This window comes from Arthrobacter sp. AOP36-C1-22, assembly GCF_052377515.1.
Lineage (GTDB): Bacteria > Actinomycetota > Actinomycetes > Actinomycetales > Micrococcaceae > Arthrobacter_H.
Genome location: NZ_JBQSWW010000012.1, coordinates 1 through 56,162 on the forward strand (window position 1 = coordinate 1; position 56,162 = coordinate 56,162).

Here is a 56,162-nt window from a genome sequence, read left to right on the forward strand (position 1 = left end):
CGCTAACGATTCCGAGCAAATTACGAAGTAAAGAATTCGTATTCTTTTTGCTTTTCTCTCGCTGCTACATATCTAATTTATTAGTCCGTTTGATCGTTGTCAAATCGACTTTATCGCTTTGATTTCGACCATTTGGCCTCCCCCCGCTTCCATTTCCATGTTTCAGGGCGTGCAAATGACGTCCGGAATACCTGGATATTTGAAAGGGGTTTGGTCGCTTTCCCTGGAAACTTTCGCTTCCTTTGTCCGCTGCAGGAGCGGCGGCGACAAGAGAAAACATTACACGTGCTGACCGGTGGCTGCAAATCGGCAGGTCCCTGCACACCTTCCGCCCTCGATCACCCCCGGTTCCCCGGAATTCCGGGCTTCCTTGCTGGCCGGCCCGGCAGCCGGCCCCTCTCCGGACGCGAAAAAGGCCGGTCGGCCCCGACGTGATTCACGTCTCGGGGCCGACCGGCCTCTGGTCCTTCTGGAATGGCGGCGCGTCCAGGACGCGCCGCTGCCCTGGTCTCTAGGAGCCGACTTCGACCATTGCCAGGTTCTTCTTGCCACGGCGCACCAGGACATAGCGGCCATGCAACAGGGTCGATGGGTCGATGACCGCGTCGACATCTGAGAACTTGACGTTGTTGACGTAGGCACCGCCCTCGCCCACGGTCCGACGAGCGGCCGACTTGGATTCGGAGAGTCCGGTCGCCACCAGCAGCTCGACGATTCCCAAGGAATCCGGTGCCACCTTCGCACTGGGCAGTTCCGCAGTGGCTGCCACCAGGAGCTCCTCGTCCAACTCGGCGAGCGCCCCTTGGCCGAACATTGCCGCCGAGGCTGCGATGACCTTTTCGGTGGCGTCCACCCCGTGGACCAACGACGTGACGTCGTAGGCCAACTGGCGTTGCCCCGCCCGGGCGAAGGGACGGTCCGCCACCTCTTGTCCGATGGCTTCGATTTCTTCGCGCGTGCGGAAGGTGAAGATCTTGAAGCGATCAACCACATCGACGTCCGCGGTGTTGAGCCAAAACTGGTAAAAGGCATATGGGCTGCACATCTCGGCATCGAGCCAGATGGCGTTGCCTTCACTTTTGCCGAACTTGCTTCCGTCGGAGTTGGTGATCAGCGGGGTTCCGAAGGCATGGACCGTGGTGCCTTCGACCTTGCGGATCAGTTCCGTGCCGCTGGTCAGGTTGCCCCACTGGTCGGAACCGCCGGTCTGCAGACGGCAGCCGTAGTCGCGGTAGAGCTCCAGGTAGTCCATGCCCTGCAGGATCTGGTAGCTGAATTCCGTGTAGCTGATTCCCTCGTCACTGTTCAGGCGTGACGCAACGGTGTCCTTCTTGACCATCGTCCCCACCCGGAAGTGTTTACCCACCTCACGCAGGAAGTCGATGGCGCTGAGGGGGCCCGTCCAGTCCAGGTTGTTCACGATCTGCATCGCGTTCGTTCCCTCGGTGGACAGGAACCAGCTGACCTGGCGTTGCAGACGGCCAACCCATTCGTTGACGGTCTCCTTGGTGTTCAGAACCCGTTCGGCGCTCTGCCGGGGATCACCGATCAGGCCGGTGGAACCGCCCACCAGGCCCAGCGGGTGGTGACCCGCCAGCTGGAGACGGCGCATGTTCAACAGCTGGACCAGGTTCCCCAGGTGCAATGAGGGCGCCGTGGGATCGAATCCGCAGTAATACGTGATCGGCTCCCCCGCGAGCATTTGCTCCAGACCGGATTCCTCCGTGGAAACGTGGACCAGGCCACGCCACTTCAGCTCCTGCCAGATGTTGGGGAAGGACGGATCATTCTGCTGTCCCGCAATGGCGGGATTCAATTCACTTACTGACACGAGGTCAAATCTAGCAGCTACACCGCGGGGATCAGGCGTCCGGCTCCATTCCCGCCGGAATGTTGCCACTGGCGATGACCAGCAGACGTTGGGTGGCCCGGGTCATCGCGACATACAAGTCACCGACGGTTCCTTCGGCCTCCTCGACGATTTCCTGCGGCTCCAGCACCACCACGACGTCGAATTCCAGGCCCTTGGCCAGCTTGGCCGTGGTCACCACGATGTCCTGGTCCAGGGCGCCCGACCCGCCCCCGACGCGACGCCCGTATTCGCCTGCGACCGCGGTGCGTACCTGATCGAGTCGTTGTGCGGGGGCAATGACTGCAACCAGTCCCCCGTCGGCGATCCCGATCTCCCGCGGCAAAGCCCTCAGCGTCGCTCCCAGGACCTCCCCGGGCTCGACCCGGTTGATCACCGGGGGCCAGTCCCCTTCGCGCACCGCCTTGGGCGTCGAGACCTGCAGGCCCGCTTCCTGGGCCATCCGGGCGGCAGCTTCGGCGATCTGGACCGGCGTGCGGTAGTTCACCGTCAGCTCCTCCAACTCGAAACGACGACCGACGAATGGTTTCATGGCCGCGGCCCAGCTGCCCACGCTCGCGGCCGAACTGGCCTGGGCGATATCGCCGACGACGGTGAAGGACTTCAAGGGGCAACGACGCACCAGCAAGCGCCACTGCATGGGAGAGAGCTCCTGGGCCTCGTCGATCACGACATGTCCGTAGGCCCAGTTGCGGTCGGTGGCCGCGCGTTCGGCAGCCGTCAGCCGGGGTCCGGTCTCCTCGTTCAGGTCGGCCAGCTGTTCGGCGCTGACGGACCCGTCGATGCCGATCTCCTCCAGTGAGGCGCTGACGTTCTTCAACGCCTGTTCGGCATTGGCCAGATCGCGTTTGCGGTTGGCTTCCGCCAGGGCTTGTTCACGCCCGACCGTCGCGTCGAAGGCACCGAGGAGTTCGGCGGCCTCGTCGAGCAGGGGGACATCCGCCTCGGTCCATGGCTCGTCCCGGCCACGTTGCAGGGTACGGCGTTCGGCGTAGCTCAGCTCGGGAGCCACCGCTTCGAGGACCTCTGGCTTGGCATACAGATCCGAGATCAACTGTTCGGGACCCATCGGCAGCCAGCACAGGTTCAAGGTGATGCGCACATCCCGGGAGGCCCGGACGTCTTCGATCAGATAGGAACGGTCGGCCGCATTGCCCGCACCGGAGGATTCCTCGAGCTTCTCCTTCAACTGGTCGGCCAGCTCGCGCAGCATGACCTTCACGAAGGTCGCGCGGGCCTCGTTATACGGTTTGCCCGTCGCCCGTGCCTTGTCGCCGGCCCGTTTGACCTGTCGTGGGGTGACCGTCAACGGGGTGCCTTCCACCATGACCCTGCGTGGCCCCGCGGGAACCCTCTGGCGATGCTCCACGGCCCGGGCCACCACCTCGGCCATTCCCAGCCCACCCTTGATCCGGGCGGCTTCGCGTCCGGGCTCGGGAATGGCATTGATCCCCGGCAGGAGCTGGCCCACGGAGGACGTCACGACTCCGGTCTCGCCCAGGGAGGGCAGGACGCGTTCGATATAGCGCATGAAGGCCGTGGAGGGGCCGACCAGCAGGACGCCGGCGGTCTTCAGTCGTTCCCGGTGTTCATAGAGCAGATAGGCCGCCCGGTGGAGCGCCACCGCGGTCTTTCCGGTCCCGGGACCGCCCTGGACGACCAGTACGCCGGCCAGCGGGGCACGGATGATCCGGTCCTGCTCCGCCTGGATGGTGCTGACGATATCCGTCATGTGTCCGGTGCGTCGGCTGGTCAGGGCAGCAAGCAGCGCCCCCTCCCCCTGGTGCGAGACCCCTTCGTTGAGGAGTTCCGGATCCAGCACGTCGTCTTCGAGGGCGACCACGTTGCGGCCCTTCAGGATCAGATGGCGCCGGCGGCGGACCCCCTGGCGTTCGAAGGCGGTGGCCTGGTAGAAGGCCCCGGCCTCCGGGGCACGCCAATCAACCATCAACCGGGTCTGGTCCTCATCGGTCATGCCGATGCGCCCGATGTAGTGGCTGGTGGCTTCTCCATCGTCCCCGGCGGTTTCGAGGTCCAGTCGACCGAAGACCAACCGGTCCTCCACGGCATTCAGCTGGGCCAGCCGGTCCTCGTAGAGGTTCGCGAAGGAGTCGCGTTCGGAGATGTTCTGCAGGGAACCGACCGCTCCATCGCGGCGGACCCGGGCCAGTTGCGCGGTCTTCTCCTCACGCAGGGCATCGAGGCGACGGTACAGGCGCTCGACATATGCCCGCTCGCGCTCCAGTTCAGGTGCGGGCGAGGGTGACTGCGGCATGTACTTTCCTCCTGGTGCGAAATGGCGGACGGATCAGTCTACCGGTTTGGTGCCCGGCGGGCTCACAACCTCCGTCACACCAGTTGCAGGGCCTTCACCGGGTAATCCTGCAGTCGTTCCCGGCCACGGAGCTCCGCGAGCTCGAGGACGACCCCGATGCCGACGATCTCCGCCTGGGCCCGGCTCAACAGGGCGGCGGCGGAGGTGATGGTCCCTCCGGTGGCCAGGACATCATCCAACAGCAGGACCCGGGTTCCGGGCTTGATGTCGTCACGGTGCAACTCGAGCGTGGCCGTGCCGTATTCAAGGGTGTACTGCTCCGCGTGGACCGGCCGGGGCAGCTTGCCCTTCTTGCGGATGGTCACCATCCCGGTGCCGCTGGCGTAGGCCGCAGCCGCGGCCAGGACGAAGCCCCGTGCCTCGACTCCGGCGACGACGTCGAACGTCCCGGCGAAGGGGGCGATGATCTCATCGATCATCCGGCGCAATCCGTCGGCGTCGGCGAATGCGGGGGTCAGGTCCTTGAAGGAGACCCCCGGTTGCGGATAGTCGGGAACGATCGCACAGAGGCGATCCAGGAGCTCGGGCATGGTTTCGGTCATGGATTGCACGCATCCACTCTAGTCCCCATGTCCCGGGGTTCCTGCCGGTTTCCTCCCGTGACGGGGCTTGGCGGCACGATAGGCCGAGACGGTCGGCTCCTCCTCGAGCCAGAACCGCCAGGGGTAGGCATTGCTGCCCCCGGGTCCTGCCACCCCGACCCGGGGGCCGGAGCGCACCCCCGGGGGTGCGGTGGCGGGGAGCCGGGACAGGGTCGCGGCCAGCGCGGTCTCCTTCGCCGCCCGCTGCGGAGCGTCCGTCACGTCCACCCCGGTGATCAGTTCCAGTCCGTTGCAGCTCAGGTCCAGGCCCACGGCCTGGGCGAGTTTGGCGGGCCCGTTGGCCAGATCCCGTTCACGCCGTGGATTGCGTCGTCGCGCCCTGGCCGTGTCGGCACCCCCGATGATCTCCCCTCCCCGCAGCAGGACCGCTGAGGCCCTTCCTTCGGTTCCGCACACGACGTTCGCGCAATGGTGCATCCCATAGGTGAAGTAGCAGTACAGGGTTCCGGGGGGCCCGAAGAGCGAGTCGTTGCGTGCCGTGCGTCCCCGGTAGGCGTGGGACCCGGGGTCCTCCGCACCCTCGTAGGCTTCGACCTCGGTGATCCGCACCCCCACCTGATGGCCCTCGCGTTCGACCGTCAGGACGCATCCCAGCAGCAACGGCGCGACCTCGATCGCCGTCCGGGTGAGTTGGGGATCCGTCCCGCTCATTGCGCGACGGCCGGTCCCGAGGGCCAGGGCAGCAGCTCGGGCAGGTCCGCGCCGTCGGCCGCGGCGGTCGCCCTGACGGGGCCGGAGGGGTCGCGTCCGGCAAGCCAGCCGGCCAGATCGAATTCCATGCCGGTGACCACGTACCCGGTGGGGCCCGCGCCGAGGGTCACCGGCTGGCCCCCGGTGGGTTGCAGGACCAGCCGGTAGTCGGAGGGGACCCGCGGGGCCAGGAAGTCGAAGAGGTGGGCCGAGAATTCCGCGGGCCAGTCGGCCAGCGAAACGGTGGTGCCCAGGTCGGTGGCGTGGATGAGCACTTCCCGCCAGGCGGCCTCCACGCAATCGCCCACGGTTCCTTCACCCCGGAAGCTCGTGGTCCTGCCCCAGCCGTCGGCCGGGATGTCCGTGATCGATTCGTCCAGCAGGTCCAGTCCCTGCAGTGTGCGGGCAACCAGGGCGGATGGCTGTTGCAGGGCCCCGAGTTCGATCCGTTCGTTGCGGCCTTCCTGGCCGCCGTCGTAGAACTCGATGCGTTCACCCCGGGCGGCATGGGCCAGCTGCCGCGCCAGGGCGCGGGCGACCCCGTCGAGGTGGGCCAGCACATGGGCTTTGCTCCACCCTGGCAGGCTCGATGGTGCGGCGAATTCCCCGGGTGGTAGCGCCTCGATCGCGGCCCGGGCGCGGGCGGTGGCATCCTGGACGGCATCGGCCAGTGACGCGGTGGAAAGCTGTGTCATGGCAGCAGCCTACCGCCGTCGTCCGCGCTGGACGACGGCGGTGGGCCCTGCCGGTGCTGCGCTTCAGGCCGCGAAGTCGCGCAGGTCCCCCAGCTGCTCCTTCAGTGCGGCCAGCTGGGCGGCGACGGCGGCGGGGGCCGTGCCTCCCTGCGAGGAACGTGAGGCCAGCGACCCGGCGGTGCTGAGGACCTCTCGGACCGCGGGGGTCAGTTCCGGTGAGATCGCGGCGAATTCCTCGTCGGTCAGATCCCACAGTTCCACCCCCCGTGCTTCCGCCACCCGGACGGCCGAGCCGGAGAGCTCGTGGGCATCCCGGAAGGGAACCCCCTGGCGGACCAGCCATTCGGCGATATCGGTGGCCAGCGCGAAGCCCTGGGGGGCCAGGTCGGCCATCCGTTCGGTGTTGAAATCGAGCGTGGCGATCATTCCCGATACCGCGGGAAGCAGCAGTTCCAGGGTGTCGGTGGCATCGAACACCGGTTCCTTGTCCTCCTGGAGATCCCGGTTGTAGGCCAGCGGAAGCCCCTTGAGCGTGGCCAGCAACCCGGTCAGGTCGCCGATGAGTCGTCCCGCTTTGCCGCGGGCCAGTTCGGCGACGTCGGGGTTCTTCTTCTGCGGCATGATCGAGGAGCCCGTGGAGTAGGAATCATGCAAGGTGACGAAGGAGAATTCCTTGGTCGCCCAGAGGATGACCTCCTCGGAGATCCGGGACAGGTCCACCCCGATCATCGCGGCGACCCACGAATACTCGGCGAAGACATCCCGGCCTGCCGTTCCGTCGATGGAGTTCCAGCTGGCCGAATCGAAGCCCAGTTCCGCGGCGACGGCGTTCGGATCCAGTCCCAGTGATGAGCCGGCCAGTGCCCCGGAACCGTACGGGGACACCGCGGCCCGGCGGTCCCAGTCGGCCAGACGCTGGAGATCACGTAGCAGTGCCCAGGCGTGGGCCAGCAGGTGGTGGCCCAGCAGCACGGGTTGGGCGTGCTGCAGATGGGTGCGCCCGGGCATCGCGGCCCCGGGGTGGGCCTCGGCCTGCTCGATCAGCGCCTCGATGGTCGCCAGCACGCCCCGGGCGATGACCCGGGCATGGTCGCGCAGGAACATCCGCCCCAGCGTGGCGATCTGGTCGTTGCGTGAGCGTCCGGCGCGCAGCTTGCCGCCCAGCGTCGGTCCGGCCCGTTCGATCAGCCCGCGTTCGAGCGAACCATGGACGTCCTCATCCGATTCCGCGGCGACGTAGCTGCCGTCGGTGACATCTGATTCCAGCTGGTCCAGGGCCTCGATCATGCCCTGCAGTTCGTTCTCGTCCAGCAGCCCCGCGGTGTGCAGGACCCGGGCATGGGCCCGGGATCCGGCGATGTCGTAGCGGGCCAGCCGCCAGTCGAAATCCGTGGATTTGCTCAGTGCGGCCAGGGCGTCCGCGGGGCCGCCGGAGAACCGGCCGCCCCACAGGGCTCCTTCGTTGGTGCCATGTGCCTGGGTCATGCCTACTTGCCCTCGGCCACGCGCTCGTCGCGCTCCGTGGCAACCTTGGCCGAGAGTCCGAAGATGTCGATGAAGCCGCGGGCGCTGGACTGGTCGAAGGTGTCCCCGGTGTCGTAGGTGGCCAGATCGAAGCGGTACAGCCCGGTCTCCGAGCGGCGTCCCTCCACGACGGCACGGCCACCATGCATGACCATGCGGATGTCTCCGTTGACGTGGCGCTGGGTGTCGGCCACGAAGGTGTCCAGCGAACGCTTCAGCGGGGAGAACCACTGGCCGTCGTAGACCAATTCGCTCCAGCGTTGGGAGACCGTCGCCTTGAAGCGTGCCTGCTCGCGTTCGAGCGTGATGTTCTCCAGGTGCTTATGAGCTTCCATCAGCGCCATCGGGCCCGGGGCCTCGTAGATCTCTCGGGATTTGATGCCCACCAGGCGGTCCTCGACGATGTCGATGCGGCCGATCCCCTGGGCGCCGGCGCGGCGGTTCATCTGCTCGATGGCCTCCAGCGGGGTCACGGCCACCCCGTCGATGGCCACCGGGATGCCCTGGCGGAAGGAGATGGTCACCTCGTCGGGTGCCGGGGGGAACTCGGGGGAATCGGTGTAGCTGTACACGTCCTTGGTCGGGGCGTTCCAGATGTCCTCGAGGAAGCCGGTTTCTACCGCGCGGCCCCAGACGTTCTGGTCGATCGAGAACGGGTTGTTCTTGGTCGTTTCGATGGGCAGGTCGTTCTTCTCCGCGTATTCGATCGCCTTGTCGCGGGTCAGCGCCAGGTCACGGACCGGGGCGATGCACTTCAGTTCGGGGCCGATGGTCTGGATGCCGACCTCGAAGCGGACCTGGTCGTTGCCCTTGCCGGTGCAGCCATGGGCCACGGTGGTGGCCCCGAACTGCTTGGCGGCGGTGACCAGGTGCTTGACGATCACCGGGCGGGAGATCGCGGAAATCAGCGGGTAGTGGTCCTGGTAGAGGGCCCCGGTCTGCAGCGTGGGCATGCAGTATTCGTTGGCGAACTCGTCGCGGGCGTCGGCCACGTAGGCCTCGACCGCGCCGCAGCCCAGGGCGCGTTCACGCACCGTTTCCAGGGATTCGCCGCCTTGGCCCACGTCGACCGCGACGGCGATGACCTCGGCACCGGTGGCTTCAGCGATCCAACCGATGGCCACGGACGTATCCAGGCCGCCGGAGTAGGCCAGGACAATGCGTTCCTTCACGGGGTTTCTCCTCTGGGAATGGGGTTCGACACGTGGTCCGCGCCGATCAAGATCTGTTCTTATTCACAAGTCTACATAATTATGCACGCGATGCAATGCAGCCCCCACCGGCTGGCGGTAGGCTGGTGGGCATGACAGAGCCCGCCAACCAGCCAGTGCCAGAACTCAGCGACGAAGAACTTGCCTTCCTTCATTCCACCTTCGACCTTGCCCGTCAAGGGGAAGCGGCGAAGCTGTTGGCCCTCATCGGGGAGGGCCTGCCCGTTGACTTGACGAACCCCAAGGGCGACACCCTGCTGATCCTTGCCGCCTACAACGGGCATAACGACCTGGTGCGCGGCCTGGTCGAACTCGGCGCCACCGTGGACCGGCTCAACGACAAGGGCCAATCGGCGTTGACCTGCGCGGTGTTCCGACAGAATGCCGACCTCACCCGCTTCCTGCTGGAGTCCGGCGCTGACCCGAAACTGGGCCCCCAGAACGCCTGGGCCGTGACCGAGATGTTCGAACTGCCCGCCATGCGCGAAGTGCTCGAGAAGCATTCGCCCTCGGGCGGGTCAGACCAGCGCTGAGGCAGCACTTCTCCTACGATGGATGACGGCGCGGCGAACCGCGCCTACCCGCATCCATTCGCACCGGAGGAAATACCTGTTGTTGAAATCCCGTAGGAACCCTGCCCTCATCGTCCCTGCCGCAGCCATCCTGCTGCTGGGGCTGTCCAGTTGCGGGAGTTCGGTCCCCGACGCGTCGGAGATCTTCCCGAAGACCACCGAGGCCGTGAAGAACGCCGAGAGCGTCGCCATCAACGGTGACGTCGTCCAGGACGGCAAGGACCTGTCCATCGACATCTCCGGCACCCGTGACGGATCCAACTCCTTGGCCAAGGCCACCCAGGACCAGGGCAAAGTGACCATCCTGACCGTCGACGAGACCGCCTACCTCAAGGCCAATAAGGACTTCTGGAACGAGAACGCCGGCGAGGGTGCCGGAGAAATGCTCTCCAGCCTGGCCGGGGACAAGTGGATTTCCGTCGCCGACCCCGAGGAGTTCAATGAGTTCTCGGTCGGGTCCATGCTCGATTCACTGCTCGAGGAAGGCCCGGAGGACAGCGACCTGGAGGAGTACACGGATAAGTCTGTCGAGGAAGTCGACGGCCAGGAGGCGTATAAGTACGCCAACGGGGACAAGGCCTTCTGGGTTGCCTCGGAAGGGGAGCCCTACCTGCTGAAGGTCGAGGGCTTCTCGGATGAGAAGGATTCCGACGACGGCGGAGCCGTGACGTTCAGCGATTGGAACGACGTCGACGAGCATGAGGCCCCGTCCAAGGACGAGACCATGAGCATCCCGGGGCTCTAGGACGTCGGAGCCTCCCCGCCCACCCCGGGCCGGTCAGCACATGACCGGCCCGGGGTGGGCGTTACTGCGTGTTGGCCAGCTCCAGGAAACGGGCGGCGATCTCCTCGCCGCCCTGGGGGTCGCGCGTTATCAACATGACGGTGTCGTCCCCCGCGATCGTGCCCAGCACATCGGGCATGATCGAATGGTCGATCGACAAGGCCAGGAAGTTCGCCGCCCCCGGAGGGGTGCGCAGGATGACGATGTTCGCCGAGGCCTCGGCGGTGACGATCAACTCGGCGGAGAGCTTCGCCAGCCGCGCATCGAGGACTTCCTGGGTGACACCGGTCTGCGGCGACCGGTCCCCTCCTTCGGAGCGCAAGGCGTAGACGAGCCCGCCTTCCACCCCGCGGACCCTGATCGCCCCCAGTTCCACCAGGTCACGGGACAAGGTGGCCTGGGTGACCTGGACGCCGTCGGCCGCCAGCAGCGCCGCCAGTTCGGCCTGGGACCTGACCGACCCCGCCCCGAGGATGGCCTTGATCCGCGCTTGACGGGCAATTTTCGTGGTGGGCTGGACCCCCGGCTGCAGGCTCATCGTCGCGCCCCCTCCTCGAGGCTCGGGGCTGCTGCCAGCCCCGAGGAGGCCATCAGCCAGGCCATCAGGGCCTTCTGCGCATGCAACCGGTTTTCCGCCTCGTCCCACACCACCGATTGGTCGCCGTCGATGACCTCGGCCGCGATCTCGTATTCGCGGTAGGCCGGCAGGCAGTGCAGCACGATCGCCTCGGGTGCCGCCAACGCCATCGCGGCCTCGTCGACCCGGTAGCGGCCGAAGAGCTTCACGCGTTCGGCCTTCTCGTCTTCCTGCCCCATGGAGACCCAGGTGTCGGTGGCCACGACGTCGACACCGGAGAGCGCCTCGGACGGGTCGCTGGTGATCGTCACCGTCCCCCCGGTTTCGGCTCCACGGTCCCGGGCCGCGGCGACCACCGCCTCGTCGGGCAGATGGCCTGCGGGCCCGGCGATGCGTACGTGCATCCCCGCGGTCACCCCGGCCAGCAGATAGGAGTTGGCCATGTTGTTCGCCGCATCACCGAGGTAGGCCATGGAGAGTCCCGCTAGCTTTCCCTTATGCTCGCGGACGGTCAGCAGATCGGCCAGCAGCTGGCAGGGGTGGTATTCGTCGGAGAGCGAGTTGATCACCGGCACCCGGCTATGGGTTGCCATCTCCTCCAGCCCCGCTTGGGCGTAGGTGCGCCAGACGATCGTGGAGACCATGCGCCCGAGCACCCGCGCCGAGTCGGCGATCGATTCCTTATGGCCCAATTGGGATTCACCGGGGTTGATGATCAGCGGCTGGCCACCGAGTTCGGCAACCCCTGCGGCAAAGGAGACCCTGGTCCGGGTGGAGGTCTTGTCGAAGAAGACGGCAACGGTTTGCGGTCCGGCATAGGGGTGGTATCCGTACCGGTCGGCCTTCATGGCCGCGGCCAGGTCCAGGACCTCGGTCTGTTCGGCCTGGGTGAGGTCGGTATCGACCAGGAAATGACGAATGGTTGCGGTGCTCACTTAGTTCTCCTGTGCGATGGCGGTGGCGTAGAGCCCGGGCAGGGCGTCGACGAAGCCCCTGAGCTGTTCCATGGTGATGATCAACGGCGGGGCCAGCCGCAGCGTGGCCGGGCCGGTGGAGTTGATGATGAACCCCGCCTCGAGTCCTGCCCGCACGACGGCGGGAGCCACCTCGGTGGCCAGATCGAAGCCCACCAGCAGACCGTGGGCTCGCACCGCGGTGACGCAGTCCAGCTCCTGCAGGGCCTCGGCTAGGGCGGCCGAGGTGTCGCGGACGTGGGCCAGCACGTCCTGGCCTTCCAGGACGTGCAAGGTCGCCAGCGCGGACGCCGTGGCTGCGGGGTTCCCGCCGAAGGTGGTGCCGTGTTGGCCCGGACCCAACAAGGAGGAAACGGGCTCGCCGAAGGTGATCAGCGCCCCGATCGGGAATCCGCCGCCCAGCCCCTTGGCCAGGGTGATCGCGTCGGGGATGATCTCCTCCGAGGCGAACCAGACCCCGGTCCGCCCGATGCCGGTCTGGACCTCGTCGATGATGAGCAGGGCCCCGGCCTCCTCGGTGATCCTCCTGGCCGCCTGCAGGTAGCCCTCGGGGTATCCGCGGACTCCGGCCTCGCCCTGGACGGGTTCGATGAAGACCGCGGCCACGGTCTCATCCACGGCGGCCCGCAGTGCCGCCGCGTCTCCGGCCGGCACCCATTCCACCCCGCCGGGCAACGGTTCGAAGGGCTCGCGGTAAGCCTGCTTCCAGGTCAGTGCCAGCGCGCCCATGGAGCGGCCGTGGAAGGCGTTCTCCAGGGCGATGATCCGCGTCCTGGCGGTTCCGCTGCCCGCCCCGTCGTTACGCCGGGCCAGTTTGAAGGCCGCCTCGTTGGCCTCGGTCCCCGAGTTGGCGAAGAAGACCTTCGACCCGTGGGGGGCCCGGGCGAGGGAGAGTAGTTTTTCCGCCAGGGCGATCTGGGTGGGACTGGTGAAGAAGTTCGACACGTGTCCCAGGGTGGCCAGCTGGCTGGAGACCACCGAGGTGAGGAACGGGTGGGCATGGCCCAGGGCGTTGACGGCGATGCCCCCGAGCAGATCGAGGTATTCACGCCCGTCGGCATCCCAGACCACGCAACCGGATCCGCGCACCAGGACCCGCTGGGGTGTCCCGAACACCCCCATCAGCGAGGCGTTGTAGCGGTCGGTCAGTTCGGTGGAGGCCAGCCCCTGCAGGGCCTCCAGTTCACCGGTCTGCCCCAGCGGGGAGGCCGTGTGGCGCCCGGAGGTCCGCTTCGGGCTGGATTTCTGGGGGTTCTGGCTCACGGTTCCTCCTCGGGAACGACCTGGGTGCCGACGCCTGCCGAGGTGAAGACCTCCAACAGCATCGAATGGGGTTGGCGTCCATCAACGATATGGGCGCGTTCGACGCCGTCATCGACCGCCTTCAGGCAGGCCTCCATCTTGGGGATCATGCCCGATTCCAGACGCGGCATCATCCGGCGCAATTCCGCGACGGTCAGCGAGGAGACCAATGAGGACCGGTCGGGCCAGTCCGAGTAGAGTCCCTCCACGTCGGTGAGGATGACCAGCTTGGAGGCTCCCAGGGCCGAGGCCACTGCGGCGGCGGCGGTATCGGCGTTGACGTTGAGGACCTGCCCGGTGGGTTCGCCGTCGTCGTCGACCTCGGGGGCGATGGTGGAGATCACCGGGATGCGGCCGGCGCCGAGCAGGTCGACCAGGGCGCGCGGTTCGACCCCGGTCACCTCCCCGACCAGCCCCAGGTCCACCGATTCCCCGTCGATGACGGTCCCGGTCCGGACGGCCTGCAGCAGGCCGCCGTCCTCCCCGGAGAGTCCGACGGCGTAGGGGCCGTGGGAGTTGACCAGCCCGACCAGTTCGCGGCCGACCTGCCCGGTCAGCACCATGCGCACCACGTCCATGGCCTCGGGGGTGGTCACCCGCAGTCCGCCGCGGAATTCGGAGTCGATGCCCAGTCGTTCGAGCATCGAGCTGATCTGCGGCCCGCCCCCGTGGACGACGACGGGGTGGATGCCGGCATGGTGCAGGAAGACGATGTCTTCGGCGAAGGCCCGGCGCAGCTCGTCGTTGACCATGGCGTTCCCGCCGTATTTGATGACCATCGTGCTGCCGGCGAAGTGCTGGATCCAGGGCAGTGCCTCGATCAACGCCTCGGCCTTGCGGTGGGCTGTGTCCCAGGCGTCGCCGGTCAGTGTGCCCTCGGGGCCGTTCGGGGTGTCGGTGTTCATGCGCGGCGGTCCTAGCTGGAGTAGGCGGAGTTCTCGTGGACGTAGTCGTGGGTGAGGTCGTTGGTCCAGATCGTCGCCTCGGCCTCGCCGGCATGCAGATCGATCTCCACCAGCACCTTCCGGCCGGCCAGGTCCACGAGCGAGCGGTCTTCGCCGATGCCTCCGGCGCGGCAGACCTGGACGCCGTTGATGGCGACGTCGAGCTCGTCGGGGTCGAAGGCCGCGGCGGTGGTCCCCACGGCGGAGAGCACCCGACCCCAGTTGGGGTCCTGGCCGAATATCGCGGTCTTGAACAGGTTGGAGCGCGCCACGGAACGGGAGACCTCTTCGGCGTCGTCCTCGCTGGCGGCGTTGAAGGACCGGATGCTGATTTCGTGGGCGGCGCCCTCGGCGTCGGCGATGAGCTGATGGGCCAGGTCGGTGCACACCCCGGTGAGCCCGTCGGTGAATTCGGCGAGATCGGGCCGGATTCCCGAGGCCCCGGAGGCCAGCAGCAGGACCGTGTCGTTGGTGGACATGCAGCCATCGGAATCCGCCCGGTCGAAACTGACCCGGGTGGCGGCGCGCAGGGCGGCATCGAGTTCGGGGGCCTCGAGTGCGGCATCGGTGGTGATGACCACCAGCATCGTGGCCAGCCCCGGGGCCAGCATGCCGGCCCCCTTGGCCATGCCGCCGATGGCGTATCCGGCGCAGGAGAAACCCGCCTGTTTGGGGACCGAGTCGGTGGTCATGATCGCGGTGGCGGCATCGGCCCCGCCGTCGGGCCCGGATCCTGCCTCCAGGGCCGCGCAGGCGGTGCCGATGCCTGCGGTGATCTTGTCCATCGGTAGTTGTTCGCCGATCAGCCCCGTGGAGCAGACCAGCAGGTCCCCGGCGTCGACCCCGAGCGCGTCGGCGGTGGCCTCAGCGGTGGCCCGGGTGTTGGCGTGGCCTTCGGCGCCGGTGCAGGCATTGGCTCCCCCGGAGTTCAGGATCACCGCCTCGGCCCGGCCGTCGGCGATCACCTTCCGGGACCAGTGGATGGGGGCCGCCGCCACCCGGTTGGTGGTGAAGACCGCTGCGGCGTTCTTGGCCGGCCCGTCATTGACCACCAGGGCCAGGTCGGGGGTGCCCGAGGCCTTCAGGCCGGCGGTGATGCCGACGGCACGGAATCCCGCGGCGGCGGTGACCCCCTGCGGGGTGTGGTGCTCAGGGGCGTGGTTCACGGGGCTATCCCTTCCATTTCGAGTCCCCGGGTTTCGGGCAGACCCAGGGAGAGGTTCATCGATTGCACGGCCCCACCGGCGGTCCCCTTGGTGAGGTTGTCGATGGCGCAGACCACGATGACGCGGCCCGCATGGTCGTCGAAGGCCAGCTGCAGCTGGGCGTGGTTGGAGGCCTGCACGGCCTTGGTCGTGGGCCACTGGCCTTCGGGCAGCAGGTGCACGAAGGGTTCATCCGCGTAGGCGGTGGCCCAGGCGGCCCGCAGGGCGGCGGCTTCGACGCCGGGTTTGACCCGTGCGGTGGCCGTGGCCAGGATGCCGCGGGCCATCGGAGCCAGGGTCGGGGTGAAGGAGACGGTGACCGGTTCGCCGGCCGCGGCGCTGAACCCCTGTTCCATTTCCGGGGTGTGCCGGTGCATCCCGCCCACCCCGTAGGGGCTCATGCCGCCGATGACCTCGGAGCCCAGCAGGTGGGGCTTCATCGATTTGCCGGCCCCCGAGGTGCCCGAGGCCGAGACGATGACGACGTCGTCCGTCTCCAGCAGACCCGCGGTGAAACCGGGGACCAGGGCCAGTTGGGCCGAGGTCGGGTAGCACCCGGGGACGGCGATGCGGGTGGCCCCGCGCAGCTTCTCGCGGTGCCCGGGCATTTCGGGCAATCCGTAGGGCCAGTGTCCTGCGTGCTCCCCGCCGTAGTACTTCTCCCAGGCCTGGGGCGAGGAGAGCCGGTGGTCCGCCCCGGCGTCGATGACCACGGTGTCTTCGGGCAGCTCGGCGGCCAGGGCGGCGCTGGCCCCGTGCGGCAGGGCCAGGAAGACGACGTCGTGCCCGGCGAGGTTCTCCGCGGTCGTGTCCACCAGAATGCGGTCGGCGAGCGCATGCAGGTGCGGTTGCAAGCTGCCCAGTCGCTGCCCGGCATTGCTATGGGCGGTGATGGCCCCGATCGTGACGTCGGGGTGCTGCGCCAGCAGGCGCAGGACCTCTCCGCCGGCATATCCACTGGCCCCGGAAACGGCTACCGAAATACTCATGGCCCCAGCCTACAACGCTCTTATGCACCATGGCTAATAATTATTCATACATCGGGGTCATCTTCGCCCTCCGCCAAGCACCCGGCGCCCGGACCACCTAGGCTGGGCAGACCATCACGAACGAAGGAGTCTTCCCATGCCCCACGCACTACGGATCCCCCAGGCAGGCGGCCCCGAGGTCTTCGAACTGGTGGACGTCGAACGCCCCGCCCCCGGACCCGGCCAGCTGTTGGTCCGTCTGGCCGCCGTGGGAGTGAACTTCATTGAAACCTACCAGCGTTCGGGGGTCTACCCGGTCCAGTACCCGTTCGTCCCCGGCACCGAGGGCTCCGGCACCGTGGAGGCCGTCGGCGAGGGGGTCACCGACCATGCCGTCGGGGACCGGGTCGCCACCTCCGAGGGGACCGGAAGCTACGCCGAGTACATGCTGGTGGACGCCGAGAAGGCCTTCCCGGTCCCCGAGGGGGTCTCCGACGAGGTGGCCGGGGCACTCCCGCTGCAGGGCTTCACCGCCCACTACCTGATCAACAACAGCTTCAAGGTCGGCCCCGGGGACACCGTGCTGACCTATGCCGGCGCCGGCGGGGTCGGCCAACTGCTGATCCAGCTGCTCAAGCTGCGCGGAGCCACGGTCATCACCACCACGTCGACGGAGGAAAAGGCCGAATTGGCCCGGGCCGCCGGAGCCGACCACGTGCTCTCCTACGCCGAGGTCCCCGACCGCGTGCGGGAGCTCACCGACGGCCGCGGCGTCGACGTGGTCTACGACGGCATCGGCAAGGACACCTTCGAGGGTTCGCTGGCCTCCCTGCGCATCCGCGGCACCCTGGTGCTCTTCGGCGGCGCCTCCGGACAGGTCCCTCCCTTTGACCTGCAGCGGCTGAACTCCCACGGTTCGTTGACCGTCACCCGGCCCAAGCTCTCCGATTTCCTCCTGGACGGCCCCGAGCGCCGGTGGCGGGCCCAGGAGATGTTCTCCCTGGTGGCCGAGGGGACGCTGAAGGTGGCCATCGGCGCCCGGTTCCCGCTGGAGCAGGCCGGGCAGGCCCATACGGCCTTGGCCTCACGGGCCACGACCGGCAAGGTGATCCTGCTGCCGGATTCCAGCAACGCCAACGCCTGATCCACATACGCAGGAGGAACATGACACGGCACGACGACGAGGCACCGGGCCCCCAGCGGTGGCGCCCGGTGGTGGCGGCCCTGGCCAATGCCGAGCAGCGCCTGCTGCTGGCCGAGGTCATCATCGCCGAGGCCGCCCGGGAGGGAACCGTGGTTTCGGATGCCCGGCGGAGCAAGGGCCTGGACCGGCTGGCCGGCTCCGGGGTGCTGGCCGGAACGGACGGCGACTGGAGGGTCGACGCCGCCGGACTGCGCAGCCTGCTCTCGACGCCGACGCCGACGCGTTCCGGGGCCACCGGGGACGAGGTCCTGGACCGTTTCGTGGACGACGGGCGCATCCACACCTATCCGGCCAAACCCGGACCACGCCGCCGGCTGCTGGGCTGGGCCGCACTCCGGGCACTGGCCCCCGAGGAGGTCCTCACCGAGGGTGAGCTGAACCGCCGGTTGGAGGCGTTGACCTCCGATGTGGTCACGCTGCGCCGCTACCTGGTGGACGCGGGTCTGCTCACCCGTTCCCTCGATGGATCGGCCTACCGGCGGGCCGCCGGGGAGCAGACCGGGCAGGAGCCGTCCGGGCAGGATTCTCTCAGCAGGGGCTGACACCCCCGGAGGCCGTCCCCCCGGACGACGGCGGGCCGGAACCCCTGCTGGGAGGTTCCGGCCCCGTCGTCATGCTGCGGGCTGGTTCAGCGCTGGACGGCACCGAACTTCTCGGCGGCCGCGGCCACGGCCGCCGCCCTCGAGGCCGAGGCCTCGTCGGCGGTCAACGTCCGGTCCTCGGCGCGGAAGCGCAAACCGAAGGCCAACGATTTCTTGCCTTCCTCGATCCCCGGGCCCTGGTATGCGTCGAACAGGGCGACGTCCTCCAGGAGTTCCCCCGCTCCCAGGCGCAGGGTTTCCAACACGTCCCCGGCGACCACGTCGCGATCCACGACCAGGGCCACGTCCTGCGTGGACAAGGGGTAGGTCGAGATGGCCCGGGCGACGACCAGGTCCGCGGCCGCCGCGAACAGCGTGTCGGCATCGAGTTCCATCGCCACCGTGCGGGCCGGTAGACCGGAGGAGGCGAGCAACCGGGGATGCAGTTCCCCGGCGATGCCGACGTATTCGCCGGTGCGCAACGACAGCCGGGCCGTACGCCCCGGGTGGAACGCCTGATGCGTCCCCTGGGACACCACCAGTTCGACCCCCAGGATGTCTGCCACCAGTCGGGCCACATCCAGGGCCGAGGCCCAGTCGTGGGCCCGTGGCTCCACCCCGACGCCGGGGGCCGCATCGTTGCCGAACAACACGGCGCCGATATGCTGCGGCTGTTCGGGCAGACCGTCATCCAGTGCGTCCAGGACGTCGTCGGCGGGGCGTTCACCCAGCGGCGGGATCGTCGCGGTGCCCAGCGTTTCACCGGGCAGGTAGACCAACCCGGCCTCGTAGAGGGCCAGATCGCGGAAGCCCCTGGAGTGGTTCCGACGCGCGGTCTCCAGCAGTCCGGGCAGGATGCTGGTGCGCAGGAACCCGAACTCGGTGGAGATCGGGTTGGCCAGCTTCACCGCCGCGACCTCGGTGCCGGCCGTTGCCGCGCCGAAGGTCTGGTTCTGCGCCAGGGACACGAACGGATAGCTCAGCACCTCGGTCAGTCCGGCGTCGGCGAGGCCCTGGAGCACCCGGCGGCGTTGCTGCTGGGTCCGGGTCAGGCCGCGCCCGGGGGGAGCCACCGGAAGGGTCGAGGGGATCTCCTCGTAGCCGACCAGCCGGGCGATCTCCTCCACGAGGTCCTCGCGGATGCGCAGATCGGGCCGCCAGGACGGTGCGGTGACCCGCAGCCCCGCGGTGGTCTGCTCCACGGTTGCACCCAGATCCCTCAGCGTTCCGGTGACCTGTTCGGGGGTGTAGTCGACGCCGATCAGCTTCGAGGCGAAGTCCTCGGGCAGATCGATGATGCGTGGTTCGGGCCGGGCGCCCTCGTCGGTCGCGGTGTCCTCGGCGGTTCCGCCGGCCAGTTCAACCAGGAGTTCGACGGCGCGTTGGGCGGCTTCGTCGGCCACTTCCCAGTCGACTCCGCGCTCGAAGCGTTTGGAGGCCTCGGAGGGTAGCCTGTGCCGGCGACGGGATCTGGCCACGGCCACCGGGCTGAAGTGGGCGGCTTCGATGAGCACGTTGGCCGTGGACGTCGAGACCTCGGTCTCGGTGCCTCCCATGACCCCGGCGATGCCGATGGCTCCCCGGTCGTCGGCGATCACCACGTCCTGGGGGTCCAGCTCCCGCTGCTTGTCGTCGAGCGTCCTCAGGCGCTCCCCCGCCGTGGCACGACGCACCACGATGTCCCCGCGCAGGACGTCGGCATCATAGAAGTGCAGCGGCTGGCCCAGTTCGAGCATCACGTAGTTGGAGATGTCCACGATCAGTGAAATCGTCCGCATTCCGGCCAGGGTCAGCCGCGAGGCCATCCAGGGAGGGGTCGGCCTCGAGGCGTCCACCCCGGTGACGGTCCGGGCCACGAACCGGTCGCAGCCGGGGGCCGCGTAGGCTCCTGCATCGTCGGCGATCCGTACCGGGTATCCGGGTCCGGTCGCGGCGGGGACGGTGACCCCCGCCGCCGGGTCGGTGAAGGTGGTGTGCGTGGCGTGGGCGTATTCGCGGGCGACGCCGCGGATCGAGAAGCAGTAGCTGCGGTCCGGGGTGACGTTGATTTCCGCCGCCTGGTCGTACAGGCCCAACAGCTCCATGGCATCGGAGCCGATCTCGGGGTCCAGCCCCAGGCGCGAGAGCACGATGATCCCGTCGTGGTCATCACCGATGCCCAGTTCGCGGGAGGAGGCGATCATCCCTGCCGAGACATGACCGTAGGTCTTGCGGGCACTGATGGCGAAGTCGCCGGGCAGCACGGCCCCGGGAAGGGTGACCACGACCTTGTCGCCTTCGACGAAGTTGTGCGCACCGCAGACGATGCCCTGCACGCCCGAGGGGTCGATCCCGTCGTGGGTGAGGTCCTGGGTGGCCCCTTCGGGCACCACGCGGACCTGGCACCAGTTGATGGTCTTGCCGTTCGTCTGGGGTTCCTTGACCAACGATTCGACCCGGCCCACGACGATGGGACCCGAGATGGAGTCGGTGGGACGGTGGACGTCCTCCTCCTCCAAGCCGACCCGCACGAGGTCGGCCATGACGTCTTCGGCCGTGGCGTCGGCCGGTACCTGCGCGTATTCGCGCAACCAGGAAAGGGGTATGCGCATGATTAGATCTCCATCCCGAAGTGTTCGCTGAAGCGGATGTCGCCCTCGATCATGTCGCGCATGTCCGGGACGTCGTTACGGAACATGAGCGTGCGTTCGATGCCCATGCCGAAGGCGAAGCCCGAGTATTCCTCGGGGTCGATGCCGGCGGCGCGCAACACATTGGGGTGCACCATCCCGCAGCCACCCCATTCGATCCAGGCCGGCCCTCCCTTGGCCCCGGGGTGGAAGATGTCCAGCTCGGCGGAGGGCTCGGTGAAGGGGAAGAAGTTCGGGCGCAGCCGGATCGCGGCATCGGGGCCGAACATCTGCCGGGCGAAGTGTTCCAAGGTGCCGCGCAGATCGGCCATGGTCAGGCCCTTGTCCACGGCCAGGCCCTCGAACTGGTGGAAGACCGGGGTATGGGTGGCGTCGAGCTCGTCGGTGCGGAACGTCTTGCCCGGGCACAGCACATAGACGGGCAGATCGCGCTCGAGCATCGAGCGGATCTGCACCGGCGAGGTGTGGGTACGCATCACCAGGTGGGACTCGGCGGGTTCGATGAAGAAGGTGTCCTGCATGTCGCGGGCCGGATGGTCCGGGGCAAAGTTCAGGGCGTCGAAGTTGAACCATTCCGATTCGACCTCGGGGCCCTCGGCGATCTCCCAGCCCATGCCCACGAAGATATCGCCGACCCGTTCCTGCAGGGTGGACAGCGGGTGCCGGGCCCCGGCACGACGGCGGTGCGCCGCCGCGGTGACGTCCACGGCCTCCTCGATGAGGATCCGTGCGGCGTCCTCCTCCTCCAGGACCGTGGTGCGTGCGGCCAGGGCCTTGTTGACGCGGCCACGGGCCCCGCCCATCAGCTTGCCGGCTGTCGCCTTCTCGGTCTTGTCCAGCCGGCCGATTTCGCGGTTGGCCAGGGCCAGCGGGGACTTCTCTCCGCTATGGGCCAGCCGGGCCTGCTTGAGCATTTCGAGATCGGTGGCCGCCTCGATGGCCGACAGGGCGGCGTCGACGGCAGCCTGGACTGCCGCCTCGTCGGTGGGATGCGGAACCGACGGTGCGGTTCCTCCGGGTCCACCGTTCGGTGGCGTGGCTTCAGACATGGCAGATGTACGGCCCTTTTCACGGTTGGGGTGGTCCTGTTTCCGGATCCCAGTCTAGTAGTTCGCCCCCGGGCTCCCGAACCCGCGCGCGGACATTGCGCCCGCCGCGGCGTCGTTCCATATGTCCCGCCTTGTGATCGCGTCCACTCCCCGGCCATAATGACCACCATGCATGTAGCCCGGCGCTTGACGCTGACGACCGTCCTGTCCACGCTCGCCCTGGGAAGCCTCTCCGCATGCTCATCCCCGGTGCCCGATCCCGATCCGGTCGCCCAATCCGTGGCCCAGGCCCTGGAGACCTTCGATTTCTCTTCCGTGCCGCTGAAGAATGCCGACCCTGCCACGGTTTCCGAGGACCTGGCCACCGCCTTCGACTCCATGAAGGACCTGAAGCACCGCACCACGGTGGACTCGGTCGAGCGGCCCGAGGACGAGGACGAGGACTCCCCCACGGCGACCGCCACCTTCACGACGGTCTGGGACGTGGATGACACCAAGACCGACTGGGAATACTCCACCAGCGCACAACTGGCCTACGACCAGGAGGCGGAGGCCTGGCAGGTCGACTACGACCAGGAGGAACTCACGGGGCTGGAACCGGGCCACCATGTGGCGTTGCGGACCAAGGCCTCCGAACGCGGGCAGATCCGCAGCACCGATAAGCAGGCACTGGTCAAGGACCGCCCGGTGGTCCACCTGGGCCTCGACAAGACGCGGCTGGAGGACGGCGAGGCAGGGGGCGCGGCAAAGAAGCTCGCGAAGCTCGCCGACGTGGACGTGTCCGACTACGTCGCCCGGGTCAAGGCCGCCGGGGACCAGGCGTTCGTCGAAGCCATCACGCTGCGCGACAACTCCAAGCGCGAGGTCACCGACGCCCAGGTCGAAGCCATCCCCGGCGGCCGGGCCATCACCGGCAGCGAGCCGTTGGCCCTGACCCGGACCTTCGCCCGACCGATCCTGGGCACCGTCGGGCAGGCCACCGCCGAAATCATCAAGGAATCCGAGGGCAAGACCAAGGCCGGGGACGTCGTGGGGCTCTCGGGGCTTCAAGCCCAATACGACGATCGGCTCTCCGGCACGGCGGGCCTGACCATCGCCAGTTACGATCCCTCCGGCCAACAGGTGGAAGAGCTCTTCGAGCGCGACCCGAAGAACGGCAAGGACCTGACCGTGACGCTGGACTCGGCCCAGCAGAAGCTGGCCGAGAAGCTACTCAAACAGGTCGACCCCACCTCGGCCCTGGTCGCCATCCGCCCCTCCGACGGCTCCGTTCTGGCCGCCGCCTCCGGCCCGGCGGAGCAGGGGATGAACACGGCGATGCTCGGCAAATATGCCCCCGGGTCCACCTTCAAGGTGGTCACCGCCCTGGCCATGCTCCGCGATGGGAAGACCCCGTCCAGCAAGGTCAAATGCCCGAAGACCACCACCATCAAGGGCAAGGAGTTCAAGAACTTCGACGCCTACCCCGCCGGCAAGCTCGGGACCATCCCGCTGTCGGAGGCCATCGCCCAGTCCTGCAACACCGTCTTCATCAACGGGGCTGCGGGCCTGAAGGCCAAGGACCTGACCACTGCCGGGGCCTCCCTGGGGCTCAACCCCTCCCCGTCGACCGGCGTCTCCTCGTTCCTGGGCTCCATCCCGGATGATTCGACGGGGACGACCCTGGCGGCCAATGGCATCGGCCAGGGTGTCGTGGAGACCTCCCCGTTGGGCATGGCCACCGTCGCCGCTTCCGTGGCCGCCGGCCAGACGGTCTCCCCGCATCTGGTGGAGTCCCCGAGCCCGGATGCCGCCAAGGATCCGGCGAAGAAACTGGAGTCGAAGGAGGCCGACGAGCTGCAGAAGATGATGGCCGGAACCGTCACCCATGGCACCCTGGTGGGCCTGCAGAAGGTCCCCGGGCCGAAGGTCTACGGCAAATCCGGCACGGCCGAGTACGACGCCGACGAGAATGCCCATGCCTGGGTCATCGCCGTCCAGGGTGATCTGGCCGTGGCGGCATTCGTCTCCGAAGGCATCGGTGGGGCCCAGACCGCTGGACCCCTCGTCGCTGATTTCCTCACCGGGGTGCAGAAGTCCGGTGGCGGCAACTGACCGGGCGCGTTGGCGCAGCGCGGCGAACTGGCTGAACCTGGCTACTCCGTGCGGGCTGCTGCTGGCCCGTGCCACGGGGTGCCGGGTGCGTTCGGGGCCTCGTGGCCTCTACCTCGCCCTCGGGTATCGGCTGGACCTGCCCGACGCCGCGGCCTTCACCGTGGGCAACGTCGTCCTCTGGCGGGAGGGCCTCGACGAGCCGGAGCGTTGTCCCGGACTCATCGTCCACGAGGAACGCCACGCCAGCCAATATGCCTGGTGCCTGGGACTGCCGTTCCTACCGCTCTACGCGGTGGCCGCCGGATATTCCTGGCTCCGCACCGGCGACCCCGCCTCCCGCAATGTCTTCGAACGGCAGGCCGGGCTGGCGGCTGGCGGCTACACGCAGCGCAGGAGCCGGCCGATCGGCGCCCTCCTGCCGCCGCTCAGGCGATGGTCCCGGCCCCGAGGCTGATATCCGCCGAGCCCTCCAGCGCCTCACGCACCACCAGGACCAGCGCCGTGGCCAGGGACTCGGGATCCACCCGGGCCACCGCCGGGAAGGGGACATGGACGAAGCCGCCACGGCGGGCCTGTCCCGAGGCCGCCAGCTCATGCATCAGCGTGTAGAAGATCTGGTTGCAGACGAAGGTGCCGGCACTCTGGGACACCTGGGCGGGGATCCCCTCCCGCTGCAACGCGGCCAGGGCCCGCTTGAGGGGCAGGGTCGTGAAATAGGCCGCAGGGGCCCCGGGAACGACGGGCACATCCACGGGTTGTTCCCCCGCGTTGTCGGGGATGCGGGCGTCGATCACGTTCAGGGCGACCCGTTCGAGCATGACGGCCCCGGCAGCGGCATTGAGCCCGGTGCAGACCACCAGTTCCGGACGGTGGTCCTGCAGGGCCCTGCGCAGGACTCCCGCGGCTTCGGAAAAGACACACGGAAGTTCGACGGCGGTGGCGGGGTGGCCGGATTCGGAGAGCAGTTCCGCGGCACGGCGTGAGGCGTCCCCCGACGGGTTCAGCGGATCCCCGCCAAAAGGTTCGAAACCGGTCAGCAGGATCATGGGCGCACGATGCCCTGACCGGATACCGTCCCGGGTAGGGCACCGTGTCGGGCCACGATCGCCTCGACGATCGGCAGATCCGCGGGAATCCACGGAACAACGTCCTTAAGGTCCCCATCGAGTTCCAGCCACCGCAGTTCGTCGTGGTCTTCCAGCGGTTCGGGGGTCCCGTCGGTGACGCAGGCGAGCCAGACGCGCATGGCCGCAGGTCCCGAGAGTTTCCAGCCCTGGTCGATCGGTCCCTCGATTTCGGCTCCGAGTTCCGCCTCGATGCCCAGTTCCTCGGCCAGTTCACGAAGCAGACCGGCCTGGCAGCCCTCCCCGGCTTCGACCTTGCCCCCGGGAAATTCCCAGAGCCCGGCCAAGGCGGGCGGACTGGTCCGGCGGGCCGCCAACAGCCGGGTCGGGGCCTGGAGCGAATCAACCAGTGCCGCGCCGACGATTTGTTTCAACGCATTCATTCAGCGACTCCTTCGTTGGTCCCGGGACCCCCGATGTCCTCGGTCGTCCGTTCGATGTCAGGTTCGAGGTAGATCAGTGTTGCGGCCGGCACCGAGGCGCGGATCCGCGCCTCGGTCGCATCGATGGCCCTGGCGATGTCTTCACCGGAACTGCCCTTGCGGATGCCGAACTTGGCGGCAACGAGGATCTCCTCAGGGCCCAGGTGCAGGGTCTTCAGGTGGATGATGTCGGTGCCGTCGGCGCGGATGGCCGCTTCGATCCCGGCGATGTCTTCACCGGTCGCCGACTCCCCCAGCAGCAGGGATTTGGTTTCCACGGCCAGGATGACCGCGATGCAGACCAGCAGCACCCCGATCATCGCGGTCCCGGCGGCGTCGAAGAGCCCATTGCCCGTCAGCAGGGTCAACCCCACCCCCAGCAGGGCGAAGAACAGGCCCACCAGTGCCCCCAGGTCCTCCAACAGGATCACCGGTAGTTCGGGGGCCTTGGCCCGGCGAACGAACTTCACCCACCCAGTGGTCCCGCGGACCTGGTTGGATTCGCGGATGGCCGTCCTGAAGGAGAGTCCTTCGGCGATGATCGCCCCGACGAGCACGGCGACCGGGACCCACCACCAGGGTCCTTCGATGCCATGGGGATCCTTGAACTTCTGGAAGGCCTCATAGAGGGCGAACAGCCCGCCGACGCTGAACAGGATGATGGAGACGATGAAGGCGTAGATATACCGCTCACGTCCGAACCCGAAGGGGTGTGCGGGGTTGGCTTCACGGGTGGACCTCTTCCCGCCAATCAGCAGCAGGACCTGGTTGCCCGAGTCCGCGACCGAGTGGATCGCCTCGGCCAGCATCGATGAGGACTGGGTGAGCAGCCAGGCGACGAACTTGAAGACGGCAATCGCCAGATTGGCTGCCAGCGCCGCGACGACGGCCTTGTTCCCACCGGATGCTGCCATGGTTACCGCCTCTGTCGGGGCGCGATGCGCGCCATTGGATATCCTTGCGTCACGGTACTACGTCGAGGGGCTCCTCCCGCCACGCCCGGACCGTGCCCTCAGGCGGATGGACCGGATCTCCGGTGCGCCCGCGCCGAGGCGTAGAGGCAGACGGTGGCCGCCGTGCCCACGTTCAATGATTCCGCGACCCCGTAGAGCGGTACCGCAACCCGGTGGCCCGCGGTCGTCAGTTCCTCCTCGTCCAGTCCCTGGGCTTCGTTGCCGAAGAGCCACGCGGTGGGTGCCTCCAGCTGAGGTCCCGCAACACTCCCGCTGCTGCCAGGTCCACCCAGGCGGCGCATCGTGCTCTGGTCCTGCAGCACGTCGAGGTCGGTATCCCCGTACCCGTCGGCGGCCAGAAGCTGCACCTGCGCCTCCTGCGCCGCAGCGGCCAGGGACGTGAACGACACCCCGGAGACGATCGGCACCTGGAAGATGGATCCGACGGTGGAGCGCACGGCCTTGGGGTTGTAGATGTCGACGCTTCCCCCGGTGAGCACGACTGCATCGGCCCCCGCTGCCACGGCGGCGCGGAGGATGGTGCCGGCGTTGCCGGGGTCCTGGACCCGGCACAATACGGCGACAAGCCGCGTCCCGGCGTCGAACACCTCATCGAGGCTGGTCTCGGCGATGCGGCAGACGGCCATGATCCCTTGCGGGGACACGGTGTCGGCCATGGCGGCCAGCACCTCGGGGCTCGCGGTGCGCAGCCTGACCCTGGTCCGCGGCCGCGCCAGATCCGGGTGTCGCTGGAGGGCTTCAGCGGTGGCGAAGACCTCCTGGACGATCCCGCGTTCGCCCCCGGCCACCATGGTGTCGTGGCGTTGCAGTGCCTCACGGACCGCTTGGGGTCCCTCGGCCAGGAAAGCAGCCTTCTTGGCACGGCCGGGCCGGGTGGCCAACCGGGCCACGTCGCGGACGCGTTCGGCCCGTGGGTTGGTCATTTCGATCTCAGCGTGGTGTTCGGCGCTCATGGGAAGAACCTTATCGGTGTCGGGCGCCGCAGCGCACAGGTGGTCCGGCCACCACTAGTGGTTAACGGCCGAGGGGACGGAATCCGCTTGGAATTCCGTCCCCTCGCACCATGCGGGCCGTGGCCCGCGGCGCAGTGTCCTACTTGGAGAACTGCTGGCGGGACTCGCCACCTGCCGGCTCGAAACCGGCGGCCTTGGCGGCCTCGACGGAGTTGAACCAGAACTCCGGCTGCGTCTGGTCGTACCAGGTCGAATCCGGCACGTGGTACTTCATCGACTGGTTGCCCTTGATGACGTAGCCCGCGGGGGCTTCCTCGCCTTCAACGGCCTTGACCATGCCTTCACCCTCGGTGGCCTTGGCGGCCTTCGGGGCGGCGGCCTTGGGGGCGGCAGCCTTCTTGGCGGCCGGAGCAGCCGGTGCCTTCGTGGCGGGCTTCTCGGCGGCCGGGGCGTTGACGTCGGCCGGGAGGGCCTCCTTGGCGACCTTGACCAGTGCGCCGAACGCGTTGGCGTCGGACACGGCGAGATCGGCGAGCATCCGGCGATCAACCTCGACCTCAGCGGCCTTCAAGCCCTGGATCAGACGGTTGTAGGTCAGGCCGTTCGCGCGGGAAGCAGCGTTGATGCGCTGGATCCAGAGGCGACGGAAGTCACCCTTGCGCTTGCGGCGGTGGCCGTAGCTGTAGACGAACGAGTGGAGCAGCTGCTCCTTGGCCTTGCGGTACAGGCGCGAACGCTGACCGCGGTAGCCCTTGGCCCGTTCGAGAACGACCCGACGCTTCTTGTGGGCGTTGACTGCCCGCTTCACACGTGCCACGTGTGTACTCCTTAATATCTTGTCCTCGGGATGCCTGCCTATCGGCGACCTGTCCGGGGGAACTCCATGGATGGATGGGAACTCGTGGTTCCCGGTGCGTGTGCTTAGAGGCCCAGCATCCGCTTGATGGTCTTGGTGTCCGCCTTGGCAACGATCCGTTCGCCCTTGAGCTGGCGCTTCAGGCTGGAAGGCTTGTGCTCCAGGTAGTGACGACGATTGGCCTGCTGGCGCATGATCTTGCCGCTACCGGTGAGCTTGAAGCGCTTCTTGGCGCCACTGTGGGTCTTGAACTTCGGCATATCCGCCGTTCTCCTTACGTGCTCCCGTTGCCCTATCGGACCGGGGATCTTTGAGGCTTCCTGTATGGGAAACCGTGGGTCAAGTGCTGCCCCCGACAGGGGCTGGCCACACCGGGCTATTTACCCGGACGAGGTTTCGGAGCCGCGGTGGGCTTCGGGGCCGGCTTCGGAGCCGCGCTGGGCTTCGGTGCCGGTTTCGGCGCAGGCTTCGGGGCCGGCTTGGCGGCCGGCTTCGGAGCTGCTGCGGGCTTCGCTGCAGCGGCCGGCTTGGCTGCCGCTGCCGGCTTCGCCGCGGTCGACGGCTTGCTGGCCGCCGCTGGCTTGGTCGCTTCCGCAGGCTTGGCGGCTTCCGCAGGCTTGGTGGCCGGTTCGGCCTCGGGGGTCTGCGGGGCTGCGGCTGCCTTGGCTTCTGCTTCCTTGGCTGCTGCGGCGTCGACCTTGGCCTTTTCGGCGTTATCCGCCTCGACCTGGGCCAGACGCGCCTGGAACTCGTCCGGAAGGTTGTCACCCAAGGACTGGGTCATGGCCGGCTGCTCGTCCGAGGTATCGACGCGGTCTTCCTTGGTCGCCTTGGACTTGGCCTTGTCGTTTTCACGCTGTGCCTGACGGCGGGCTTCGGCCTTGGCCTCTGCCTTGTTCTTCAGCGGTCCGACGACCATGACCATGTTGCGGCCGTCCTGACGCGGGCTCGACTCGACGACGCCGACTTCGGCCACGTCTTCGGCGAACTTGTTCAGCAGGCGGATGCCCAGTTCGGGACGCTGCTGCTCACGACCACGGAACTGGATCATGGCCTTGACCTTGTCGCCAGCGCCGAGGAAGCGCAGGGCATGCCCGGTCTTCGTCTCGTAATCGTGCTTGTCGATCTTGAGGCGGAAGCGGACTTCCTTGAGGACCGTGTTGGTCTGGTTCTTGCGTGCCTCGCGTGCCTTCACCGCGGCTTCGTACTTGAATTTGCCGAAGTCCATCAGTTTGCACACGGGCGGCTTGGCCGTCGGCGCCACCTCGACCAGATCAAGGTCGGACTCCGCGGCCAGACGCAACGCGTCCTCGATGCGGACAATGCCCACCTGTTCGCCGTTGGGTCCAACCAGCCGCACCTCTGGGACGCGGATTCGATCGTTAATGCGTGGATCGCTGATGTGTCGCTCCTGCTTTTCGTAGTTCGAAGCCGCCAGCAACAAGAGAAGGCCTCCAGCTGCTGGGCAGATGGAGGCCTGGAAAATCGGTTCGGCTGCTCGCGCATGCCACGGAACCCGTGGTTCCGTCCCGAAGTGACCCGGCAACCTGAAGCGGTTACTGCGGGTGGGAGTAGGCCTCCACTTGCATACTCGTTTCGTTGTTCCCGACGGATCCTTCGCCCGGTGGGGCGGAATCCGCTGAGTCAGCAAAACCAGTCGGTCTGTGAAAAGCTTAGCAGCATGAGTACCCCTGAAACCAATCCGGACGCCACCTTCGGCGAGACCAACGAGGTTCGCGACATCGCTGAAGTAGCGGCCGTGGAAGTCATTACCACCGCAGCCGTGCACCTGATGAGCGCGGCAGCCGTGAAGTGCGGACTCGCCGAAGGCGAAGACGCGGAAGACCTGCAGGACCTGGATGAAGCCCGCAAGCTCATCACCGCACTGGCGGGTCTGATCACGGCAGCAGCACCCGAAGTCGGCTCCCAGCATGCCGGCCCGCTACGCGACGGCCTGCGCTCCTTGCAGCTGGCCTTCCGTGAGGCCTCCAACTACCCGGATGCCCCGGGACAGGGTCCCGGCGAGAAACTCACCGGGCCCGTGAACTAGGGCTTCGACCACCATTCCCCGGGAGGTCGCCACCCCGGTGGCGGCCTCCTTTTCGCTGCCCGGCCCGGGGGTCCCTGCCGCCGGGTGGCGTAGCCGTTCACGCGCGGGCCGGTGGTCCCTGGAGTCCGAGTTCCAACGAATCGACCCGGGCACCGAATTCCGGGTCGGCTCCCAGCGTGCGTTGCAGTCGCTCGACGGTGTCGGTGACGTCATCACGGGCCATCCCGGAACGCAGGGAGACCTCCACGCGCAGCTCCGGGCCCGGGCCTCCCCCGGCCATGACCGTCCCATCGGCGGTGCGCGAAGCAACGCCCCGGCCCGGGGCCGCGGTGATCCCGAGGATGGCGGGATCGGCGTCGGCCGCGGCCTGCAGCAGCGGCAGCAGGGTCTCGTCGGCGTAGCTGGGGGTCCACACCTGCTGTTGGGCCAGCGCCCACATCGCGGGCCGTCGCAGGACGAAGGTGGCCTCTGCCGCGGGGTCGATCACGAGGAGCTGGGCCTTTTCGGCCACGGCGGACAAGGCGGCCCGCGGAGCGTAGACGGCCACGGGGCGTGCTTGCCCGTGCCAGGCCTGCAACCGGTCGACACTGCTGAACACCGGCAGGGCGGGGCGGCCGTCAGGGGCGGTGATGGTCACCAGCGCCATATCGGCTTCCTTGTCTTCGGTGAATCCGTGGTCCCCGAGGCCCCCTTCGGCCAGGGTCGCGACCACGGGCACGAACACCCTGGCGTGGGCCAACGCCTCGTGGACCATTTGTTCGGTACCGGAGCCGGCCTTCAGCGCGGTGATGGCTTCGAGGTAGCCGGGGTCGGCCGTGCCGTCGTCATCATCGAAGTGGTGCAGCGGGTTTCCCCCGCCCGACAGATCCCGTCCGGCCCAGGATTGGCCGGCGGAGTCGGTGGCTTCTCCGGCGCGGAGCAGGGCGGCCTCGATATGTCCTGGCAGGTGGCGGCCGATCGGCTGGTCCGTGGGAGCTTTCCCGCGGGGTGTTCCGGCGGCCGCGTTGGATGCGCCGTCGGTCATCGCTACCGCCGGCCGGCGACGTCGAGGGCCTGGGGCAGGGTGAACTGCCCGGAATACAGGGCCTTGCCCACGATTGCGCCCTCGACCCCGTCGGGCACCAAGGCACGTAGTTCGCGCAGGTCATCGAGGCTGGAGATCCCGCCGGAGGCGATCACGGGTCGACTGGTTCGGGTGCACATTTCACGCAGCAGGTCCACGTTCGGACCGCGCAGTGTTCCGTCCTTGGTCACATCGGTCACGACGTAGCGGGCGCATCCGGCGTCTTCGAGCCGGGCCAGCACGTCCCAGAGGTCTCCCCCTTCGCTGGTCCACCCGCGGCCGGCCAACGTGGTTCCCCGCACATCGAGTCCGACGGCGATCTTGTCTCCGTGCCGGGCGATGGCGCGGGCCGTCCAGTCGGGGGCTTCCAGGGCAGCGGTACCCAGGTTGACCCGGGCGGCGCCGAATTCCAGCGCCCGTTCCAAGGATTCGTCGTCCCGGATTCCGCCGGAGAGTTCGATCTTGATTCCCAGTTCACGGGAAATCCGGGCGACGGCCTGGGTGTTGTTCCCCCTCCCGAATGCGGCGTCCAGGTCCACCAGGTGCACCCACTCGGCGCCGTCTTGTTGCCAGGCCAGGGCCGCTTCAAGCGGGTCACCGTACCCGGTCTCGCTGCCGGCTTCGCCCTGGACGAGGCGGACGGCTTGCCCGTCGGCGATGTCCACCGCGGGCAGGAGTTCGAGGATGCTGTTGCTGGTCACGGGGATCTTCTCCGGTCTTCGTCGAATAGGTCGTGGGGGGTGGTACGCGGCGTCTTGCCGGGAGGGGAAGACTACTTCAGGGTCATGATGTAGGCGGAAAGCAGGGCCATCGCCGCCAGGACCCAGGTCGCGATGATCCAGGAGATATGGGCCTTTTGCTGACGCAGCGACAACGCACCACCGGCGAGGATGCCGCCGACCGCCATGAGGATGAGACTCCACATCAGGACAGGGTTCCCAACCAGTTGGATAGCAGTTTCGCCCCTGCTTCGCCTGACTTCTCCGGGTGGAACTGCACGGCCGACAACGGCCCGTTCTCCACGGCGGCGATGAAGGGGCCCCCGTGATCGGACCAGGTCACTGCCGGGGGGCTCATACGCGGTTGGGCCACCGGGAAATCCCAATGCTGGACCGCATAGGAGTGTACGAAGTAGAACCGCTCGTCCTCGAGACCGGCAAAGAGCCTGGACCCTTCGGCCGCCGTGACGGTGTTCCAGCCCATATGCGGGACCACCGGCGCCTTGAGCCGCTCGACGGTTCCGGGCCATTCCCCGAAACCGGCGGTCCGGATACCGTGTTCGACCCCCTCATCGAAGAAGACCTGGTGGCCGACGCAGATCCCCAGGACCGGACGGCCCCCGGCGATCCGGCGCCCGATCAACGGTCCTGCCCCGACCTCGCCGAGGGCCTTCATCACGCTGGCGAAGGCGCCGACTCCTGGAACGACGAGACCATCGGCCCCACGAATGTCATCCGGTTTGTTGCTCAGGGTGACTTCGGCTCCGACGTGTTCGAGCGCGCGGACCGCGGAACGGATGTTGCCCGATCCGTAATCCAGCACGGTGATCCGGGGCCCGGCCATCTACAGGGCACCCTTCGTGGAGGGGATCATCCCGGCGTTGCGGGGGTCTGGTTCCACGGCCTGGCGCAAGGCGCGGGCGAAGGCCTTGAACTGCGCTTCGACGATGTGGTGCGGGTCCCTGCCGCACACCAGTCGCATGTGCAGGCAGATCTGTGCGTGCAGCGTGATCGATTCGAAGACGTGGCGGGTGAGCGAGCCGGTGAAGTGCCCGCCGATCAAGTGGTATTCCTGACCTGCCGGCTCACCCCCGTGGACCAGATAGGGCCGTCCCGAGATGTCGACGACCGCGTGGGCCAGGGCCTCATCGAGCGGGACCGAAGCTTCGCCGAAGCGGCGGATCCCCGCCTTGTCGCCCAGGGCGGTGCGCAGGACCTCGCCGATGGTGATGGCCACGTCCTCCACCGTGTGGTGGGCGTCGATGTGGGTGTCGCCGGTCGCCTGGACCGTCAGGTCGATCAGCGAGTGCTTTGCCAGCGCCGTGAGCATGTGGTCGTAGAACGGGACGCTGGTGCTGATGTTCGCGACACCCGTGCCGTCCAGGTCGAGTTCGACGGTGACGGTGGACTCGCTGGTGGCACGCTCCATGCGGGCTCGGCGACCGCCGAGCAATTCTGCAGACATGGGTATTCCTTCGGTGTGGGTGGGGCGGGCGGCGACGGTGGCGGCCCGCAGGTTAAGTCTAGCTGTCGTGCCCGGAGCCGGTATCCGCGGCGGGGCTCAGGAGGCCCTCCAAGGCCTGGAGGAATGCGGTCGTCTCGGTCTCGGTTCCAGCGGTGACCCGCAGATGACCGGCGATGCCCACATCTCGGATGAGTACCCCGGCCTCGAGCAGACCCTGCCAGATGGCACGGGAATGCTCGAGCCCGCCGAAAAAGACGAAATTGGAGTCACTGACTGCCGGTTCCAACCCCAACCGGGTGAGTTCGCGGACGATCCTGTCGCGTTGGCCCTTGATGTCCTCGACCGTGGCCAGCAGCGCATCGACCTGTTTCAAGGCGGCATTGGCGGTGGCTTGGGTGACGGCCGAGAGGTGGTAAGGCAGACGGACCAGGCGCAGCGCATCGGCGATTTCCGGGGCCGCCGCGAGATAGCCCAGCCGGGCCCCGGCCAGCGCGAAGGCCTTGCTCATGGTCCGGGTGACGATCAGTCGTTCGCGGCCGGGCAGCAGTGTCAGCGCGGATCCGGTCCCGCTGAGTGCGAATTCGGCGTAGGCCTCATCGACGATGACGATCGCCTGGCTGGCACGCCCTGCCTCGTATACCGCTTCCACGACGTCCAGTCCCAGGGCGGTACCCGTCGGGTTGTTCGGCGAACAGAGGATCACGATATCCGGCGCCGCCTCCGTGACCTGGTCCGCTGCGGATCGCGCGCTGAGTCCGAAGTCACCGCTCCGCTCTCCGGCGAGGTAGGTGGTGTCGGTCCCGCTGGCCAGCAACGGGTACATCGAATACGTGGGCGGGAAGCTCATCACGGTGCGTCCCGGCCCTCCGAAGGCCTGGAGGATCTGCTGCAGGACCTCGTTGGATCCGTTGGCGGCCCACATGTTCGCCGCATCCAGCCCGTGTCCCAAATAGTCGGCGAGGCGTTCGCGGAGTTCGGTGAATTCACGATCCGGGTAACGGTTCAGGGACGCAGCGGCGGCACTGACCTCTTCGGAGATGGCCCGGCTTACTGCCTCGGGCAACGGATGGGTGTTCTCGTTGACGTTCAACAGGATGGGCACGTCCAGTTGCGGTGCGCCGTAGGGTTCGATGCCACGCAGGTTTTCACGCAGGGGCAATTTGGCCAGTCGTTCCAGCTGATCACTCACGACCCCATTCTATTGCCCGTGCCCCGCAGTCGGGAATCGGACCGGGTGACAGGGTCATAAAGCGGGCCTAATCACCCGTGGGGACGAAGATCTCCTGGCCCGGGACGAGGACCGATCCGTTCAGGTCGTTCATTTCCGTGATTTCCGCCATGACGTCACGGCGGTCGCGCTGCGGGGCGAACTCCTCGGCCAGCGCCCAGACCGTGTCGCCCTCCATGACGGAGACGGTCGTGGCTTCCACCGCGGTCGTATCCGATGCGTCCGAGGCCATGACCGGGGCGGTGAAGATGCCAGCGAGGACGAGCAGGGCGGTGGCTGCCAGCATGACCGGCAGGCCAATGAGGATGAAGCGCCCCCGGCGCGTCAGCTCCAGCCGGCCCCGAGGGGTGGAGGCACGGGTCGGGGCGGTGGTCGGAACGGAGTCCGCCTTGAGGGACACCGGGGCTGCGAGTGCGATCTGCGCCATGGTCTGACCTTCCTGTTGTCCGCCGAAGCGGGTTCTCGTTGCGGGTGTCGAACCCGATCTTCGAACTCATATTCGAACTTCTATCTCATTTTTAGCATCTATGTACGAAGATTGTCGAGACACGTTCGAATAAATCTTTGAATGAAGTCCGTGACTGCCCTAGAGTGGAAGCCATCGGCTGGATGGATGAGAGTCCACCAGTTGCATCCGACACATTGCGCACAGCCCCGGTACGCCGGCGATTAACCAGGACGGGATGGATCATGAGCTCAGCGGAGAATCCGGCGCCGAAGAAGGCACCGAAGGGGTTGACTGTCCGGCAGAGGCGGATCCTGGAAACCATCCAGGAGGCCGTGACCGCCAAGGGGTATCCGCCGTCCATGCGCGAAATCGGCGATACGGTCGGGCTGGCGAGCTTGTCCAGCGTCACCCACCAGCTCGCCCAGCTGGAGAAGCTCGGCTACATCCGGAGGGATCCACGCCGCCCCCGGGCCATGGAGATCCTGCGCCCGCTGGCCCCCGAGGTCACCGGGACCCCGGAGGCCTCGCAGCCGGCTCCCGCCCCGCGGGAACCGGAGCAGCTTCGGCCCCGGCTGACCGTGGTGGACTCGGATGATTCCGACGAGGTGGCCCGGGTTCCGCTGGTGGGCCGCATCGCCGCCGGTGGACCAATCCTGGCGGACCAGGCGGTCGAGGATGTCATGTCATTGCCACGCCAACTCGTCGGGCACGGTGAACTGTTCATGCTCAAGGTCAGCGGGGATTCGATGGTCGAGGCAGCCATCTGTGACGGGGACTGGGTCGTCGTCCGCCGTCAGCAACATGCGGAGAACGGCGATGTCGTCGCGGCGCTGCTCGATGACGAGGCCACGGTGAAGACCTTCAGGCAGCGCGACGGCCACACGTGGCTGCTGCCACAGAACCGCCAGTACGAGCCGATCCTGGGCGATCATGCCACCGTCATGGGCAAGGTCGTTTCGGTGATGCGTTCGATCTAGGCCGCGGTGTACTTCCAGGAGGGCCCGTCCGCGGACGGGCCCTCCTTTCATGTCTAGTCCTCGCTCGCCGCCAGACGCCTCAGCGACCCCAGCACGACGTCCTTGTCCGTGGTCGACCACATCGGGGGCAGCGACGCACGCAGGTAGTTTCCATAGCGTTCGGTGGCCAGCCGTGAATCCAAGACGGCCACCACGCCACGGTCCCCCGTGGAACGGATCAACCGGCCTGCCCCCTGGGCCAGACGGACTGCTGCATGGGAGGCGGAGACGGCCATGAAACCGTTGCCCCCATGTCGGGCAACGTCGCGGCTGCGTGCCGTGGACAGCGGGTCGTCGGGGCGTGGGAAAGGGATCCTGTCGATGACCACCACCCGGCATGACTGACCCGGCACGTCGACTCCCTGCCAGAGGGTCATGGTCCCGAACAGGCAGGTATCGCGTTCATCGGCGAACTGCCGGACCAACGTGGACATGCTCGACTCGCCCTGGCAGAGGATCTCCGGGTCCACCCGTGGCCGCAGCGCTTCGGCGGCCTCCTCGGCGGCCCGCCGGGAGGAGAACAATGCCAGTACTCCCCCGCCGGAGGCCCCGATCAGGTCGGCGAGCTCATCCAGGGCCTCGGTCGATACGTTTCGCGATGGTTTGGGCAGATGCCGCGCAACATAGAGCATCCCCTGCCGGGCATAGTCAAAGGGGCTACCGACATCGATGCCCGTCCACGCGGGAGCCCCCTCGCCGAGCAGCCCCAACAATCCGGCCACCGGTTCGAAGGCAGCACCTATGGCCAGGGTCGCGGAGGTCAGGACGACCGTGCGGCCGTCGAAGAGGCCCTCACGTAATTTGCCGGCCACCGACAGTGGAGCGACATTGATCGTCGCGGGGGCCGAGTCATCCGGGGCGCTGTAACCGGCCCCCGGGGTGAAGTTGCCTTGGCGGGATATCCAGACGACCTCGCGTTCATCGGCGGGTCCATCGAGGCGTTCGCACTGTTCCTGCAGATACATCAACTGCGAGCGGGCCATCTGGCGTCCGCCGTCAGCGGTTTCGCCATTCCCCGGTTTCGAGTCGGACAGGGCCGTACGCGCCGCTTCGCGCACGGCGGCGATGGCGGCGACCTGCTCTTCATTCAGCCCCTTGGGCAGCAGCCCGGTCGGCACTCCCTCCAGGGAGTCGGCCAGGGTCTTACCCGCCTGGTTGAGGGCTTCGACAGCGACGCCTTTGCAGTTTCTGCGGGTCGCGGTGGCCGCGGCGGCAACCAGCGCTGCCGAGATGGGGCGGGTCACCGAATTGGTGACCCGGTCCTGGAGTTCATGGGCCTCGTCGATGATCACCGTGTCGAATTCCGGCAGCACCGCCAATCCCTCGAACGCCGAGACGGCCAGCAAGGCGTGGTTGGTGATCACGATGTCGGCATCGCCGGCCTTCTTGCGGGCCAGTTCGCTGAAGCATTCCTCGGCCATCGGGCACCGCTGGGCACCGAGGCAGTCCATGGCACTGACGGAGACCTGCCGCCAGGCACGTTCGCTGACCCCCGGGACGAGATCGTCCCGGTCCCCCGATTCGGTTTCCTCGGCCCATTCGCGTACGCGAACGACTTCCTGGCCCAGTGCCGAAGTGGGCCCCGTGCCGGCGGTCAAGGGGCGGGCCGCCCCGTCATCGCCCAACGCGAAGAGCGCCCCTTCATCCTCGTCGGGGTAGCCGCCTCCCAGCTTGTACTTGCAGACATAGTTCGATCGCCCCTTGGCCAGGGCGACATCCAGGTGCCGCGGCAGCTCGTCATCCAGGTTCTCCAGGAGCCGGGGAACGTCCCGACCGACGATCTGGGCCTGCAGGGCCAAGGTCGCGGTGGAGACGACCACCGGTTTATCTGCTTCGAGGGCGTGGGCGATCGCCGGAACCAGATAGGCCAGCGATTTACCCGTCCCGGTGCCGGCCTGCACCAGGAGGTGCTTTCCGCTTTCGAAGGCCTCCACGACCTGTTTGGTCATCTCATGCTGTCCGGGCCTGCTTTCCCCGCCCATGCGTTCGACCGCCTGATCCAGGAGGGCGACCACCTCTTGTACTTCAGCCATGTACGACGAACTGCTCCAATTCCGCGGCGAGTGCACCGCGTACCTTCACGGACAGACGGGTCCCTTCATCCAGGTGCTCGGTCTCCAGGATCTCCGCGTCGGAGCCGTGCAGCCGGTGGACCAGATCACCACGGTCATAGGGAATCAGCAATTCCATGGCCACATCCGGACGGGGGATGGCTTCGCTGATCGCCGCAAGCAGTTCGGGGATCCCCCCGCCGGTCCGGGCAGAGACCACCACATGGTTCGGTTCGCGTTGACGAATGCGTTCGACGACGAACGGATCGGCGATATCGGCCTTGTTCAACACGATGATCTCTGCAATGTCCTGCGCGTCGACCTCGGTGAGGACCTCCCGGACCGCATGGATCTGGCCTTCGGGGTCGGGGTGGGAGGCATCGACCACGTGCAGGATCAGATCGGCGTCGGCGATTTCCTCGAGGGTCGAGCGGAAGGCCTCCACCAGTTGGGTGGGCAACGACCTGACGAATCCCACGGTATCGGCAATGGTGTACCCCAAGCCATCTTCGGTTTCCGTGCGCCGGACCGTGGGATCCAGCGTGGCGAACAGTGCGTTCTCCACCAGCGCCCCGGCGTCGGTCAAGCGGTTCAGCAGCGAGGACTTTCCCGCGTTCGTGTACCCGGCAATGGCCACCGCCGGAACGGCATTGCGTTTCCGGTTCGAGCGTTTGGCATCACGTGCCGGTTTCATGCCCTTGATCTCGCGACGGAGTTTGGCCATGCGGTCACGGATCCGTCGACGGTCCAATTCGATCTTGGTCTCGCCGGGGCCGCGTGATCCGATGCCACCGCCCGCGGTCCCGACCCGGCCACCGGCTTGGCGTGACATGGATTCGCCCCAGCCACGGAGGCGGGGAAGAAGGTATTCAAGCTGGGCCAGTTCGACCTGGGCCTTGCCCTCACGGCTCTGCGCATGTTGGGCGAAGATGTCCAGGATCAGCGAGGTCCTGTCGATGACCTTCACCCGGACGATGTCCTCCAACGCCCTGCGCTGGGATGGAGCCAGTTCGGAATCGACGACCACGGTATCGGCCCCGGTGCTGGCCACGACATCGCGCAGCTCCTGGGCCTTGCCCGAGCCCAGGAACGTGGCTGGATCCGGTTTCAAGCGGCGCTGGACCATGCCATCCAGGACTTCCGATCCCGCTGTTTCGGCCAAGGCGGCCAGTTCCCGCAGGGAGTTTTCCGCTTCCTGGGACGTTCCTTCGGTCCAGATTCCGGCGAGTACCACCCGTTCCAGCCGAAGCTGCCGGTTTTCGACCTCGGTGACGTCTTCCAGCTCGGTGGACAATCCGGCGACGCGGCGCAGCGCATGGCGTTCGGACAGATCGCGCTGGTCGCCATCGCTTGATGAGTGTCCGTCACCCTTGCCGTCCAAGGCCAGGGCTTTGCCGCCCAGCGGCGCCTGGGCGCGCCTGTCGTCAGCACGCTGGGGCGTGGCACGGTCGGTGGCATCGTCCGTGGCCAGAATACGGTCGATGACGGATTGGATCTCGTCCTCCGGGAGGTTTCGATCGTCCGGGTTGGGCTCGTTATGAGTGGTCATGTTCCCCTTTGAAAGGATTCGTACACCAATTCTAGTCCGGGTCACCGACAGGTGGCTGGTTTCCTCCACAGGCCGAAACCCGAGAGTGCCCGAACCGTGAGTGATTGGGATAACTCTATCACTGAAACCGTCGGGCCGGGAAGACCGGGATTCGCTTTGGCCTCACCCTGACGGTTAATCTTCAACCCATGGGTTCGGACCACTACTTCAGCGCACAACCGTCGACGCCATTCACCCGCAGGAGCGTCCGCGTGATGCTCGGCGGCACGGAACACGCCGTCAACACCGCCGGAGGCATCTTCAGCCCGGATGGAATCGACAAGGGAACCGCGGTCCTGCTGTCCGGGGTGCCCGCCCCGGCGGCGGAAGGCCACCTGCTCGACATCGGCTGCGGCTGGGGTCCGATCGCCTTGAGCATGGCTCTGGCTTCCCCCTCCGCCACCGTCCATGCCGTGGACGTCAACCAGCGCAGCCTGGAACTCACCCGCGAAAACGCGCAGGCCCTGTCCCTGGACAACGTGGTGGCCACGGCCCCCGAAGCCGTCGATGACGACCTGAGGTTCCAGACCATCTGGTCCAATCCCCCGATCCGGGTGGGCAAGGAAATCCTGCATGGGATCCTGCTCCACTGGTTGCCCCGGCTGGCTGTCGGCGGAACTGCCTGGTTGGTCGTCCAGAAGAACCTGGGCTCGGATTCACTGCAACAGTGGCTGGTTCGGGAACTCCCCACCGGGTTCATCGTCGATCGATACTCCAGCGCCAAGACCTTCCGCATCCTGAGGGTGCGCAACACCACGGATGCCTCCGGCGTGGGCACGACTCCCTCGAAGGACTAGACCAGGGTCCCCTCGGCCACCAGTACCGCAGGTCCCTCCAGGACCACATGCTCGCGGCCCTCGGGAGCCGTCACGAACCGTACGGAGACGGTCCCGCCGGGAACGTGCACGTCCCAGCGGCGTGCCGAGGCCCCACCGGCCCAGTGTCGGGTCGCCACGACGGCGGCGCAGGCGCCGGTGCCACACGACAGGGTCTCGCCCACACCGCGTTCATGGACGCGCATGCGGATGGTTCCGACACCGTCGTTGACCAGCGGATCCGACGGCAACACGAACTCCACATTCGTCCCGTGCTCGGGGAGGGGGTCGACCACCGGCATCCGGTGCAGATCCAGCTGGTCCAGCTCGGTCGCCTCGGAGAGCGCGACGACCGTATGCGGGTTGCCCATGTCCACGCTCAGGCCCGGGCGCGGGACCTCCAACGAGGCGTCCACGATGCTGTCCAGGGCCCGTTCATGGGCCTGGTCGGGGAAGAGGAACTCCCACGGGCCCATGTCCACCGAGTACCCGGCGGCAGAGCGGGAGACCACCTTCACCCCGGCCCGGGTGCCGATCGTCAGGGAATCGCCGTCGGCCAGGGAAACCAGAGCACGGGAGACCAGGAAATGCACGAAGACGCGCACCCCGTTCCCGCACATCTCGGAGACCGAGCCGTCGCCGTTGCGGTAATCCATGAACCATTCGGCCTCCGGGTGCCGGGCCAGCAACTCCCGCCCCTCGGCCAGGGTCTCTGAACGGATGGCACGGATCACTCCGTCGGCTCCGAGGCCGAGATGACGGTCGCAGAGGGAAGCCACCTGCGCGGGAAGGATGTCCTGTCTGTTGTCCGGGTCCGAGAACAGGATGAAGTCATTGCCCGTTCCATGGCCCTTGGTGAAGTCCAGGCCCGAGAGGGCCGACAGGGTTCCGCTGGGGTGATCGGATTCCGTAAAGCTCATGGTCCCAGCCTACGTGCCCGGGGATACTTCGAATTCCCGCACGGATGCTTCCAGCGCTGCCCACAGATCCGGGTCCGCGGCATCGAACCAGTGGACCCGGGGATCGGCCCTGAACCAGGTGATTTGGCGGCGGGCGAAGCGGCGGGTGGCCACGGTGGTTGATTCGATGGCCTGCTCGATCGTCGCGGTGCCTTCCAGCACCTGAAGGAACTGGGCGTAGCCGATGGCCCGGGAGGCGGTCCTGGTCTCGCGCAGACCGAGGGCCGCCAACGACTCCACTTCGTCCAGCAGCCCGGTTTCATGCATGGTGCGCACCCGGTGTGCCACCTTGGCGTGCAGCAGTTCGCGGTCGATGTCGAGTCCGAGTTGGAGGGTGGGTTGCCGGTAGTCGCGGCGCGGCATGTAGGAGCTGAAGGGCCGCCCGGTCAGCTCGTGGACCTCCAGGGCCCGGACCAGTCGGCGCTCGTCCAGATCCCGGGCCGATGACACCGGGTCCGCCACGGCCAGACGACGGCGCATCCCGGCCACACCGTCCTCGGCCGCTTCGGCTTCCAGCCGCCGTCGAATCGTCGGATCGGTGGGCGGGAACTCGAGTTCGTCGATGACGGCCCGGACGTAGAGTCCGGAGCCGCCGACCAGGATCGGCAGCCGGCCACGGTCCTGGATGCCGGCGATCGCTTCCCGGGCCTGCTGTTGGAACGTGGCCACGCTGGCTTCATCGTCGATGTCCATGATGTCCAGCAGGTGGTGCGGGACCCCACCCCGCTCGGCCGGGGCCAGTTTGGCCGTGCCGATGTCCATGCCGCGGTAGAACTGCAGGGCATCGGCGTTGACGATTTCCCCGTCGAGGCGCCGGGCGAGGGCGATGGCGGCGTCGGATTTGCCGGTGGCCGTTGGCCCGACGATCGCGATCAGTGGCCTCATGCCGGGCTAAGCGCGCGGGGGCAGGGCGGGCATGCCCAGCGAGACGCCCTGGCCCGCTGCCCCCTGGCCGGTGCCGCAGGAGTCGGCCTGCGAGCGGTCCCAGGCGTCCCCGGCGCGTGAACGACGCAGGTGGTATTGGGCCGTGGTCGGTGGATCGGCGATCAGGTGGAAGGCTGCGGCTTCAGTGATCGTGACGTTGACCAGGTCACCCGGACGGGGGGCTTCGGCGCCGTCGGGCACGGAGAAGTGGACCAGCCGCTGGTCGCGGGCACGGCCCGTCAGCCGGTGGGTCTGCTCGGCCTTGCGTCCCGGCTGTGCGGTGACCATGACTTCGACTTCACGGCCGAGTTGCCGGGCATTCTCTTCGGCGCAGATCCTGTCCTGGAGCGCGGTCAGCCGTTCGTAGCGTTCCTGGACGACTTCCTTGGGCAGCTGATCGGCCAGTTCGGCCGCCGGGGTCCCGGGGCGCTTGGAATATTGGAAGGTGAAGGCGCTGGCGAACCGGGATTGCTCGACGACATCCAGGGTCGCCTGGAAGTCCTCTTCGGTTTCCCCGGGGAAGCCAACGATGATGTCGGTGGTGATGGCCGCCTCGGGCATGCGCTGACGTACCCGGTCCAGGATCCCCAGGAACTTCTTGGAACGATAGGAGCGGCGCATGTCCTTGAGCACCCGGTCGGACCCGGACTGCAGGGGCATATGCAGTTGCGGCATCACATTATCGGTTTCGGCCATCGCCTCGATGACGTCGTCGGTGAAGGCCGCGGGGTGTGGGCTGGTGAATCTGACGCGTTCGAGTCCGGGGATCCGTCCGCAGGCCCGGAGCAGTTTGCCAAAGGCCAGCCGATCCCCGAATTCAACACCGTAGGAGTTCACGTTCTGGCCCAGCAGGGTGACCTCGATGGCCCCGTCGTCGACCAGGGCCTGGACTTCGGCCAGGATGTCACCGGGGCGGCGGTCCCGCTCCTTGCCGCGCAGCGAGGGCACGATGCAGAAGGTACAGGTGTTGTTGCAGCCCACCGAGATCGAGACCCAGCCGGCGTAGACCGAATCGCGTTTGGTGGGAAGGGTCGAGGGGAAGACGTCGAGGGATTCGAGGATCTCCAGCTGGGCTTCGTTGTTGTGGCGGGCGCGTTCGAGCAGCGTGGGCAGGGAACCGACGTTATGGGTTCCGAAGACGACGTCGACCCACGGGGCCCTGCGCTGGATCGTCTCGCGGTCCTTCTGTGCCAGGCACCCACCGACGGCGATCTGCATGCCGGGGTGCTGCTCCTTCACGTGCGCCAAACGCCCCAGGTTTCCGTAGAGCTTGTTATCGGCGTTCTCCCGGACGGCGCAGGTGTTGAACACGACGACGTCGGCTTCCGTGTCCGGATCGCGGCTGGGCACCATGCCGGCTTGCTCCAGCAGTCCTGCCAGTCTCTCGGAGTCGTGGACGTTCATCTGGCAGCCGTAGGTGCGCACCTCGTAGCTGCGTTGCGCTGCGTCGAGGGGCGGGGCTGTATCGGGGCTGGGCATGGTCGAACTCACTCCCCCAGAGTACCGAACGCATCATCGGTGAAGGAACCTGGGCGTTTTGGCAGGGCAGGGCTCAGTCGCGGTCGGCAGTCCAGATCTCGTTGACGACACGAAAGGCGGTCCCCGACCCGTACCCCTTGCGGCCGAGCATCGCCACCAGCCGCCGGACCCCCTTGTCGTGGTCCAGTCCCGCCGGCATCGACCTGACCTTCTTCTCCACGAGTTCGCGGGCCATCTCCAACTCATCGGCCCCGCTGAGCTGTTCCAGCGCCTCATCGGAGAGCTCGTCGGCAATGCCCTTCTCCCGCAGCTCGCGGCGCAAGGCGCTGCGAGACAGTCCCCGGCTGCGGGCACGGCTACGCACCCAGGCCTCGGCGAAGGCGGCATCGTCGATGAGTTGAAGTTCCTCGAATCGATCCAGGATGCCCTCGGCCGCGTCCCGCGGGATCCCCCGCTCCGAGAGCTTGTCGGCCAACTGCCGACGACTCTTGGGCGAGCCGGTGAGCTGTCGCAGGACGATCGCCCGTGCCGCCGCCTCGGGGTCCTTCTCCGGGTCAGGACCGGGAGACCGGTGTCCGCGCCCACCGCCTCTACCACCAGGCTCCTGCTCGGCCCGGTGGTCCTCCGCCGCGTCCAGCGGTGCGGTGTCTTCGCGGGGGAACAGGGTCTCCCGGTTCAGGTCACCGGCCTCCATGGCAGCGCTGTCTCCCTCCACCGACGCCCCCTCCCGGCCTGTACTTCGTTGCGTTCGAACGCCTAGGAGTCCTTGCCCACGGCGCGTAGCTGCGCATCGCCCGGCTCCTCCGGCGGCAGGGCGCCGATACCCAGCTTCTCCTTGATGCGACGCTCCAGTTCATCGGCTAGATCCGGGTTGTCCCGCAGGAACTTACGCGCATTTTCCTTGCCCTGGCCGAGCTGGTCACCGTCGTAGGTGAACCATGCCCCCGACTTCTTCACGAAGCCTTCTTCGACGCCCATGTCGATCAGGCCACCCTCACGGGAGATCCCGACGCCGTAGAGGATGTCGAATTCAGCTTGTTTGAAGGGCGGGGCCATCTTGTTCTTGACGATCTTGGCCCGGGTCCGGTTCCCGACCGGGTTGGTTCCCTCCTTGAGCGTCTCGATGCGACGGACGTCGATCCGCACGGAGGCGTAGAACTTCAGCGCCTTGCCACCGGTGGTGGTTTCGGGGCTGCCGAAGAAGACGCCGATCTTCTCGCGCAACTGGTTGATGAAGATCGCAGTGGTCTTCGTCTGGCTCAGCCGTCCGGCGATCTTACGTAGCGCCTGGCTCATCAGGCGGGCCTGCAAGCCGACGTGGCTATCGCCCATCTCGCCTTCGATTTCGGCGCGCGGCACCAGGGCGGCCACCGAGTCGATGACCACGACGTCCAGGGAGCCGGAACCAACGAGCATGTCCATGATCTCCAGCGCCTGCTCACCGGTGTCCGGCTGGGACACCAGCAGGGCGTCGGTGTCGACGCCGAGCTTCTTGGCGTACTCGGGATCCAGTGCGTGCTCGGCATCGATGAAGGCGGCAATGCCGCCGTTGGCCTGGGCGTTGGCGACTGCGTGCAGCGCCAACGTGGTCTTACCGGATGATTCCGGTCCGTAGATCTCCACGACACGGCCACGCGGCAGCCCGCCGATGCCCAGGGCGATGTCCATGGCGATCGAGCCGGTCGGGATGACTTCGATCCTGGCTCGGGTATCGTCCCCCAGACGCATCACCGAACCCTTGCCATATTGCTTGTCGATCTGTGCCAGCGCTGATTCGAGAGCCTTTTCGCGGTCCATTGCTGCGGCCATCATTCACCTCGGTTGTCTTGCGGCCCTACGGCCTGTTGTCGTCCTGTTTCACACGGTATGCGCCGCACCGGATAATTTGGTGCGGGCCGTCGTCCCTTGTGGAGAACCGCGGTCCGCCACCCGTGCCATGTCTCTGTGGACAGCTTACAGCTGTTCCGAACACATGTTCGAACGAGTGTTCGGCGTGTCATCGCCGATTACTGCTTCGGGGCGACATCGCGTCCGAGCCGCCGTGCGGGGGGAACGTCCTGTTTCTCACAGATGGCCCACCAGACGCGGCGGGGGTCGATGCCCGAGGACAGGGCCGCCTGGGCGCTGAGGCCGCCCAGCTCGGACAGAACCAGCTCGGAGGCCAGCACACGGGAGTAGCCCGCACCGAACTCGTCGTCCATCAGGCGCCAGAAATCACTGAGTCTCACGTTGTCCATTCTTCCACGGGTTGGTCTCTCCGACCCTAAGATGGTGCCATGAATGCACCCGATCCCGTAGATGAGGCAGTGGCCCAGCGCACCCGAGCCATCCATGACATGGAGGAGCAGCTCAGTTTCCTCTGGCGTCGGGCCCGGGCCAATGGCAATAAGGTCGCCAAGCAGGTCCACCCCGATATGGAGCCGGGAGCCTACGGCCTGTTGGCGGCGCTGCAACGTCGTGGGACCCTGAGGTTGACCGAGTTGGCTGCGGAGATCGGCGTCGGCAAACCCTCGGTGAGCCGCCAGGTCAAGATGCTCGAGGAGCTGGGGGTGCTGGCCAAGGTCGCCGATCCCTCGGATGGCCGGGCCCAGTCGATCACCCTGACCCCGGCCGGGGCACGGCAACTGGCTGCGGCGCAGACCTCCCGCCAGCATGTCTTCCAAGACCTGCTCGCCGACTGGCCTGACGAGGAGCTGTTGTCGTTGGCCGCCTTGCTGACCAAACTGAACGGCTCCTATTTGAATGATCGGGGCTGAAGCACGTCGTTAACGGAAAGCAGGACAGCCGCATGAACGGCTGCCCTGCTGTCGTGGCGTGAGGGGATGTTCCCGGCGCTAGTGGGTCGGGGCCATGCCCTGGGCCAGGCCTTCGGTCCATTCCTCGGGAAGGACCGTGGCGAACTCGTTGGTGAGGTCCGACGGCACGGTGTCGGGGATGTCGACGCCCTCGGCCATCGCGACCCGGTCGCTGACCTCGCGAAGCATCAGGGACAACGGAACGTCCAATGCCCCGCAAATCGATGAGAGCAGTTCGGACGACGCTTCCTTCTGTCCACGCTCCACCTCGGAGAGGTAACCAAGGGAAACACGGGCATTATGCGAGACCTCGCGTAGGGTCCTGCCCTGACGCTGGCGGACATCCCTCAGGACGTCCCCGATCTCGTGGCGGAGTACTACCATTTTGGGCTCCTTATGCTCGCGATGGGCATCTTCTGTCAGTCCCACATCGCGCCAACGGACGACGCCGTTTACGGATACGGGTTGCTTGACCATGTGTATCGCCTTACTCCTTTTGATCCTGTGCCAGGTGTCCCTGGCCGATGGGTCCTGTCATGGACCCTGTAGTTTTTTCAACTAACGGGACCTCGATTTTGTTCCCCAGCCCCCAGCCTAGTCACAAAACGGCCCCCACAGCCAGTATTCCGCGCCGATGGTGGAGGCTCATTCCGCCTCGATGAGTTCCAGCAGTCGTTCCAGTGCCCTCTCACAGGCCTGGGCGCGGATGGCTTGCCGTCCTCCGGTGAACCGGAATTCGACCGCGCCGCTACCGTGGGGCCCGGCATGGCCGATGAAGACCGTCCCGACTTCCTTGCCGTCGTGGGCATCCGGGCCGGCCACCCCGGTACTGGCAACGGCGACGTCGCTGGTGCAGATCCGGCGGGCCCCGACCGCCATCCGACGGGCCACTTCCGCATCGACGGACCCCCTGCTCTCCAGCAGGGACGCGTCGACGCCCAGCACCTCCTGCTTGACCTGGTTGTGGTAGCTGACCACTCCCCCGCGCAGCACGGCCGAGGCTCCGGGGACATCGGCCAACGCGGCGGAGATCCAACCTGCCGTCAGCGACTCGGCGGTCGCCACGGTGATCCCCCGCCGGGTCGCCTCGGAGATGATCCGTGCGGCCAGCGCCGGGGTGCCACCGCCGGTCACGGGGTCCCGGTCCCTTGGCCAGCCGGGGCCATCCGCGCGGCCTGGATGATGTAGTCGATCCCCGTGTAGACGGTGATCAGTGCGGCCAGCAGGATCACGATCAGGGCCACGATGGACAGCCAGGTGATCGCCGGGGTGAACGGCAGCAACAGCAGGAACAGGCCTGCCGTCTGGGTGACGGTCTTCAGCTTCCCGCCGCGCGAGGCGGCGATGACCCCGCGGCGCAGCACGGCGAAGCGCAGCAGCGTGATCCCGAGCTCGCGCACCAGGATGACGATGGTGATCCACCACCAGAGTTCGCCCAGCCACGACAGGGTCACCAGGGCGGCCCCCAGCAGGAGCTTATCGGCGATCGGGTCGGCAATCTTCCCGAAGTTGGTGATCAGCCCGCGGCTGCGGGCCAGGTCCCCGTCGAGTTTGTCCGTATACATGGCCACGACGAAGAGGCCGACGGCCACCCATCTCAAGGCCGCGTGCTGTTGGTCATCGGCCACCAGCGCCCAGACGAAGAAGGGGACCATGAAGATCCGCAGGGTCGTCAGGACGTTGGCGATGTTCAGGGTCGGGACATGGCCGGGGGCCGGTCCTGCAGGTGTATCAGTCACCCTTTCAGGTTACCGTCCAGTGAGGTTCCAGGCGTCTTCCGAACCGGAGTCGCCGTCGTCTTCATCGTGGTAGTCGGTGCTTTGGGCCCGTGAGGCGAGGTCCTCGGCCACCAGATCGGCGCCCTGGTGGTTCGCGTTGGCGTTCTCGACGAGGGCGGCCTCGGCCGGGGCCACCTCCTCGGGAGCAGCCGGAGCGGTGTCCCCGCGCATGGCGGCGAGCACGGCAGGCAGGTCGTCGGGCTGGACCAGGACGTCTCGGGCCTTGGATCCCTCGGAGGCACCGACGACGCCGCGTGATTCCAACAGGTCCATCAGTCGTCCAGCCTTGGCGAAGCCGACCCGGAGTTTGCGTTGGAGCATCGAGGTGGAACCGAACTGGGTGGTGACCACCAGTTCGGTGGCCTGCAGCAGCACCTCGAGATCATCGCCGATGTCGTCGTCGATGTCCTTCTTGGGCGCCGCCTCCACCGCGACATCCTCGCGGTAGACGGCCGTGAGCTGGCCCTTGACGTGCTCCACGACCCGGTGGATCTCGGATTCGGTGACCCAGGAGCCCTGCACACGCATCGGCTTGGAGACCCCCATGGGCAGGAACAAGGCATCGCCCTGTCCCAGCAGCTTCTCGGCTCCCGGCTGGTCCAGCACCACGCGGGAATCGGTGACCGAGGAGGTGGCGAACGCCATGCGGGAGGGCACGTTGGCCTTGATCAACCCGGTGACCACATCCACGGAGGGGCGCTGGGTGGCCAAGACCAGGTGGATGCCTGCGGCCCGGGCGAGCTGGGTGATGCGCACGATCGAGTCCTCGACGTCACGCGGGGCGACCATCATCAGATCGGCCAGCTCATCGACGATCACCAGCAGGTACGGGTAGGGCTTCAGCACCCGCTTGGAGCCCTCGGGCGGAACCACCTTGCCGTTGCGCACCCCCTTGTTGAAGTCGTCGATGTGCTTATATCCGAAGTTCGCCAGGTCGTCGTAGCGGGTGTCCATCTCGCGCACGACCCATTGCAGGGCTTCTGCCGCCTTCTTCGGGCTCGTGATGATCGGGGTGATCAGGTGCGGAACGCCCTCGTAGGCGGTCAGTTCCACCCGCTTGGGGTCGACCATGACCATGCGCACATCGTCGGGGGTGGCCCGCATCAGGATCGAGGTGATCATCGAGTTCACGAAGGCGGACTTACCGGCACCAGTGGCACCGGCGACGAGCATATGCGGCATCTTGGCCAGGTTCGCGACCACGAACCCGCCTTCGACGTCCTTGCCGATGCCCATGACCATGGGGTGTTCGGTCTTGCGGGCCGCGTTCGAACGCAGCACGTCGCCGAGGGCAACCACTTCCTTGTCGGTGTTGGGGATCTCGATGCCGATGGCACTCTTGCCGGGGATCGGCGAGAGGATGCGCACGTCAGAGGAGGCCACCGCATAGGAGATGTTCTTGGACAAGGCGGTCACGCGTTCGACCTTGGTCCCCGGGGAGAGCTCGATCTCGTACCGGGTGACCGTAGGCCCACGGCTGAAACCGGTGACGTGGGCCTCGACCTTGAACTGGTCCAGGGTGTCGGTGAGTGCCTTCACGACGGCGTCGTTTGCCTCGGAACGTTCCTTCGCGGGAGGACCTGCCGGCAGGAACTCCGAGGAAGGCAGGGTGTAGGCGACGTCGCCGGAGAGCTGGAGCTGTTCGGTGCGCTGCGGGATCGGTGACAAGGGGGCCGGCTGGGCCACCGGGTTGGAGGCCACGGTGGCGGGGGCCGCCGCGCTCCCGGAGCCGGCCAGCATGCCGTTGATCGCGGTGGTATCCAGCGCCTCGGTGGCCGGTTCCCCATCCTGCCCCGCAGCGGGGGTGCCCAGTCCGACGTCGTTCTTGACCTTTTCCATGGCCTTTTCGGATGCCGTGGGCCGGCGTACACCCGGGGGGATCTGCGGTTCCGGAATCGGTTTGGTCTGGGCATCACGGTCGTTGATGACGGCATTGTCATAGGCTTCATCGCCGGTGAGGCCTTCGCTTGCTGCTGCGGCGGCCTCCTCTTCCTCGCGTTGGCGGGCCCTGGCTGCCTTGCCGGCGCGGCGGCTGCGCTTGGGCCTGGGGGCCGCGGCACCGCGGTCGGCATAGAGGTAGCTCTGATCGTGTTCGGGATCGTTCGGGTCCTCGGGTTCACGGGGTTCGGAACCGGGCTCCGGCTGGCCCATGATCCATTCGTAGCCTTGGCGCAGACGGGCCGGGATATGGCGGAACGGGGTGGCGGTCATGATCATCACGCTGAGCACGGCGCCGGCGATCATGATCGCCAGGGCACCCCACTGGGTCAGCAGTCCGGCCAACGGAACGGTGATGAGGAACCCGACGACGCCGCCACCGGCTCGGAGCTCGTCGAGCGGTTCGTCCAGGGTCGGCAATCCGGCGGCGACGTGGGCGATCCCGGCGATGGAGAACGTCGCCAGGGTCAGGCCGATGCCGATGCGGTTGTTGGCGCGGTTTTCGGCGGGGCGGCGGAAGAGACGGTAGGCGCCGATGAACAGCACCAGCGGCAGCAGCGAGGCCATGAAGCCCAGGGATCCGCCGAAGACGTTGTGCACGGTGGTTCCGTACCAACCGACCCCGCGCAGTCCCCACCACTCGACGCTGCCGACGATGACGGCGATGACGACCAGAAAGAGTCCGGTGCCGTCGCGACGAATGGCACGGTCCGGGCGCACGTCCTGGCCGATCTTGCGGAAGGCGCCGCCGATCACCCGGGCCAGGCCCATCCAGAGGCCACGGATGGCGCGTAGCGGCAGGGCGATGTCCTGGTCGGCCTCGGCGGTGTTTCCCACCGGCTTCGTCCCGCCCTGGCGCGTGGAACCGGAAGCCGGTTTTCCGCGCGCTGGAGTCTTGCCCGCCGGTTTGCGGCCGGAGGCCTTCGTCGGGGTGGGGGAAGTACGGGTCGCCATATGCGCAACCGTACAGGATCCAGGGGTCAAAACCCCGGATTCACACGCCTTCAGGCCTCCAGGACAACCGGCATGATCAGTGGTTTGCGGCGCAGGGTCCGTCCGAGCCAGGACCCGATGCTCCGGCGCACGACCTGCTGCAATTGGTGGGTGGTCGCCTCCGGGTTCTTCGCCAGCGCCTCCTGCAGGGCCGTGAGGATCGCCGGTTTGATGGATTCGAGCACGTCGGCGTCCTCGGCCACCCCGCGGGAGTGGATGTCGGGTCCGGAGAGCACGGTTCCGCGCTGTCGGTTGATGACCGAGATCACGGAGATGAATCCTTCCTCGCCCAGGACGATGCGGTCCTTGAGGTCCTCCTCGGTGATGCTTCCCACTGCTGATCCGTCGACATAGACCAGCTCGCAGTCCACGGTGCCGACCCGTCGGGCCACCCCGTCTTTCAGGTCGACCACGGCCCCGTCCTCGGTGACCAGGATGTTCTGCGCGGGAACGCCGGTTTGTTCGGCAATACGGGCGTTGGCCAGCAGGTGCCGGGTTTCGCCGTGCACGGGCATGGCATGGCCCGGCCGCAGGATGTTGTAGCAGTAGAGCAGTTCCCCGGCGGAGGCGTGCCCCGAGACGTGGACCTTGGCCGTGCCCTTGTGCACGACGTCGGCCCCCAGGGCCATCAGGGAGTTGATCACCCGGAAGACGGCGTTCTCATTGCCGGGGATCAGGGAGGAAGCCAGGATGATGGTGTCCCCGCGGCCGACGGTGACCCGGTGGTCGCCGGTGGCCATCCGGGAGAGTGCCGCCATGGATTCGCCCTGGGAGCCGGTGGACATCAAGACCACCCGCTCCTCGGGAAGCCGGTCCGCTTCCTTGAGGTCGATCAGGATGCCCTCGGGCACCTCCAGGTACCCCAGCCGGGCGGCGATGCCCATGTTCCTGACCATGGAACGCCCGACGAAGGCGACCTGGCGCCCGTGCGTGGCGGCGGAGTTGAGCACTTGTTGGACCCGGTGGACGTGGGAGGAGAAAGAGGCGACGATGATGCGTCGGGTGGCCCGGGAGAACAAATCGTCCAGGACCGGCCCGATCTCCTGTTCGGCCGTCGTGAAGCCCGGGACGTCCGCGTTGGTGGAGTCGGACATGAACAGGTCCACGCCTTCTTCGCCCAGGCGGGCGAAGGCCCGTAGGTCGGTAATGCGTCCGTCCAACGGCAACTGGTCCATCTTGAAGTCGCCGGTATGCAGCACCGTACCGGCGCTCGTGCGGATGAATACGGCCAGCGCGTCGGGGATCGAGTGGTTCACTGCCACGAATTCGGTTTCGAAGCCGGCGAACGTGTGGCGTTGGCCTTCCTCGACGGTGACCAGCACCGGGGTGATCCGGTGTTCGAGAAGTTTGGCTTCGACCAGGGCCAGCGTCAGCTGCGATCCGATCAGCGGGATGTCCCCGCGCAACCGCAGCAGGTAGGGCACGGCCCCGATATGGTCCTCGTGCCCGTGGGTCAGTACGACGCCGACCACGTCGTCGATGCGCTCGCGGATGTAGTCGAAGTCCGGCAGGATGACGTCCACCCCGGGCTGGTGTTCCTCGGGGAAGAGGAGCCCGCAGTCCACGATGAGCAGTTTGCCGTCGATCTCGAAGACGGCCATGTTCCGCCCGATTTCCCCGATGCCGCCGAGGGGGACGATCCGCAGGACGTCATGGGCCAATGGCGGTGGCGGGTTCGGGTACGTTTCCTGCTCCGGCGCGACGCTGGTTTCGCTCATCGGGGCCCCTTTCCTAGAGGTTGATTCCCGCCTCGGCCAGATCCGCACGAATGGGGGCCGCTTCGGCATCGGTCGGTTCCACCAGGGGCAGACGGACGATCGCGTTGGAGAGGACCCCCTGCCACTTCAGGACCGTCTTGGCGGCCACGGCTCCTTGGATATGCGACATGACGGCACGCTGGATGGGGTCCAGTTCGAAGTGCAGGGCCCGGGCGGTGGCCAGGTCGCCGGCCAGCAGGGCGTCCACCAGGCGGCGGTATGCGGCGGTGGCGACGTGGGCGGTCACGGAGATGACCCCCTGGGCGCCGGCGGCCATCAGCGGCAGCGTCAGCCCGTCGTCCCCGGAGTACACATCCAGGTCGGTGCTGGCCAGCACGCGGGTGGTGGCCTGGTAGTCGGCCTTCGCATCCTTCAACGCCACCACGTTGGGGTGTTCGGCCAGACGGATCAGGGTTTCGGTGCTGATGGAGATGCCGGTGCGGCCGGGAATGTCATAGACCATGACGGGCAGATCGGTGCAGGAAGCGAGCGTCTCGACGTGGGCCCGGACGCCGGCCTGGCTGGGCTTGTTGTAATACGGTGCGGTGACCAGCAGCCCGTGCACGCCGACCTTCGCGGCGGCCTGGGAGAGCTGGATGGAGTGGGCAGTGTCGTTGGTGGTGGACCCGGCGATGATCTTCGCACGGTCGCCCACGGCTTCGACGACCGTGCGGAACATGCCCACGTTCTCCTCGTCGGTCAGCGTCGAGGTCTCCCCCGTGGTCCCGGTGACCACCAGGTTGTCGCAGCCCTCATCGACTAGTTTGGTCGCCAAGGCCGCTGCCTGGTCGTAGTCGACCTCGCCGGCGGGCGTGAACGGGGTGACCATGGCGGTCCCCAGGTTCCCGAAGATGGCATCATGACGCGGGGTATTGGATTCCGGGGTAGGCATGGCACCACGTTACCCCGCACGGACCCCGAAACCGCCGAGTCCACGCGCCACGTGACCAAGATGACGCGCACCCGGCCGACGATGACGACGCGGGCCCGATTCCGCCGTCGTCCCCCTCCGGCCGGTGGCCCGCCTTGATATATTCGACCGTGTGTCCCCGGCACCCCCGCCGCCCGATCCGATCCTCCAGGAGCCCATGCCCAGTCAGAGCGCCTCCGCCCCCGCTGGTCGGATCGCGGGGGTCGATGTGGCCCGCGGCCTCGCCCTGCTGGGCATGATGGCCACCCACATCCTGCCGTTGACCCGGGCCGATGATTCCGGCGCCGTCCATGCCACCTGGACGGCCACCTTGTTCGCCGGGACGTCCTCGGCACTGTTCGCGATCCTGGCCGGTGTCGGCTTGGCGCTGCTGACCGGGGGAAGCCGCCCACATACCGGGACCCGACTCAGGTCCGGGCGGCGCTCGGTCCTGATCCGGGCCGTGTTGATCACCGTCATCGGGTTGGGCTGTGGAGCGTTGAACACCAATGTCGCCGTCATCCTGGTGCACTACGGGGTGCTGTTCCTGATCGCCAGTGTGTTCCTCGGCTTGCGGTGGCGCACCCTCTGGTTCTCGGCGATCGGCTGGCTGCTGCTCTCCCCCGTCCTGTGGTACCTGCTCTTCCCGCTGGCGACGTCCCGCATCTCCCCGGCCACCGTAGGCCCCTCCCCCGGTCTGACGGACCTGCTGCGCCCGGCCTCGTTGGCCGCCGATCTGTTCATCACCGGCTACTACCCGGTCCTGGTCTGGACGGGATTCATCGTGCTGGGTCTGGCCCTGGGGCGCTGCCGGATCTCGCTGCCTCCGGTCGCCCTGGCGTTCACCGTCGGTGGTGCGTCCCTGGCGTGGGCGGCCCGGGAGCTCTCGGACCGGGTGATCGGAGCCAACGACGAGGCGCTGCGGACCTTGACGGCGATCACCGAGGGGAACGGTCTGCCCCTGGATGCTGCGTTGCTCTCCGGGCACGGCCTGGCAGGGGTCGAAGGGACCCCCTGGTGGTTCGTCCTCTCCGCACCGCATAGCAGCGCCCCCTTGGATCTGCTGCATGTGGCGGGGACCGCGATCGCCGTCCTGGGCGCCTGCCAGTTGCTGGCCATGGCACTGTCGGCGCTGCTCGGCCTGGCCGGAGAAGCACTGCTCTGGCCACTCTCTGGCGCCGGGTCCGCGACGCTGACCCTCTATGCCGGCCACCTGGTGGCCTTGGACGCGTTGAGCACCGTCACCGCCGGAATGCCGCGGTTGGGGTTGTACCTGTACTTCGTCGTCGGTTCCCTGCTGGTGGGCATCGGACTGAAGTGGGCCGGCCGGAGGGGCCCGCTGGAAGCCGGGGTGCATGCGCTCGCCCGCAGCGGCACCGGCTGATCCGGCTTAGAGCCCACCGACGGCGAAGCGCAGCAGCAGGAACCCGCCGACTCCCATGATCCACAACACCGCTTCGGCGGAGGCCTTGCCCAACCACTGGCCCAGCCGGTGCAGGGGTCCGTTGATGCGGTGGGCCAACAGCAGCCGGGCGGTCAGCAGCAACCCAGCCGGTAGCAACATGACTACGCAGTAGCCCGCCAGCAGCAGGAACGATCCCGCCCCGGCAGGACCTGAGACGGTCAGCACGCCGATCGCCGCTACATAGGGCAGCATGGTCGGCAGCTCGAGCAAACCGGCCACCAGCGCCAAAGTAAGCAGGCCGGCCGGGGTGCCCAGGGCCCTGCCGATGCGGGTCTTCCACCGTTCCTCGGCCGCTTCCTGACGGCCCTGCGGACCGGATGGCCCCGGTTGATCCGGTGCCGTCGCGGTTGCCCCGGTCGCGGTCGTGGCGTGCTGCGGTTTCGCCGTCCGGCGCACCGTCTTGCCGTCCTTGAGCGCGAACCACAGAAGCCCGGCGCCGCCGGCAAGCGCCACCCAATGGGCCGGGCGTGAGTCGATGAACATCCGGGCTCCGTCACCCCATACCTGGAGCACCGTGGTGGCCGAGGTCAGCATCAGCACGCCGATGAGGAAGTAGAAGACCCCGATCGTCACCAGGTAGA

Annotated in this window: 55 protein-coding genes (1 of these 55 running past the window's edge); 11 read left to right on the forward strand and 44 right to left on the reverse strand. The window is 67.3% G+C overall.

Going from position 1 to position 56,162, the window contains the following annotated elements; all coding sequences use genetic code 11:
* Positions 1-511 precede the first annotated feature (511 nt).
* The 7 genes from tyrS to ACT3S6_RS08470 form a co-directional block, all read right to left on the reverse strand.
* Positions 512-1,831: a tyrosine--tRNA ligase gene (gene tyrS, locus ACT3S6_RS08440; protein WP_444554564.1), complete on the reverse strand. Its 1,320-nt coding sequence runs from the start codon at positions 1,829-1,831 to the stop codon at positions 512-514.
* A 31-nt stretch (positions 1,832-1,862) separates the two neighbouring features.
* Entirely contained in the window at positions 1,863-4,145 is a 2,283-nt protein-coding gene (locus ACT3S6_RS08445; protein ID WP_444554565.1) for an ATP-binding domain-containing protein, read from the reverse strand.
* Between the two features lie 74 nt (positions 4,146-4,219).
* Entirely contained in the window at positions 4,220-4,747 is a 528-nt protein-coding gene (locus tag ACT3S6_RS08450) for an adenine phosphoribosyltransferase (RefSeq protein ID WP_444554644.1), read from the reverse strand.
* 18 nt (positions 4,748-4,765) lie between these two features.
* Positions 4,766-5,458, reverse strand: coding sequence for a DNA-3-methyladenine glycosylase (locus ACT3S6_RS08455; RefSeq protein WP_444554566.1), 693 nt, complete (start codon positions 5,456-5,458; stop codon positions 4,766-4,768).
* Positions 5,455-6,192 (reverse strand): maleylpyruvate isomerase family mycothiol-dependent enzyme, encoded by a 738-nt coding sequence (locus ACT3S6_RS08460; RefSeq protein WP_444554567.1) that lies wholly within the window; start codon positions 6,190-6,192, stop codon positions 5,455-5,457. The genes ACT3S6_RS08455 and ACT3S6_RS08460 overlap by 4 nt, the downstream gene beginning before the upstream one ends.
* Positions 6,193-6,255: 63 nt before the next feature.
* Entirely contained in the window at positions 6,256-7,677 is a 1,422-nt protein-coding gene (gene argH, locus ACT3S6_RS08465; RefSeq protein ID WP_444554568.1) for an argininosuccinate lyase, read from the reverse strand.
* 2 nt (positions 7,678-7,679) lie between these two features.
* Entirely contained in the window at positions 7,680-8,888 is a 1,209-nt protein-coding gene (locus ACT3S6_RS08470; RefSeq protein ID WP_444554569.1) for an argininosuccinate synthase, read from the reverse strand.
* Positions 8,889-9,019: 131 nt separating this feature from the next.
* Between ACT3S6_RS08470 and ACT3S6_RS08475 the strand changes: the two genes are divergently transcribed.
* Together ACT3S6_RS08475 and ACT3S6_RS08480 are read left to right on the forward strand one after the other, a co-directional pair.
* The gene (locus ACT3S6_RS08475) at positions 9,020-9,460 is read left to right on the forward strand and encodes an ankyrin repeat domain-containing protein (RefSeq protein WP_444554570.1); all 441 of its coding nucleotides are present in this window, start codon (positions 9,020-9,022) and stop codon (positions 9,458-9,460) included.
* A gap of 79 nt (positions 9,461-9,539) precedes the next feature.
* Complete coding sequence (locus tag ACT3S6_RS08480; RefSeq protein ID WP_444554571.1) at positions 9,540-10,244, forward strand: hypothetical protein; 705 nt, start codon at positions 9,540-9,542, stop codon at positions 10,242-10,244.
* 61 nt (positions 10,245-10,305) lie between these two features.
* Here ACT3S6_RS08480 and ACT3S6_RS08485 read toward each other — a convergent pair whose 3' ends face one another.
* From ACT3S6_RS08485 to argC, 6 genes are read right to left on the reverse strand one after another with little or no spacing between them, the layout of a single operon-like run.
* Complete coding sequence (locus ACT3S6_RS08485; protein WP_444554572.1) at positions 10,306-10,821, reverse strand: arginine repressor; 516 nt, start codon at positions 10,819-10,821, stop codon at positions 10,306-10,308.
* Positions 10,818-11,795 (reverse strand): ornithine carbamoyltransferase, encoded by a 978-nt coding sequence (gene argF / locus ACT3S6_RS08490; RefSeq protein ID WP_444554573.1) that lies wholly within the window; start codon positions 11,793-11,795, stop codon positions 10,818-10,820. Before argF ends, ACT3S6_RS08485 begins: the two co-directional genes overlap by 4 nt.
* Positions 11,796-13,034: an acetylornithine transaminase gene (locus ACT3S6_RS08495; protein WP_444554645.1), complete on the reverse strand. Its 1,239-nt coding sequence runs from the start codon at positions 13,032-13,034 to the stop codon at positions 11,796-11,798.
* A gap of 59 nt (positions 13,035-13,093) precedes the next feature.
* Positions 13,094-14,041: an acetylglutamate kinase gene (gene argB / locus ACT3S6_RS08500; RefSeq protein ID WP_444554574.1), complete on the reverse strand. Its 948-nt coding sequence runs from the start codon at positions 14,039-14,041 to the stop codon at positions 13,094-13,096.
* Positions 14,042-14,052: 11 nt separating this feature from the next.
* A complete protein-coding gene (gene argJ / locus ACT3S6_RS08505; RefSeq protein WP_444554575.1) occupies positions 14,053-15,246 on the reverse strand; it encodes a bifunctional glutamate N-acetyltransferase/amino-acid acetyltransferase ArgJ in 1,194 nt (397 codons plus the stop codon).
* Positions 15,243-16,274: an N-acetyl-gamma-glutamyl-phosphate reductase gene (gene argC / locus ACT3S6_RS08510; RefSeq protein WP_444554576.1), complete on the reverse strand. Its 1,032-nt coding sequence runs from the start codon at positions 16,272-16,274 to the stop codon at positions 15,243-15,245. The genes argJ and argC overlap by 4 nt, the downstream gene beginning before the upstream one ends.
* A 136-nt stretch (positions 16,275-16,410) precedes the next feature.
* On the opposite strand from argC, the gene ACT3S6_RS08515 reads away from it, so the two are divergent.
* Both ACT3S6_RS08515 and ACT3S6_RS08520 read left to right on the forward strand, forming a co-directional pair.
* On the forward strand, positions 16,411-17,397 hold the full coding sequence (locus ACT3S6_RS08515; RefSeq protein WP_444554577.1) for a quinone oxidoreductase family protein: 987 nt from the start codon (positions 16,411-16,413) through the stop codon (positions 17,395-17,397).
* A 20-nt stretch (positions 17,398-17,417) separates the two neighbouring features.
* Positions 17,418-17,999 (forward strand): DUF2087 domain-containing protein, encoded by a 582-nt coding sequence (locus ACT3S6_RS08520; protein ID WP_444554578.1) that lies wholly within the window; start codon positions 17,418-17,420, stop codon positions 17,997-17,999.
* Positions 18,000-18,085: 86 nt separating this feature from the next.
* Here the strand turns inward: ACT3S6_RS08520 and pheT are convergent, their stop codons facing one another.
* Positions 18,086-20,629 carry a phenylalanine--tRNA ligase subunit beta gene (gene pheT / locus ACT3S6_RS08525; RefSeq protein WP_444554579.1) on the reverse strand — a complete coding sequence of 848 codons (2,544 nt, stop codon included), beginning with the start codon at positions 20,627-20,629 and terminating at the stop codon, positions 18,086-18,088.
* A 2-nt stretch (positions 20,630-20,631) separates the two neighbouring features.
* Positions 20,632-21,717 carry a phenylalanine--tRNA ligase subunit alpha gene (gene pheS / locus ACT3S6_RS08530; protein ID WP_444554580.1) on the reverse strand — a complete coding sequence of 362 codons (1,086 nt, stop codon included), beginning with the start codon at positions 21,715-21,717 and terminating at the stop codon, positions 20,632-20,634.
* Between the two features lie 168 nt (positions 21,718-21,885).
* Between pheS and ACT3S6_RS08535 the strand changes: the two genes are divergently transcribed.
* Together ACT3S6_RS08535 and ACT3S6_RS08540 are read left to right on the forward strand one after the other, a co-directional pair.
* Positions 21,886-23,811: a penicillin-binding transpeptidase domain-containing protein gene (locus ACT3S6_RS08535; protein WP_444554581.1), complete on the forward strand. Its 1,926-nt coding sequence runs from the start codon at positions 21,886-21,888 to the stop codon at positions 23,809-23,811.
* A complete protein-coding gene (locus ACT3S6_RS08540; RefSeq protein ID WP_444554582.1) occupies positions 23,798-24,265 on the forward strand; it encodes a hypothetical protein in 468 nt (155 codons plus the stop codon). The genes ACT3S6_RS08535 and ACT3S6_RS08540 overlap by 14 nt, the downstream gene beginning before the upstream one ends.
* On the opposite strand, the gene pcp is transcribed toward ACT3S6_RS08540, so the two are convergent.
* The 7 genes from pcp to infC all read right to left on the reverse strand — a co-directional run bounded on the left by pcp (position 24,237) and on the right by infC (position 29,500).
* On the reverse strand, positions 24,237-24,857 hold the full coding sequence (gene pcp, locus ACT3S6_RS08545; protein WP_444554583.1) for a pyroglutamyl-peptidase I: 621 nt from the start codon (positions 24,855-24,857) through the stop codon (positions 24,237-24,239). The two genes, ACT3S6_RS08540 and pcp, sit on opposite strands and share 29 nt — an antisense overlap.
* Positions 24,854-25,318, reverse strand: a complete 465-nt coding sequence (locus ACT3S6_RS08550; protein ID WP_444554584.1) for a (deoxy)nucleoside triphosphate pyrophosphohydrolase — start codon at positions 25,316-25,318, stop codon at positions 24,854-24,856. Before ACT3S6_RS08550 ends, pcp begins: the two co-directional genes overlap by 4 nt.
* The gene (locus tag ACT3S6_RS08555) at positions 25,315-26,271 is read right to left on the reverse strand and encodes a cation diffusion facilitator family transporter (protein WP_444554585.1); all 957 of its coding nucleotides are present in this window, start codon (positions 26,269-26,271) and stop codon (positions 25,315-25,317) included. Before ACT3S6_RS08555 ends, ACT3S6_RS08550 begins: the two co-directional genes overlap by 4 nt.
* 98 nt (positions 26,272-26,369) lie before the next feature.
* Positions 26,370-27,284 carry a TrmH family RNA methyltransferase gene (locus tag ACT3S6_RS08560; RefSeq protein ID WP_444554586.1) on the reverse strand — a complete coding sequence of 305 codons (915 nt, stop codon included), beginning with the start codon at positions 27,282-27,284 and terminating at the stop codon, positions 26,370-26,372.
* Between the two features lie 139 nt (positions 27,285-27,423).
* On the reverse strand, positions 27,424-28,101 hold the full coding sequence (gene rplT, locus ACT3S6_RS08565) for a 50S ribosomal protein L20, sunset domain variant (protein ID WP_444554587.1): 678 nt from the start codon (positions 28,099-28,101) through the stop codon (positions 27,424-27,426).
* A 104-nt stretch (positions 28,102-28,205) separates the two neighbouring features.
* Positions 28,206-28,400, reverse strand: coding sequence for a 50S ribosomal protein L35 (gene rpmI, locus ACT3S6_RS08570; protein WP_444554588.1), 195 nt, complete (start codon positions 28,398-28,400; stop codon positions 28,206-28,208).
* A 116-nt stretch (positions 28,401-28,516) separates the two neighbouring features.
* Positions 28,517-29,500: a translation initiation factor IF-3 gene (gene infC / locus ACT3S6_RS08575; protein WP_444554646.1), complete on the reverse strand. Its 984-nt coding sequence runs from the start codon at positions 29,498-29,500 to the stop codon at positions 28,517-28,519.
* A 321-nt stretch (positions 29,501-29,821) separates the two neighbouring features.
* Between infC and ACT3S6_RS08580 the strand changes: the two genes are divergently transcribed.
* Entirely contained in the window at positions 29,822-30,190 is a 369-nt protein-coding gene (locus ACT3S6_RS08580) for a DUF1844 domain-containing protein (RefSeq protein WP_444554589.1), read from the forward strand.
* Positions 30,191-30,287: 97 nt separating this feature from the next.
* Here the strand turns inward: ACT3S6_RS08580 and ACT3S6_RS08585 are convergent, their stop codons facing one another.
* The 7 genes from ACT3S6_RS08585 to ACT3S6_RS08615 form a co-directional block, all read right to left on the reverse strand.
* A complete protein-coding gene (locus tag ACT3S6_RS08585; RefSeq protein WP_444554590.1) occupies positions 30,288-31,214 on the reverse strand; it encodes an SseB family protein in 927 nt (308 codons plus the stop codon).
* Between the two features lie 2 nt (positions 31,215-31,216).
* Complete coding sequence (gene priA, locus ACT3S6_RS08590) at positions 31,217-31,960, reverse strand: bifunctional 1-(5-phosphoribosyl)-5-((5-phosphoribosylamino)methylideneamino)imidazole-4-carboxamide isomerase/phosphoribosylanthranilate isomerase PriA (RefSeq protein ID WP_444554647.1); 744 nt, start codon at positions 31,958-31,960, stop codon at positions 31,217-31,219.
* Between the two features lie 65 nt (positions 31,961-32,025).
* Positions 32,026-32,178, reverse strand: a complete 153-nt coding sequence (locus ACT3S6_RS08595; protein ID WP_444554591.1) for a hypothetical protein — start codon at positions 32,176-32,178, stop codon at positions 32,026-32,028.
* Positions 32,178-32,816, reverse strand: a complete 639-nt coding sequence (gene hisH / locus ACT3S6_RS08600; protein WP_444554592.1) for an imidazole glycerol phosphate synthase subunit HisH — start codon at positions 32,814-32,816, stop codon at positions 32,178-32,180. The genes ACT3S6_RS08595 and hisH overlap by 1 nt, the downstream gene beginning before the upstream one ends.
* Positions 32,817-33,437 (reverse strand): imidazoleglycerol-phosphate dehydratase HisB, encoded by a 621-nt coding sequence (gene hisB / locus ACT3S6_RS08605; protein WP_444554593.1) that lies wholly within the window; start codon positions 33,435-33,437, stop codon positions 32,817-32,819.
* Between the two features lie 58 nt (positions 33,438-33,495).
* On the reverse strand, positions 33,496-34,626 hold the full coding sequence (locus ACT3S6_RS08610; RefSeq protein WP_444554594.1) for a histidinol-phosphate transaminase: 1,131 nt from the start codon (positions 34,624-34,626) through the stop codon (positions 33,496-33,498).
* A gap of 67 nt (positions 34,627-34,693) precedes the next feature.
* The gene (locus tag ACT3S6_RS08615; protein ID WP_444554595.1) at positions 34,694-35,092 is read right to left on the reverse strand and encodes a LysM peptidoglycan-binding domain-containing protein; all 399 of its coding nucleotides are present in this window, start codon (positions 35,090-35,092) and stop codon (positions 34,694-34,696) included.
* A 263-nt stretch (positions 35,093-35,355) separates the two neighbouring features.
* Here ACT3S6_RS08615 and lexA point away from each other — a divergent pair, with 263 nt between their 5' ends.
* Complete coding sequence (gene lexA, locus ACT3S6_RS08620) at positions 35,356-36,090, forward strand: transcriptional repressor LexA (RefSeq protein ID WP_444554596.1); 735 nt, start codon at positions 35,356-35,358, stop codon at positions 36,088-36,090.
* A gap of 53 nt (positions 36,091-36,143) precedes the next feature.
* Here the strand turns inward: lexA and ACT3S6_RS08625 are convergent, their stop codons facing one another.
* Both ACT3S6_RS08625 and hflX read right to left on the reverse strand, forming a co-directional pair.
* The gene (locus ACT3S6_RS08625) at positions 36,144-38,162 is read right to left on the reverse strand and encodes an ATP-dependent DNA helicase (RefSeq protein ID WP_444554597.1); all 2,019 of its coding nucleotides are present in this window, start codon (positions 38,160-38,162) and stop codon (positions 36,144-36,146) included.
* Positions 38,155-39,729, reverse strand: coding sequence for a GTPase HflX (hflX, locus tag ACT3S6_RS08630; RefSeq protein ID WP_444554598.1), 1,575 nt, complete (start codon positions 39,727-39,729; stop codon positions 38,155-38,157). The genes ACT3S6_RS08625 and hflX overlap by 8 nt, the downstream gene beginning before the upstream one ends.
* A 188-nt stretch (positions 39,730-39,917) precedes the next feature.
* Between hflX and ACT3S6_RS08635 the strand changes: the two genes are divergently transcribed.
* The gene (locus tag ACT3S6_RS08635; protein ID WP_444554599.1) at positions 39,918-40,565 is read left to right on the forward strand and encodes a class I SAM-dependent methyltransferase; all 648 of its coding nucleotides are present in this window, start codon (positions 39,918-39,920) and stop codon (positions 40,563-40,565) included.
* Here the strand turns inward: ACT3S6_RS08635 and dapF are convergent.
* From dapF to ACT3S6_RS08665, 6 genes are all read right to left on the reverse strand, one after another.
* A complete protein-coding gene (dapF, locus tag ACT3S6_RS08640) occupies positions 40,562-41,503 on the reverse strand; it encodes a diaminopimelate epimerase (protein WP_444554600.1) in 942 nt (313 codons plus the stop codon). The genes ACT3S6_RS08635 and dapF overlap by 4 nt on opposite strands.
* A gap of 9 nt (positions 41,504-41,512) precedes the next feature.
* A complete protein-coding gene (miaA, locus tag ACT3S6_RS08645) occupies positions 41,513-42,427 on the reverse strand; it encodes a tRNA (adenosine(37)-N6)-dimethylallyltransferase MiaA (protein WP_444554601.1) in 915 nt (304 codons plus the stop codon).
* A gap of 6 nt (positions 42,428-42,433) precedes the next feature.
* The gene (gene miaB / locus ACT3S6_RS08650; RefSeq protein ID WP_444554602.1) at positions 42,434-43,957 is read right to left on the reverse strand and encodes a tRNA (N6-isopentenyl adenosine(37)-C2)-methylthiotransferase MiaB; all 1,524 of its coding nucleotides are present in this window, start codon (positions 43,955-43,957) and stop codon (positions 42,434-42,436) included.
* A 61-nt stretch (positions 43,958-44,018) separates the two neighbouring features.
* Positions 44,019-44,660, reverse strand: coding sequence for a regulatory protein RecX (locus ACT3S6_RS08655; RefSeq protein WP_444554603.1), 642 nt, complete (start codon positions 44,658-44,660; stop codon positions 44,019-44,021).
* 41 nt (positions 44,661-44,701) lie between these two features.
* Positions 44,702-45,754 carry a recombinase RecA gene (gene recA, locus ACT3S6_RS08660; protein ID WP_444554648.1) on the reverse strand — a complete coding sequence of 351 codons (1,053 nt, stop codon included), beginning with the start codon at positions 45,752-45,754 and terminating at the stop codon, positions 44,702-44,704.
* Positions 45,755-45,951: 197 nt separating this feature from the next.
* On the reverse strand, positions 45,952-46,173 hold the full coding sequence (locus ACT3S6_RS08665; protein ID WP_444554604.1) for a DUF3046 domain-containing protein: 222 nt from the start codon (positions 46,171-46,173) through the stop codon (positions 45,952-45,954).
* 48 nt (positions 46,174-46,221) lie between these two features.
* Between ACT3S6_RS08665 and ACT3S6_RS08670 the strand changes: the two genes are divergently transcribed.
* On the forward strand, positions 46,222-46,701 hold the full coding sequence (locus tag ACT3S6_RS08670; protein WP_444554605.1) for a MarR family winged helix-turn-helix transcriptional regulator: 480 nt from the start codon (positions 46,222-46,224) through the stop codon (positions 46,699-46,701).
* Positions 46,702-46,779: 78 nt separating this feature from the next.
* On the opposite strand, the gene ACT3S6_RS08675 is transcribed toward ACT3S6_RS08670, so the two are convergent.
* From ACT3S6_RS08675 to dapA, 6 genes are all read right to left on the reverse strand, one after another.
* On the reverse strand, positions 46,780-47,217 hold the full coding sequence (locus ACT3S6_RS08675) for a helix-turn-helix domain-containing protein (RefSeq protein ID WP_444554606.1): 438 nt from the start codon (positions 47,215-47,217) through the stop codon (positions 46,780-46,782).
* A gap of 168 nt (positions 47,218-47,385) precedes the next feature.
* A complete protein-coding gene (locus tag ACT3S6_RS08680; protein ID WP_444554607.1) occupies positions 47,386-47,874 on the reverse strand; it encodes a CinA family protein in 489 nt (162 codons plus the stop codon).
* Positions 47,871-48,479 carry a CDP-diacylglycerol--glycerol-3-phosphate 3-phosphatidyltransferase gene (gene pgsA / locus ACT3S6_RS08685; protein ID WP_444554608.1) on the reverse strand — a complete coding sequence of 203 codons (609 nt, stop codon included), beginning with the start codon at positions 48,477-48,479 and terminating at the stop codon, positions 47,871-47,873. Before pgsA ends, ACT3S6_RS08680 begins: the two co-directional genes overlap by 4 nt.
* Positions 48,480-48,488: 9 nt before the next feature.
* Positions 48,489-51,410, reverse strand: coding sequence for a DNA translocase FtsK 4TM domain-containing protein (locus tag ACT3S6_RS08690; RefSeq protein ID WP_444554609.1), 2,922 nt, complete (start codon positions 51,408-51,410; stop codon positions 48,489-48,491).
* A gap of 50 nt (positions 51,411-51,460) precedes the next feature.
* The gene (locus tag ACT3S6_RS08695; RefSeq protein WP_444554610.1) at positions 51,461-53,167 is read right to left on the reverse strand and encodes a ribonuclease J; all 1,707 of its coding nucleotides are present in this window, start codon (positions 53,165-53,167) and stop codon (positions 51,461-51,463) included.
* Positions 53,168-53,180: 13 nt separating this feature from the next.
* A complete protein-coding gene (gene dapA / locus ACT3S6_RS08700; protein ID WP_444554611.1) occupies positions 53,181-54,098 on the reverse strand; it encodes a 4-hydroxy-tetrahydrodipicolinate synthase in 918 nt (305 codons plus the stop codon).
* Positions 54,099-54,294: 196 nt separating this feature from the next.
* Here dapA and ACT3S6_RS08705 point away from each other — a divergent pair, with 196 nt between their 5' ends.
* Positions 54,295-55,500, forward strand: coding sequence for a heparan-alpha-glucosaminide N-acetyltransferase domain-containing protein (locus ACT3S6_RS08705; RefSeq protein ID WP_444554612.1), 1,206 nt, complete (start codon positions 54,295-54,297; stop codon positions 55,498-55,500).
* 6 nt (positions 55,501-55,506) lie between these two features.
* On the opposite strand, the gene ACT3S6_RS08710 is transcribed toward ACT3S6_RS08705, so the two are convergent.
* On the reverse strand, positions 55,507-56,162 hold the 3' portion of the coding sequence (locus ACT3S6_RS08710) for a GAP family protein (protein ID WP_444554613.1). 130 nt of this gene lie beyond the right edge of the window; only the last 656 of its 786 coding nucleotides appear in the window; its start codon lies off the right edge, out of view; the stop codon is at positions 55,507-55,509.

Bases quoted from the DNA above. Each gene is read 5' to 3' on its own strand.
- ACT3S6_RS08460 (WP_444554567.1), bottom strand. From the start codon at position 6,192: ATGACACAGCTTTCCACCGCGTCACTGGCCGATGCCGTCCAGGATGCC.
- ACT3S6_RS08520 (WP_444554578.1), top strand. From the start codon at position 17,418: ATGACACGGCACGACGACGAGGCACCGGGCCCCCAGCGGTGGCGCCCG.
- ACT3S6_RS08625 (WP_444554597.1), bottom strand. From the start codon at position 38,162: ATGGCTGAAGTACAAGAGGTGGTCGCCCTCCTGGATCAGGCGGTCGAA.
- rpmI (WP_444554588.1), bottom strand. From the start codon at position 28,400: ATGCCGAAGTTCAAGACCCACAGTGGCGCCAAGAAGCGCTTCAAGCTC.
- lexA (WP_444554596.1), top strand. From the start codon at position 35,356: ATGAGCTCAGCGGAGAATCCGGCGCCGAAGAAGGCACCGAAGGGGTTG.
- argH (WP_444554568.1), bottom strand. From the start codon at position 7,677: ATGACCCAGGCACATGGCACCAACGAAGGAGCCCTGTGGGGCGGCCGG.
- ACT3S6_RS08455 (WP_444554566.1), bottom strand. From the start codon at position 5,458: ATGAGCGGGACGGATCCCCAACTCACCCGGACGGCGATCGAGGTCGCG.
- pcp (WP_444554583.1), bottom strand. From the start codon at position 24,857: ATGATCCTGCTGACCGGTTTCGAACCTTTTGGCGGGGATCCGCTGAAC.
- dapA (WP_444554611.1), bottom strand. From the start codon at position 54,098: ATGCCTACCCCGGAATCCAATACCCCGCGTCATGATGCCATCTTCGGG.
- ACT3S6_RS08515 (WP_444554577.1), top strand. From the start codon at position 16,411: ATGCCCCACGCACTACGGATCCCCCAGGCAGGCGGCCCCGAGGTCTTC.
- ACT3S6_RS08585 (WP_444554590.1), bottom strand. From the start codon at position 31,214: ATGACCGACGGCGCATCCAACGCGGCCGCCGGAACACCCCGCGGGAAA.
- ACT3S6_RS08560 (WP_444554586.1), bottom strand. From the start codon at position 27,284: ATGAGCGCCGAACACCACGCTGAGATCGAAATGACCAACCCACGGGCC.
- argC (WP_444554576.1), bottom strand. From the start codon at position 16,274: ATGAGTATTTCGGTAGCCGTTTCCGGGGCCAGTGGATATGCCGGCGGA.
- recA (WP_444554648.1), bottom strand. From the start codon at position 45,754: ATGGCCGCAGCAATGGACCGCGAAAAGGCTCTCGAATCAGCGCTGGCA.
- ACT3S6_RS08450 (WP_444554644.1), bottom strand. From the start codon at position 4,747: ATGACCGAAACCATGCCCGAGCTCCTGGATCGCCTCTGTGCGATCGTT.
- hisB (WP_444554593.1), bottom strand. From the start codon at position 33,437: ATGTCTGCAGAATTGCTCGGCGGTCGCCGAGCCCGCATGGAGCGTGCC.
- ACT3S6_RS08445 (WP_444554565.1), bottom strand. From the start codon at position 4,145: ATGCCGCAGTCACCCTCGCCCGCACCTGAACTGGAGCGCGAGCGGGCA.
- ACT3S6_RS08475 (WP_444554570.1), top strand. From the start codon at position 9,020: ATGACAGAGCCCGCCAACCAGCCAGTGCCAGAACTCAGCGACGAAGAA.
- ACT3S6_RS08670 (WP_444554605.1), top strand. From the start codon at position 46,222: ATGAATGCACCCGATCCCGTAGATGAGGCAGTGGCCCAGCGCACCCGA.
- ACT3S6_RS08615 (WP_444554595.1), bottom strand. From the start codon at position 35,092: ATGGCGCAGATCGCACTCGCAGCCCCGGTGTCCCTCAAGGCGGACTCC.
- hisH (WP_444554592.1), bottom strand. From the start codon at position 32,816: ATGGCCGGGCCCCGGATCACCGTGCTGGATTACGGATCGGGCAACATC.
- ACT3S6_RS08675 (WP_444554606.1), bottom strand. From the start codon at position 47,217: ATGGTCAAGCAACCCGTATCCGTAAACGGCGTCGTCCGTTGGCGCGAT.
- ACT3S6_RS08535 (WP_444554581.1), top strand. From the start codon at position 21,886: ATGCATGTAGCCCGGCGCTTGACGCTGACGACCGTCCTGTCCACGCTC.
- ACT3S6_RS08705 (WP_444554612.1), top strand. From the start codon at position 54,295: ATGCCCAGTCAGAGCGCCTCCGCCCCCGCTGGTCGGATCGCGGGGGTC.
- ACT3S6_RS08485 (WP_444554572.1), bottom strand. From the start codon at position 10,821: ATGAGCCTGCAGCCGGGGGTCCAGCCCACCACGAAAATTGCCCGTCAA.
- pheS (WP_444554580.1), bottom strand. From the start codon at position 21,717: ATGTCTGAAGCCACGCCACCGAACGGTGGACCCGGAGGAACCGCACCG.
- hflX (WP_444554598.1), bottom strand. From the start codon at position 39,729: ATGACCACTCATAACGAGCCCAACCCGGACGATCGAAACCTCCCGGAG.
- ACT3S6_RS08555 (WP_444554585.1), bottom strand. From the start codon at position 26,271: ATGGCAGCATCCGGTGGGAACAAGGCCGTCGTCGCGGCGCTGGCAGCC.
- pheT (WP_444554579.1), bottom strand. From the start codon at position 20,629: ATGCGCATACCCCTTTCCTGGTTGCGCGAATACGCGCAGGTACCGGCC.
- miaA (WP_444554601.1), bottom strand. From the start codon at position 42,427: ATGAGGCCACTGATCGCGATCGTCGGGCCAACGGCCACCGGCAAATCC.
- ACT3S6_RS08550 (WP_444554584.1), bottom strand. From the start codon at position 25,318: ATGAATGCGTTGAAACAAATCGTCGGCGCGGCACTGGTTGATTCGCTC.
- ACT3S6_RS08695 (WP_444554610.1), bottom strand. From the start codon at position 53,167: ATGAGCGAAACCAGCGTCGCGCCGGAGCAGGAAACGTACCCGAACCCG.
- ACT3S6_RS08580 (WP_444554589.1), top strand. From the start codon at position 29,822: ATGAGTACCCCTGAAACCAATCCGGACGCCACCTTCGGCGAGACCAAC.
- ACT3S6_RS08635 (WP_444554599.1), top strand. From the start codon at position 39,918: ATGGGTTCGGACCACTACTTCAGCGCACAACCGTCGACGCCATTCACC.
- dapF (WP_444554600.1), bottom strand. From the start codon at position 41,503: ATGAGCTTTACGGAATCCGATCACCCCAGCGGAACCCTGTCGGCCCTC.
- argB (WP_444554574.1), bottom strand. From the start codon at position 14,041: ATGAACACCGACACCCCGAACGGCCCCGAGGGCACACTGACCGGCGAC.
- ACT3S6_RS08595 (WP_444554591.1), bottom strand. From the start codon at position 32,178: ATGTGGAGTCTCATCCTCATGGCGGTCGGCGGCATCCTCGCCGGTGGT.
- ACT3S6_RS08690 (WP_444554609.1), bottom strand. From the start codon at position 51,410: ATGGCGACCCGTACTTCCCCCACCCCGACGAAGGCCTCCGGCCGCAAA.